A 55530-nucleotide genomic window follows, 5' to 3' on the forward strand; every position below is an offset into this window, starting at 1 on the left:
TGCAGGATCGAGTTTCATGGGCTGCTCCTGACGAGGGCCGGCGTACGTCATGCACGCCGGGGACTTACCTCGTTGGAGTGGCAAAAGGGGAACTAATTCCCCCAGCTCGTCGGCTCAGGTACGTGGCAGCGTGACGCCGCGCTGGCCCTGGTATTTGCCGCCGCGATCCTTGTACGACACCTCGCACTCTTCATCGGATTGCAGGAACAACATCTGGGCCACGCCTTCGTTGGCGTAGATCTTGGCCGGGAGAGTGGTGGTGTTGGAGAACTCGAGGGTGACGTGCCCCTCCCACTCCGGCTCCAGGGGGGTGACGTTGACGATGATGCCGCAGCGGGCATAAGTGCTCTTGCCCAGGCAGATGGTCAGGACATCGCGCGGAATGCGGAAGTACTCGACAGTACGGGCCAGGGCGAAGGAGTTCGGCGGGATGATGCAGACGTCGCTCTTGATGTCGACGAAGCTGCCGGCATCGAAGTTCTTCGGATCGACGGTGGCCGAATTGATGTTGGTGAACACCTTGAATTCATCGGCGCAACGTACGTCGTAGCCGTAGCTGGAGACACCGAAGGAGATCACCCGGCTGTCCTGTTCGCCACGCACCTGGCGCTCGACGAACGGCTCGATCATGCCGTGTTCCTGCGCCATGCGGCGAATCCACTTGTCCGATTTGATGCTCATGGCGGGATGTCCTGAAAGTACGAGGTGAAAAAACGAGATGCGCATCTTACCGGTCCTGGCCCGCGCGTTAAAGTTCCCTGCCCTTATCCCGCGCCGGACGGGGGCTGGCCACCCGCCGATCCGAATTTCATCAAAGCCGCTGTTGGCCATTGGCAGCTTGCGGAAAGTGGGGTAAGGTGGCGCCACTGTGCTGCACGTGACACCGAGAATCTGTTTGATGCACGATCCTGATCGGCCCATCGCTGAATTTTCCGCTCTCTTTGCACTCAGTCCCGGCCAGGGCAATTCCTGAGCCGAAATCTACTTTGTCCAAGGAGACAGACACATGTCCAATCGCCAATCCGGTGTTGTTAAGTGGTTCAACGATGAGAAGGGCTACGGCTTCATCACTCCTCAGTCGGGTGACGACCTGTTCGTACACTTCAAAGCCATCCAGGCTGACGGCTTCAAAACCCTGAAAGAAGGCCAGGCTGTTACTTTCGTCGCTACCCGCGGCCAGAAAGGCATGCAGGCTGAAGAAGTTCAAATCGCCTAAGTCGATTTAGCTTCCTCGCTTTCAAAAAAACCCGCCTTCCGGCGGGTTTTTTTGTGCCCCAGTGTAGGAGCGGTGCCTGTAAGAGCGGGCTTGCCCGCGAAAAAGACACCGCGTTGCCTGGCACGGGCTACGCCCGTGTTCGCGGGACCAGTCGCAGCGGCGAACCGCCGCCCCCACAGGGATTTGGGCTGGTCTTTAGATTTTGAGCAAGACAGTTGCTGCTACACGGGGTTGGCCAGCAGCGGATCAGTCCTCGCTGATAGTGATGCTCGGCATTGCCGGCGCCGCCGCTTCCTGTAGCACGATCCGAGCCCCCACCTGACGGGCCAGCTCCTGGTAGACCATGGCAATCTGGCTTTCCGGCTCGGCGATCGCTGTCGGCTTGCCGCTGTCTGCCTGCTCGCGAATCAGCATCGACAGCGGCAACGACGCCAGCAACTCGACGCCATACTGCGCCGCCAGCTTCTCACCGCCACCTTCACCGAACAGGTGCTCGGCATGACCGCAGTTCGAGCAGATGTGCACCGCCATGTTCTCCACCACACCGAGGACCGGGATGTTGACCTTGCGGAACATCTCGACACCCTTCTTCGCATCCAGCAGTGCCAGGTCCTGCGGGGTGGTGACGATCACGGAACCGGCTACCGGCACTTTCTGCGCCAGGGTCAGTTGAATGTCGCCAGTGCCCGGCGGCATGTCGATCACCAGGTAGTCCAGGTCGTCCCAGGCGGTCTGGGTCACCAGTTGCAGCAAGGCGCCGGAAACCATCGGGCCACGCCAGACCATCGGTGTGTTGTCGTCGGTCAGGAACGCCATCGACATCACCTCGACGCCATGGGCCTTGATCGGCACGAACCACTTCTGCTCGCGAATCTGCGGGCGGGTACCTTCGGGGATCCCGAACATCACACCCTGGCTTGGGCCGTAGATGTCCGCATCGAGAATACCGACCCTCGCGCCCTCGCGAGCCAGGGCCAAGGCCAGGTTGGCAGCTGTGGTCGACTTGCCGACGCCGCCCTTGCCCGAAGCCACGGCAATGACATTCTTCACATTGGCCAGCGCAGGCACCTGGGCCTGGGCCTTGTGTGTGGCGATCAGCGTATCGATGCTCACCTGCGCCGACGTCACGCCTTCGAGGTTCTCGATCGCCGTTTGCAATACCTGAGCCCAGCCGTTGCGAAACAGTGCAGCGGCATAGCCCAGCTGCAACTGCACACTGACCTGCCCACCTTGAATGTCGATCGCCCGCACGCAACCGGCGCTGACCGGGTCCTGGTTCAGGTAGGGGTCGGTGTACTGGCGAAGCACGCCTTCAATGGCGGCACGTGTGACGGCACTCATGGAGACTCCCCTGGCATTCCGAAAAAAGTGAATCAGGCGCCTATGCTAACCCGTCAACCGTCAGCAGATGCGTGTGCGGGGTGAAATATATTTCCCAGCCCTTTATAGTGGCCGATCATCCTCAATTTTTACCCGTCGCCAGATAAGTAGCCGAGCCACCATGTCCGAGCCACGCCAGATTCTCGTCACCAGCGCCCTGCCCTATGCCAATGGATCCATCCATCTTGGCCATATGCTTGAGTACATCCAGACGGACATGTGGGTACGCTTCCAGAAACTGCGTGGCAACCAGTGCATCTATGTCTGCGCCGACGACGCCCACGGTTCGGCGATCATGCTGCGCGCAGAGAAAGAAGGCATCACGCCCGAGCAGTTGATCGCCAACGTCCAGGCCGAGCACAGCAGTGACTTCGCCGACTTCCTGGTCGAGTTCGATAACTTCCACTCCACCCACAGCGAAGAGAACCGCGAGCTGTCGAGCCTGATCTACACGCGCCTGCGTGAAGCCGGGCACATCGCCAATCGCTCCGTGACCCAGTACTACGACCCCGAGAAGGGCATGTTCCTGGCCGACCGCTTCATCAAGGGCACCTGCCCCAAGTGCGGGACCGAGGACCAGTACGGCGACAACTGCGAGAAGTGCGGTGCCACCTACGCCCCCACCGAGCTGAAGAACCCCAAGTCGGCGATTTCCGGTGCCACGCCAGTACTGCGCGACTCCCAGCACTTCTTCTTCAAGCTGCCCGACTTCCAGGCCATGCTGCAGCAGTGGACACGCAGTGGCACCTTGCAGGACGCGGTCGCCAACAAACTCGCCGAGTGGCTGGATTCCGGTCTGCAGGAGTGGGACATTTCCCGTGACGCGCCGTACTTCGGCTTCGAGATTCCGGGCGAGCCGGGCAAGTACTTCTATGTCTGGCTGGATGCGCCGATCGGCTACATGGCGAGCTTCAAGAACCTCTGTGATCGCCGCCCGGAGCTGGACTTCGACGCGTTCTGGAACGCAGACTCCAAAGCCGAGCTGTATCACTTCATCGGCAAGGACATCGTCAACTTCCACGCTCTCTTCTGGCCCGCCATGCTCGAAGGTGCAGGTTTCCGCAAGCCGACTGCCGTCAACGTGCACGGCTACCTGACCGTCAACGGCGCGAAGATGTCCAAGTCTCGCGGCACCTTTATCAAGGCGCGCACCTACCTCGACCACCTGCAGCCCGAGTACCTGCGTTACTACTACGCAGCCAAGCTGGGCCGTGGGGTCGACGATCTCGACTTGAACCTCGAGGACTTCGTGCAGAAGGTCAACTCCGACCTGGTCGGCAAGGTAGTCAACATTGCCAGCCGCTGCGCAGGCTTCATCCACAAGGGCAATGAAGGCGTAATGGTTGCTGGCGACGCCGCACCGGAGCTGACCGAAGCCTTCCTGGCCGCCGCACCCTCGATCGCCGAAGCCTACGAGGCCCGTGACTTTGGCCGTGCCATGCGCGAAATCATGGCCCTGGCCGACCGCGCCAACGCCTGGATCGCCGACAAGGCACCGTGGTCGCTGGCCAAGCAGGAAGGCAAGCAGGATGAAGTCCAGGCCATCTGCGCCCAGGGCATCAACCTGTTCCGCCAACTGGTGATCTTCCTCAAGCCGGTGCTTCCAGTGCTGGCCGCCGACGCCGAGGCCTTCCTCAACGTCGCACCGCTTGAGTGGAACGACCTGCAGTCGCGCCTGGAAAACCACAAGCTGAACCCGTTCAAGGCCCTGATGAGCCGCATCGAGCCGGCCAAAGTCGAAGCCATGGTCGCCGCCAGCAAGGAAGACCTGCTGGCCGCCGAAGGCAAGGCGCCTGCCGGCAACGGCGAGCTGGACAAGGACCCGCTGTCGGCCGAGATCGAGTTCGACACCTTCGCCGCCGTCGACCTGCGCGTGGCGCTGATCGTCAAGGCCGAGGCCGTGGCCGGTGCCGACAAGCTGCTGCAACTTACACTCGACATCGGCGACGAGCGTCGCAACGTGTTCTCCGGCATCAAGTCGGCCTACCCGGACCCATCGAAGCTCGAAGGCCGACTGACCATGATGGTAGCCAACCTCAAACCTCGGAAAATGCGCTTTGGTGTTTCCGAAGGCATGGTCATGGCCGCCGGCCCTGGCGGTGAAGAGATCTACCTGCTGAGCCCGGACAGCGGCGCCAAGCCAGGTCAGCGTATCAAGTAAGACCCTCTTGCCCAGGGGGTCGTCCTGCGATCCCCTGGCTTGCCTCCTCTTTGGGCATTTCCAATGCCTGCTCCCTGCCGGATAATCGTTCCATCCCCGGCCCTCGGCACCTCCATGAGCGATTTCGTCCTGGTTCTGGTCAGCGCCGCGCTGGTCAATCACCTGATCCTGCACAGCGGCACGCCCGACCGTGCACGCCTGCACCTGCTCGGCCTGTGCAGCGCACTGTCGATGCTGTTGATGGTGCCCGCAGCCCTGTTGCTGCGCCAGCCGCAGCTGGCAGGGCTGCAAATGTTGCTGGCGTTGCCATTGCTGGCGCTGCTGGCGTGGGGCATCCCGACGGCACTGGCGCGCCTGCGCCCTCATTGGCCGGTACAGAACCTGGCGCCGCTGCTGCTGGGCAATGTCGCGGTGCTAGGCTTGCTGTTGCACTTGGCCACATCGCAATCCAGCCCAGCCGCTACTGGCGCCTGGGCGCTGGCCCTGGGAATGGGGTTCTGGCTGGCACTGGCATTGTTCGACGACCTGCGCCAACGTCTCGATCATCCTGACATGCCCCGCGCTTTTCGCGGCCTGCCGATCGAGCTGATCAGTGCTGGAGTCATGGCCATGGCCTTTTCTGGCCTCAACGGACTGTTCACACAATGAACCTGATTCACCGCATCGACGCCCTGCTACCGCAGACCCAGTGTGGCAAATGCGATCACGCAGGCTGTCGACCTTACGCAGAAGGCCTGGCGGCGGGCGAAGCGATCAACAAATGCCCGCCTGGCGGCAGCGAAACCATCGCCGCCCTGGCCCAGCTGCTGCAGGTGCCAGTGATCGCCCCGGACCCCGAGCGCCGTGCGGCGCCAGCGCAGGTCGCCTTCATCCGCGAAGCCGAGTGCATCGGCTGCACCAAGTGCATCCAGGTCTGCCCGGTAGATGCCATCGTTGGTGCCAGCAAGCTGATGCATACCGTGATCGCCAGCGAATGCACCGGCTGCGACCTGTGCCTGGCGCCCTGCCCGGTCGACTGCATCGAGCTGCAGCCACTGCCGGACAACCTGGTGCCGATCGTCGGTGGACTGGCGCAGACCGCCGAGCATCTGGTCGCTCGCAGCCATCGTCGCAATCAGGCGCGACTGCGCCACGAACAACGAACCGTACGTCTACAGCGCGAAGAAACGCGCCGCCAGGCCGAGCGCCAAGCCCGAGTTCAGCGCATCACCGGCACGCAAGGGGCTGATCAGGAGAGCGCGCTGAAACGGGCCAAGATCGCTGCGGCCATGAGCCGTGCTCAGCTGAACGCCGCGCGTGGCGCCCTGGGCGCGACAGTGGACCAGGCACAGCATGCGCAGGTCCAGCGACTGGAGGCGGCAGCGCAGAAGGCGCAGCAACAGCTCGATGCGCTACTGGTCGGACCGGGCCATGCAGACGCCTGACAGCCGCCAGTGCAATGCCATGGGCCAGGTGCTGCTGGCCTGTGTCCCTGGCCTGCTATTCCTGCTCTGGTTGCAGGGTTGGGGCGTGCTGTTCAACCTGCTGTTGTGCAGCGCAACGGCACTGACCTGCGAGGCGGTATCGCTGTATCTGCGTGGCCAGCCAATACGTCCTTTCCTCAGCGACGGCAGCGCTCTGGTCAGCGCCGTGCTGCTGGCGATCGCCCTGCCCACCCTGGCTCCCTGGTGGCTGCCAATGACCGCGGTGCTGGTGGCAATCACCCTGGGCAAGCACGCATTTGGCGGCGTCGGCCGCAACCCCTTCAACCCGGCCATGCTGGGATACGCCTTCGTGCTGCTGAGCTTCCCGCTGCAAATGACCCACTGGCCGACGGGCAACCTCCAACTGACAGACAGCCTGAGCCTGGTATTCGGCGACGGCACGCAGATCGATGCCTGGGCCGGCCCCACGGTACTCGACGTGCTGCGCCACAACCGCAGCCTGACCGTCGACGAGCTGTTCGCCAGCAACCCCGGCTTCGGTAACCTCGGTGGGCGCACCAGCGAATGGCTGAACCTGGCATTCTTGCTGGGCGGCATCTTTCTCCTGCAGCGCCGCGTGTTCAGCTGGCATGCCCCAGCGGGGCTACTGGGTGCGCTGCTGGTCGTCAGCCTGCTGTTCTGGAACGGCTCGGGGTCGGACTCTCACGGCTCACCGTTGCTGCACCTGTTCAGCGGATCGACCATGCTGGCGGCCTTCTTCATCGCCACCGAACCGGTGTCCGGCCCTCGCCTGCCGCTAGCCCGCCTGTTGTTCGGCATCGGCTGCGGGCTGCTGATCTACTTGATACGCACCTGGGGCAGCTACCCCGACGGCACGGCCTTCGCGGTACTGCTGATGAACCTGGCAGCGCCGGCGCTCGATCGCCTTGCAGCCCGGCGCCAGGCCCTCACATCATGAACGCGAGGCTGCGCGACCTGCTCTACCTTGCCTTGGTCGCCGTCCTGGCCGTCGCCGCCACCCTGGTCTGGCGGCAGTGGACATCTGCGCCCATTGCCGATGCCGCACGAGAGCTGCAAGAACAACAATGGCTGGCGGTGCTGCCCCCACAGCGGTACGACAACGATCCACTGCAAGCGCCTCTACCTATTACCAACACTGAACTGCAGCACAGCCGGCTACTGGGCGGCTACCGCGCAACCCTGGTCGGCACTACCAGTGCCATCGTGCTACGCAGCCAGACCCAGGGATATGCTGGCCCCATCATGCTGTCGATCGCCATCGATCCCAATGGCCGCCTGATCGCGACACGGGTGCTGACACAGGAAGAAAGCCCGGGGCTCGGCGGGCAACTAGGCGACCCTGCGAGCCACTGGATTGAGCAATTCGACCGGCAAGGCGCAGAGGCCAACTGGGCGGTGAAACGCGATCAAGGCGACTTCGACCAGTTGGCCGGCGCCACCGTCACCTCACGCGCAGTGATGGCGGCCTTGCAGGATGCCCTGCGCTACTTCGATGCACATCGCAGCAGTCTGTTGGAGCACACCACCGATGAATAGGTTCTGGCTGCTGGGCAGTGCCCTGGCCCCTTTGCTCGGCGCCACCCAGACGCTGGCGAACGCGCTGGCAATCGGATTGTCGACCCTGTTGCTGGTACTCGGCCACCAAGCGCTGATGCGACCTCTGCGCCGCATGATCGGTGCCCCGCGGATTATCGCGAGCCTGATACTCGCCGCCGCCCTGGCGAGCTGCCTGCAATTGGGCCTGAACGCCTGGGCGCTCCCGCTGGCGCTGAGCCTGGGCCATTACCCTGCCCTGCTGAGCCTGCACTGCGTCGCTGTGGATGTCCTGGCACCGCACACTGGGCGGTGGCCGGCACTCATCCGGTATCTGCTGGGCCTGATGGGCCTGTACCTGATATTGGGTGCCTGCCGCCAATGGCTGGGACAGAGTGCCGGCATCCACCTGGCGGTACTGACACCCGGCGCATTGATACTGCTCGGCCTGCTCCTGGCCTTGTACAATCGCCTGCGTCCGGCCCCTGCCACCTCAAGCCGTCAAGGAACGCTTTGACCCCATGAATGCCGCCAAACGCCTGGAGATCTTCCGCAGGCTGCACGAAGACAATCCTGAACCAAAAACCGAATTGGCCTATACCACGCCCTTCGAACTGCTGATTGCCGTCATCCTTTCCGCGCAGGCGACGGATGTCGGCGTCAACAAGGCGACCGCGCGGCTCTTCCCTATCGCCAATACGCCCGAGGCTATTTATACCCTGGGGGTCGAGGGTTTGAGCGAATACATCAAGACCATCGGCCTTTACAACAGCAAGGCGAAGAACGTCATCGAGACCTGCCGCTTGCTGATAGAGCAACACGGCAGCGAAGTCCCGCAAACGCGCGAAGCACTAGAGGCATTGCCCGGCGTCGGTCGCAAGACTGCGAACGTGGTGCTCAATACCGCCTTTGGCCAACTGGCCATGGCGGTCGATACGCACATCTTCCGCGTCAGCAATCGCACCGGCATCGCGCCGGGCAAGACGGTACTGGACGTCGAGAAGAAGCTGATGAAATTCGTACCAAAGGATTACCTGCTCGACGCTCACCACTGGCTCATTCTCCACGGGCGCTACGTCTGCCAGGCACGCAAGCCACGCTGCGGCAGCTGCAGGATCGAAGACTTGTGCGAGTACAGGGACAAGACCTCTGACGATTGAGGCAATAGCGAAAAACCAACCAATTCGATTGAAAAAATCTTTTTTACCGACTCCGTGATTCTCGCTATAAGGACGGCCAATGGCCCTTTGGCTTGGAGTGACACATGAGCACCGATAAAGACGAGCTGATCGAAGATGATTTCCCTGCGCAGGACGAAGACGAACCCCAGGTAGAAACCGCGAAGACCAACCTCAGCAAACGCCGCACCATCGACAATCTGTTGGAAGAACGGCGCCTGCAAAGGCAGCTGGCTGATTTCGATTACGATCTGTAGCGCCGCGAAAAAGCCTCCCGCAAAGGAGGCTTTTCTGTTTCAGGCCAAGCCATGACGCTGGGCCAGCTCGATCAGATCGACCAATGACCGGGCATTGAGCTTGAGTAGCAGTCGGGTCTTGTAGGTGCTGACAGTTTTGTTGCTGAGAAACATGCTGTCAGCGATTTCCTTGTTCGTGCGCCCCCTTGCCAACTGTTGCAATACCATCATTTCACGCCCCGAGAGGCGTTCGACCATCTCCGTCTCACTGCCGCCAGTGACACCGCTGCGGGTCTTGTGCAACGCCTGGTTGGGGAAGTAGCTGTAACCCGACAGCACGGCCTTGATTGCACTGAGCAGCTCGGTCAATTCCTGCTGTTTGCACACATAACCTGCAGCCCCGGCCTGCATGCAACGCATGGAGAAATGCCCCGGTGCCTGCGATGTCAGTACCAATACCTTGCTGCCCGGACTTGCAGCGGTCATCCGCGCGATCACTTCGAGGCCGTCGAGTTTGGGTATACCGATATCGAGCACGACGATATCCGGCAGACACTCTCGGGTCAGTTGCAGCGCATCCACCCCATTGTCCGTTTCCGCCACCACTTCATATCCATGCCGCTCCATCAACATACGTACGGCCAAGCGAATGACCGGATGATCATCCACGATAAGTACTTTATTCATGGGATATCCATTGATCCATTATTCTAGTTTTGACACGCCAAGATAACCGAGCCAATAGCGTAATGGCGCAGCCATTCCCTGATAGAGAGCACTCAAAGATGAAACTTACATCGTTAATAGAAACTTCCTACACCCATTGCGCAGCACGAATCGATGTCTATCCATTCGGCAACATGCTCGTGAAAACTAGCATGAACAGGAAAAGCGACAGGTGGGGATAACGCCTCAAAGCGGTGGGACATTTCGATCTTCTGATAAAGAAACATTTATTGCCCTGCCAGCAAACCGGTGTTCTTTCCTGATGAGGAAAGAGCAGACGTTTTCACAGGGAGCCAGAAGCGATACAGATGCGCTGACACCAGGAGATCGAATGCCATGAATAATCCCGCAAAGATCACCCCCTTGGGAATTATCGCCATCTTCGCCAGCGTCATCGAAGCATCGGCGATCGCCTCGCTACCGTTTCTGAACCCAGAGAGCCAGATGATGTACACCTGGTTTCTAATAGGGTTTCCGTTCTTTCTGACAGTACTGTTCTTCCTGACCCTCAACTTCAACTACGAATCGCTCTACACGCCGGAACACAGAGCCGTACACCGGTCAGCCGACGATCATGGCGAGGGTGAAGCAGCCACGCTGTTCGGGTCGGATGTGCGCCAGACCATCGAAACCGAGATCCTGCCCGAGCTGATTAAACCCCCACAGCACGAACGGCGCTGGACGCTCTATAACCTGAGCGCCCACTCCTGCATCCAACTGTCGGTGCGTGCCATCAAGAAAGGAGAAAAGATTGCGCTGTAGATACAGAAGGGCAAAAAAAACCCGGCCAACAAGGGCCGGGTTTTTACAACCTGCCAAAACTCAGAGCAACGAACGGCCCTTGTTGGCGGCAATGCGCATGCGCAGTGCGTTGAGCTTGATGAAGCCGGCAGCATCGGCCTGGTTGTAGGCGCCGCCGTCTTCCTCGAAGGTCGCGATGTTGGCGTCGAACAGCGAGTCATCCGACTTGCGACCCACCACGGTGACATTGCCCTTGTACAGCTTCAGGCGCACGACACCGTTCACATTGGTCTGCGAAGCGTCGATCATCTGCTGCAGCATCAGACGCTCGGGGCTCCACCAGTAGCCGGTGTAGATCAGGCTGGCGTACTTGGGCATCAGCTCATCTTTGAGGTGAGCGACTTCGCGGTCCAGGGTGATCGACTCGATGGCGCGGTGAGCACGCAGCATGATGGTGCCACCAGGCGTCTCGTAGCAGCCGCGCGACTTCATGCCGACGTAGCGGTTCTCGACGATGTCCAGGCGACCGATGCCGTTGGCGCCGCCGATGCGGTTGAGGTCTGCGAGCACGGTGGCCGGGGTCTTCTCGACGCCGTCGATGGCGACGATGTCACCATTGCGGTAGGTCAGCTCGATGTAGGTGGCCTGGTCAGGGGCGTTCTCCGGAGAGACGCTCCAACGCCACATGTCTTCCTCGTGCTCGGTCCAGGTATCTTCCAGGACACCGCCTTCGTAGGAGATGTGCAGCAGGTTGGCGTCCATCGAGTACGGCGACTTCTTCTTGCCGTGACGCTCGATCGGGATGCCGTGCTTCTCGGCGTAGTCCATGAGTTTTTCGCGGGACAGCAGGTCCCACTCACGCCATGGTGCGATGACCTTGACACCTGGCTTGAGCGCGTAGGCACCCAGCTCGAAACGCACTTGGTCGTTACCCTTGCCGGTGGCGCCGTGGGAAATGGCGTCAGCGCCGGTTTCGTTGGCGATTTCGATCAGGCGCTTGGCGATCAGCGGACGGGCGATGGAGGTACCCAGCAGGTACTCGCCTTCATACACGGTGTTGGCGCGGAACATCGGGAAGACGAAATCTCGCACGAACTCTTCGCGCAGGTCGTCGATGTAGATTTCCTTGACGCCCATTGCCTGTGCCTTGGCACGGGCCGGCTCGACCTCTTCACCCTGGCCAAGATCTGCGGTGAAGGTCACCACTTCACAGTTGTAGGTGTCTTGCAGCCACTTGAGAATCACCGAAGTATCAAGGCCGCCGGAATACGCCAGTACGACCTTTTTTACGTCCGCCATGCCATCACTCCACGGGGTTGTACGGAAAGCCGTCGATTCTACCGATCTCGCGGGGGAATTTACAGTGGCGCGACAGCTTGTGATGACAAAGCGACAGGAAATGTCGTGAGCGCGACCCGTGGTCGCAGTCAGACTTTCTTCGCACCCGCCGGCAATGCCGCAGGCACGCTGGCCGGCGTAGCGGCCGCCGGCTGCGCCGGTGCGGCAGGTGTTGCATCGCGAGGCTTTTCTGTAGGTTTCTCGATCGGCGTTACACGGTCGAGCTGGATGTTGACCCGGCGGTTGCGGGCGCGGTTGGCGGCTGTATTGTTTTTGGCCAGCGGGTAGCGCTCGCCATGGAAACGTACGGTGATCTGCTCTTCCGGCACACCGTGGGCCTTGAGGTATTCAGCCACCGCCAGCGCGCGACGGCGCGAAGCGTCGCGATTGGTCAGGCGGTTACCGCTGTTGTCGGAGTGCCCGTCAAGCTCGATGTGATTGACCGATGGGTCGGCCTTCAGATAATCGAGTATCACGTCCAGGCGCGCGCGCGCCGCACTGTCCAGATCGAAGCCGGTGCCGGGGAACGGCACCTGCGTCTGGCGAATCTGGTCATAGTTCATCGGCAGGAGTTTGGCGGCACACAATTGGTAGTCGCTATAGGCCTTGGCGAAACTCACCGGCAGCACATGCACCTCCATCGGCCGACCGCCCTCGCCGGCGTAGTTGCGCACCACGGTGCTGCGACCGTCCAGCAGACCATTGATCAAGCGGCTGGCCTGGCCCTGCGAAGTGCTGAACAGCACGCCATTGCGGCCCATGCGCACCGCCCCCAAGTTGATGTCGCCACGCCCGGGCTGCCAAGGGGCAGCGGCGGCCAGCAGCGTTGCCGATCCTGCGCCCAGTGCATTGCTGTCCGAACGCAGCTGGAAGACCGGCTGCTCACCTGCACGACGCACGAACTCACCGCTGCCAAAACCGTCGATCGGCTGGATCAGCCGGCACTCGAACTGGTCGCCCTCGACCTTCCAGGCAATGTTCTCCATGCGGGTCTGGAAGGTAAGTGCTCCGGCCGGCAGGCTGGCACACAGGCTGAACAGGAGTAGGTAACGCTGGCGCACGGGCGGCTCCACAGATTCTGACGGCTTACCTGCAGGCTATCGGACGCTCGTCGGAAAACTTGATAGCCGTGCTGCCCACTGGGTTTTCCGGTAGCATTGACGCCTGAGTTCGAACCGCCTGGAAACCCCAATGTCCGATCGCCTGACCCTCCTGCGTCCCGACGACTGGCACATCCATCTGCGCGATGGTGCTGTGCTGCAACATACCGTCGGCGACGTGGCGCGCACCTTTGCCCGCGCCATCATCATGCCCAACCTGGTTCCGCCGGTACGCAACGCCACCGAAGCCGACGCCTACCGCCAGCGCATCCTCGCCGCCCGTCCGACGGGCAGCCGCTTCGAGCCGCTGATGGTGCTGTACCTGACCGACCGTACCAGCCCCGAGGACATTCGTGCAGCCAAGGCCAGCGGCATCGTCTACGCCGCCAAGCTCTACCCGGCCGGTGCCACGACCAACTCCGACTCGGGCGTGACCAGCATCGACAATATTTTCCCGGCGATCGAAGCAATGGCCGAAGTCGGCCTGCCGCTGCTGGTCCACGGTGAAGTGACGCGCTCGGAGATCGACGTGTTCGATCGCGAAAAGCGCTTCATCGACGAGCACATGCGTCGCCTGGTCGAACGTTTCCCGACGCTCAAGGTGGTGTTCGAGCACATCACCACCAGCGATGCCGCGCAGTTCGTCACCGAGGCGCCCGCCAACGTCGGCGCCACCATCACCGCCCAGCATTTGCTGTACAACCGCAACCACATGCTGGTCGGCGGTATCCGCCCACACTTCTATTGCCTGCCGATCCTCAAGCGCAACACCCACCAGGTGGCATTGCTTGACGCGGCCACCAGCGGCAACCCGAAATTCTTCCTCGGCACCGATTCGGCGCCACACGCCAAGCACGCCAAGGAAGCTGCCTGCGGCTGCGCCGGCTGCTACACCGCCTACGCGGCCATCGAGCTGTACGCCGAAGCCTTCGAACAGCGTAATGCCCTGGACAAACTGGAAGGTTTCGCCAGCCTGCACGGCCCGGCGTTCTATGGCCTGCCGGCAAACACCGACACCATCACCCTGGTGCGCGAGGACTGGACCGCCCCGGCGAGCCTGCCGTTCGGCGACACCACCGTGGTTCCGCTGCGCGCTGGCGAAACGCTGCGCTGGCGCCTGCTGGAGGACAACGCGTGAGCGAAGACCTTTACGATGACGACCAGGACGGTCAGGTAAGCAGCAGCTCGCGCCACCCGATGGCCGAGCGTTTCCGCGGCTACCTGCCCGTGGTAGTAGACGTCGAGACCGGCGGTTTCAACAGTGCCACCGACGCGCTGCTGGAAATCGCCGCCGTCACCATCGGTATGGACGAGAAGGGCTTCCTCTTCCCGGAACACACCTACTTCTACCGTGTCGAGCCTTTCGAAGGCGCGAATATCGAAGCGGCGGCGCTGGAGTTCACCGGCATCAAGCTGGACCACCCTCTACGCATGGCCGTGAGCGAAGAAAGCGCGCTCACCGATATCTTCCGCGGCGTGCGCAAAGCGCTGAAAGCCAATGGTTGCAAGCGGGCGATCCTGGTTGGCCACAACAGCAGCTTCGACCTGGGCTTCCTCAACGCGGCGGTGGCGCGCAACGATCTCAAGCGCAACCCCTTCCACCCGTTCTCCAGCTTCGACACCGCGACGCTGGCCGGCCTGGCCTATGGCCAGACCGTACTGGCTCGGGCCTGCCAGAGTGCCGACATCGACTTCGATGGGCGCGAGGCGCATTCGGCACGTTACGACACCGAGAAGACCGCCGAGCTGTTCTGCGGGATCGTCAACCGCTGGAAAGAGATGGGCGGCTGGCGCGACTTCAACGACTGAGTCGAAATCCGGGAGTGCACAGCGCTCCTTGGATACCAGACACAAAAAAACCGGCCACATGGGCCGGTTTTTTTTGCGTGTGGCGATTACAGCTTGCCAGCGTTCTCGCTCAGGTACGCCGCAACACCTTCTGGCGAAGCGTTCATGCCCTTGTCGCCTTTCTTCCAGTTGGCCGGGCAGACTTCGCCGTGCTCTTCGTGGAATTGCAGGGCGTCGACCAGACGCAGCAGCTCGTCCATGTTGCGGCCCAGTGGCAGGTCGTTGACGATCTGCGAACGGACAACGCCGTTCTTGTCGATCAGGAAGGCGCCACGGAAAGCTACGCCGCCTTCGGACTCGACGTCGTAGGCCTTGCAGATTTCGTGAGTGATGTCGGCAGCCAGGGTGTACTTGACCTGACCGATACCGCCGTTGTTGACCGGGGTGTTACGCCAGGCGTTGTGGGTGAAGTGCGAGTCGATCGAAACGCCGATCACTTCCACGCCACGGGCTTCGAAGTCAGGAATGCGGTTGTCCAGGGCGATCAGCTCGGACGGGCAGACGAAGGTGAAGTCCAGCGGGTAGAAGAACACCAGGCCGTACTTGCCCTTGATGGCCGAAGCCAGGTTGAAGCTGTCGACGATCTCGCCGTTGCCCAGCACGGCTGGAACGGTGAAGTCCGGGGCTTGTTTACCAACGAGCACGCTCATTCGTTATCTCCTGATGATGGTGAAAAACCGTTGCCCGGGCGAGGCTTGCACGCCCGGCATCCAACAAAGGCCGACCATCATACACGGCTTATCGTGACAGACCGAATCGAACCATCGGTCGCGGGAAGATGAAGCTTTCTTCAAGTGCTTTGACAAGCATTCTCATTACCATTAAGCTCCACTCCATCGACTCAACCAGCGATGGTCTGACCTTATGTATGTATGTCTCTGCGTCGGCGTGACCGATGGACAGATCCGTGATGCGATCTACGAAGGATGCTGCAGCTACAAGGAAGTCCGTGCCGCCACCAACGTCGCCAGCCAGTGCGGCAAGTGTGCGTGTCTCGCCAAGCAGGTGGTCCGCGAAACATTGACCGATCTCCAGCTCAGCCAACAGGCCGTCCTGCCTTACCCGGTAGAATTTAACGCCGCCTGAAACAACCGATTTCGAAGAACCGGACCTCGCGTCCGGTTTTTTTATGCCTGTAATTCAATAAGTTAGCCTTCGAACGCGGTTCACAAACATTCTTATTCCTATTAATTTTCACTTATTATTCAAGAACTTAGGTTTGACACGCGAAGTTGTCGGGCTCAAACTTCCTGCATTGGCACACTTCTACAGGGCAGGAACCCGATCATGAAAGGCGACGTAAGCGTCATCCAGCATCTCAACAAGATCCTCGGAAACGAGCTGGTCGCGATCAACCAGTACTTCCTGCACGCACGCATGTACGAAGATTGGGGCCTGAACAAGCTCGGCAAGCACGAGTACAAGGAATCCATCGACGAGATGAAGCACGCTGACAAGCTGATCAAGCGTATTCTCTTCCTCGAAGGCATTCCCAACGTGCAGGACCTGGGCAAGCTGTTGATCGGCGAGCACACCAAGGAAATGCTCGAGTGCGACCTGAAGATCGAGCAGAAAGGCCTGGTTGACCTGAAAGCCGCCATCGCGCACTGCGAAACGGTCGGCGACTTCGGCTCGCGCGAATTGCTCGAAGACATCCTGGAGTCCGAGGAAGAGCACATCGACTGGCTGGAAACCCAGTTGGGCCTGATCGACAAGATCGGCATCGAGAACTACCTGCAGTCGCAGATGGGCGAAGAATAAGCCTCCCTGGATAGCACCCATGAAAAAGCCCCGCCTAGGCGGGGCTTTTTCATGCCGGCGAAAAACCTGGATCAGGCTTCGGAAGCCTTGGCCTTGGCGGCTGCGTCCTTGATCAGGGTCTGCAGCTCACCCTTCTCGAACATCTCCAGCACGATGTCGCTGCCACCAACCAGCTCACCACCCACCCACAGCTGAGGGAAGGTTGGCCAGTTGGCATACTTGGGCAGGTTGGCGCGAATTTCCGGGTTCTGCAGAATGTCGACGTAGGCGAATTTCTCGCCACAACCCATCACAGCCTGCGAAGCACGGGCCGAGAAGCCGCACTGCGGGGCATTCGGCGAGCCTTTCATGTAAAGCAGAATGGTGTTGTTGGCAATCTGCTCTTTGATTGTTTCGATGATATCCATGGAGCACCTCGGCTGAACTTTCCGACACGGTCGTCGGCACGGTGAGGCATTGTATCGGAAAGCCGAGTGTCGTGCTTGGTAATGGACCTGGAGCGTTGAGCAGGTCCATTACGCAATCAAGCCGCCTCCACCTGCACCGGCACACCATTGAGCGCGGCATTGCCCGACAACGCGTCGCGCAGCAATTCATCGGTCAGGTCATTGGCGCTCACTCCCGGTTGGGCGTGGGCGATCTGCAAACGTACCCCCTGGCGACCGTGCCCGTAGCCATGTGGCAGGCTGACCACTCCCGGCATTACCTCCTCACTGGCAAGCACCTGCACCTCCAGACTACCGGTACGCGAGCGAACCCTCACCCACTGCCCGTCCTCCAGCTGGCGCTGCTGCAAGTCCTGCGGATGCATCAGCAACTGGTGGCGGGGCTTGCCTTTGACCAGGCGATGGTAGTTGTGCATCCAGGAATTGTTGCTGCGCACATGCCGGCGCCCGATCAGCAGCAACTGGTCGGGCTCCATCGGCACCTGCCGGGCCAGGCGCTGCAGATCGTCGAGCAGCACCTGCGGTGCGGCCTCCACCGCCTGGGCCGGAGTGCGCAAGCGGGTTGCGAGGTTCGGCTGCAACGGCCCCAGATCAAGGCCATGGGGATGCTCGTCCAACACCTGCAGTGACAGCCTCCAGGACGACGCCTCGCCACGCGGCCCCTTGCGCAGCGCCAGATCGATCATCTGCGCTGGAGGCAGGGTCGGCTTGAGCTCGAGCGCCGCACGCTCGGCGAACGCCCGGGCCAGCCCGACAAAGATCTCCCAATCATGCAGCGCCCCCTCAGGCTTGGCCAGGATAGCCCGATTGAAGCGGGTGACGTTACGCACTGCCAGCAGGTTGAAGGTGCTGTCGTAGTGATCGTTTTCCAGTGCGGACGTGGAGGGCAGGATCAGGTCGGCGTGGCGAGTGGTTTCATTGATGTACAGGTCGATGCTGAGCATGAACTCAAGGCCCGCAAGAGCCCCATCGAGCTGGCGACCATTGGGAGTGGACAACACCGGGTTGCCGGCGACGGTCACCAGCGCCCTCACCTGCCCTTCGCCGGGTGTCAGCACTTCCTCGGCCAACGCTGCAACCGGCAGCTCCCCGCCGTACTCCGGGAGGCCCGAAACCCGACTCTGCCACTGGTTGAAATGACCGCCCGAGGTGCTGGCGACCAGGTCAACCGCAGGCTCGGTGCACAGTGCACCACCTTGGCGGTCGAGGTTGCCGGTGACCAGGTTGATCAGTTGCACCAACCAATGGCAAAGCGTGCCGAAGGTCTGGGTGGAGACGCCCATGCGCCCGTAGCACACGGCACTGCCGGCCGCGGCGAAATCTCGCGCCAACTGGCGAATCTGACCCGCCTCGATGCCGCAAAGCGGACTCATGGCCTGCGCCGTGAAGGGCGCGATCGCCTCGCGCACCTGCTCAAGCCCATTGACCGGCAGGTGCGAGCCACGCGCCAGGTTTTCGCTGAACAAGGTATTGAGCAGACCACACAGCAGCGCGGCATCACCGCCAGGACGGATGAACAGGTGCTGGTCGGCCATCGCCGCCGTTTCACTGCGTCGGGGGTCGATCACCACGAGTCGTCCGCCGCGCGCACGCAGCGCCTTCAAGCGCTTTTCCACGTCCGGCACGGTCATGATGCTGCCATTGGACGCCAATGGATTGCCGCCAAGGATGAGCATGAAATCGGTGTGGTCGATATCCGGGATCGGCAGTAGCAGGCCATGGCCATACATCAGGTGGCTGGTCAGGTGCTGGGGCAACTGGTCGACGGATGTGGCGGAAAACCGGTTGCGCGTCTTGAGCAGCCCCAGAAAGTAGTTGCTGTGAGTCATCAGGCCGTAATTATGCACGCTGGGATTGCCCTGGTAGACCGCCACGGCATTGCGCCCATGCGCCTGCTGGATACTCCACAAGCGTTCCGCAGCCAGCGCGAAGGCCTCTTCCCAGGTGATCGGCTCCCAGCGCTCCCCCACGCGCCGATGAGGCTGGCGCAAGCGGTCAGGGTCTTCCTGGATGTCCTGCAGCGCCACCGCCTTCGGACAGATGTGCCCACGGCTGAACGGGTCCTGCGGATCGCCCTTGATCGCGCTGATCGACGCCCGCCCGTCAGGCGCATGGCTGACTTCGATATTGAGCCCGCAGATTGCCTCGCACAGGTGACAAGCACGGTGATGCAGGGTCTTGGTCATGGCCGCCTCTGCCTTGTTGTTCTGGAAGCGCTGACTATGCCCCCGACCGCCCACCGATGCCACGCCGCTTAGTCACGTGAATCGGGCGTCATCAGGCACACGATTCGCGACACGGCGTTTGCCAAAGCCCCGCCAAGCCGTGTACAAACCCCTGTAGAAAATAAAAAACAGACCTTCCACAAGGGTTTACGACACCCTTTGAAACAGCCCCGCTGTTTCCCCTCTTGGTTTCAGGCGACATTTAATTATAGTATTGCGCCTTTCCCTATTCCGTCCGCCCCGTGCGGCTTACGCCGCAGGTCACTCCCGTTGTCAAAAAAAACCATACGGTCGACCTGCAAACCGTTGCAGATAAGGTAGTCAATCATGAGCACCAGGCACTTTCTCTCCCTGCTGGATTTCACCGCTGACGAATTGCTCGGCGTGATCCGTCGAGGCATCGAGCTGAAGGACCTGCGCAAGCGAGGCGTGCTCTTCGAACCCCTGAAGAACCGCGTGCTGGGGATGATCTTCGAGAAGTCCTCGACCCGCACCCGCGTATCGTTCGAAGCGGGCATGATCCAGCTCGGCGGCCAGGCGATCTTCCTGTCCCCGCGCGACACCCAGCTGGGTCGCGGCGAGCCGATCAGCGACAGCGCCATCGTGCTCTCGAGCATGGTCGACGCGGTAATGATCCGCACCCATGCCCACAGCACGCTGACCGAATTCGCTGCGCACTCGAAGGTGCCCTTGATCAACGGTCTGTCCGACGAATCGCACCCCTGCCAACTGCTGGCGGACATGCAGACCTTCGTCGAACACCGCGGCTCGATCCAGGGCAAGACCGTGGCCTGGATCGGTGATGGCTTCAATATGTGCAACTCCTACATCGAGGCTGCCCGCCAGTTCGATTTCCAGCTGCACATCGCTTGCCCGGAGGGCTACGAGCCCGATCCACGCTTCCTCGAGCTCGGTGGCGAGCACGTACGGATCATCCGTGATCCGAAGGAAGCGGTACGCGGCGCGCACTTGGTGACCACGGATGTCTGGACTTCCATGGGCCAGGAAGAGGAAACTGCACGGCGCCTGGCGCATTTCGCGCCTTACCAGGTCACCCGCGAGCTGCTCGACCTGGCGGCACCCGACGCCCTGTTCATGCACTGCCTGCCCGCTCACCGCGGTGAGGAGATCAGCCAGGACCTGCTAGACGACCCACGTTCGGTCGCCTGGGACCAGGCCGAGAACCGCCTGCATGCACAGAAGGCTCTTCTTGAATTTCTTGTAGAACCGGCTTACCACCACGCATGAGTCAACCCCTGCTGCTCAACCTGCGCAACCTCGCCTGCGGCTATGGCGAGCAGCGCATCGTCCAGAACCTCAATCTGCACCTGAACGCAGGCGACATCGGTTGCCTGCTGGGTTCATCGGGTTGCGGCAAAACCACCACCCTGCGCGCCATCGCCGGCTTCGAGCCGGTGCATGACGGCGAGATCCAGCTGGCCGGAGATGTCATCTCCCGTGCAGGCTTCACCCTCGCCCCGGAAAAACGCCGGATCGGCATGGTGTTCCAGGACTACGCGCTGTTCCCGCACCTGACCGTGGCACAGAACATCGCTTTCGGGATTGGCAAGCATCCACGCCAAGGCGAAGTGGTCAATGAAATGCTCGAGCTGGTCAAGCTCGGCGGCCTGGGCGCACGCTACCCCCACGAACTTTCCGGCGGCCAGCAGCAGCGCGTCGCACTGGCCCGCGCACTGGCGCCAGAGCCGCAGTTGCTGCTGCTCGACGAGCCGTTCTCCAACCTCGACGTGGAGCTGCGCCGACGCCTGAGCCACGAAGTGCGCGACATTCTCAAGAGCCGTGGCACCAGCGCAATACTGGTCACCCACGACCAGGAAGAAGCCTTCGCCGTCAGCGATCATGTCGGCGTGTTCAAGGAAGGCCGCCTGGAACAATGGGATACGCCCTACAACCTCTATCACGAGCCCCAGACGCCGTTCGTGGCCAGTTTCATCGGCCAGGGCTACTTCATCCGCGGCCAGATGAGCAGCCCGGAAGCGGTGAACACCGAGCTTGGGGAACTGCGCGGCAATCGCGCCTACCTGATGCCAGTAGGCAGTTCAGTGGACGTCCTCCTGCGCCCGGACGACATCGTGCACGCACCGGACAGCACGCTGCGCGCGCGCATCAATGGCAAGAGCTTCCTGGGCGCCTCGACGCTCTATCGTCTGGAACTGCCCACCGGTAGCCAACTGGAGGCGATTTTCCCCAGTCATGTCGATCACCAGATCGGCCAGGACGTAGGCATCGCCGTTGCGGCTGACCATCTGGTGCTGTTCGCCGTACCGGGCAGTGTCGCGGCGCAATTGCAGACCCAGGAGAACGGCGTACGCCGCTACAGTTCGGCGACCTGAAGGCGCTCTGCTGCGCGCCCTCAGCCTCTGCCGATCCCGGCAAACCTGCCCTGGGTATGCTCGGCCAGCACTGCTGCTGCCAGCTCCACTTCCAGCCCGCGCCGTCCGGCGCTGACATGAATGCTGTCGAACTGCTGCGCCGACTGATCGATGAAGGTGCGCAGGCGTTTCTTCTGCCCCAGAGGGCTGATACCCCCGACCAGATATCCCGTGGCCCGCTGGGCTGCGGCAGGGTCGGCCATCTCGCACTTCTTGACCCCGGCAGCCTGGGCGAGCGCCTTGAGGTCCAGCGTGCCGATCACCGGCACCACCGCCACCAGCAACTCACCTTTTTCGCTGCTGGCCAGCAGTGTCTTGAATACCCGCTGCGGATCGAGCCCGAGCTTCTCGGCGGCTTCCAGGCCATAGGAGGCGGATTTGGGATCGTGTTCGTAGCTGAGCACGCGATGTTCGGCGCGCGCCTTCTTCAGCAGGTCGAGTGCGGGGGTCATGTACAGCTCCAGTCGATGACGGCGTGCCGGCTACTTTAGGGGAAATCCCGGAGGCCAGCCAGCGCACGTCGGGGCGTGCACCGGACCTGTGCAGGCAGGAGCATGTTCGCGGGTCAGAATGTGGCCGATGGTTCACTTTCGACCTTTGACATCAGCGTTTCTTGTCTATATTTTTTCGTTTCTGAAGAAAACACGCACATAAACAGTGCACATTCGTACACTCGCCGGTCGTTCATGGGGATGGACAACTGGCGTCGACAGCCGGGCGTCCTGCGCCTCACAACAACAAGAACCGAAGGTCCTACATGACGACAGCTCTACGACAACCAACGCTTTCCGGCCAGTGCATGGCCGAGTTCCTGGGGACTGCGTTGCTCATCTTCTTCGGTACCGGTTGCGTGGCCGCGCTCAAGGTCGCGGGTGCCAGCTTCGGACTTTGGGAAATCAGCATCATCTGGGGCGTCGGCGTCAGCATGGCGATCTACCTCAGCGCCGGCGTTTCCGGCGCGCACCTGAACCCGGCAGTCAGCATTGCGCTCACCCTGTTCGCCGGTTTCGACAGGCGCAAGCTGCCTTTCTATATGCTCGCCCAGGTCTGTGGCGCCTTCTGCGGTGCGGCCCTGGTCTACACCCTGTACAGCACGCTTTTCTTCGATTTCGAACAGGCGCACGGCATGGTCAGGGGCAGCCAGGCCAGCCTCGAGCTGGCGTCGGTGTTCTCCACCTATGCGCATCCATCGCTGTCCATCGGCCAGGCATTTCTGGTCGAAGTGGTGATCACAGCAATCCTCATGGCCGTGATCATGGCCCTGACCGATGACAATAACGGCCTGCCGCGTGGCGCCACCGCACCGCTGCTGATCGGCCTGCTGATTGCGGTGATCGGTAGCGCCATGGGGCCGCTCACCGGCTTTGCGATGAACCCCGCCCGGGATTTCGGGCCCAAACTCATGACATTCCTGGCGGGTTGGGGCGAAATTGCCTTCACTGGTGGACGGGACATTCCCTACTTCCTGGTGCCGGTGTTCGCACCGATCCTTGGCGCGTGCCTAGGGGCCGCCGGCTATCGCGTCCTGATCGCCCGCAACCTGCCGACGGCCGACGCCGCGAATCCAAAGACAGATGCTGCTACCCAGGGCGATACTCAAACTTCCTGAGACTGGCGCTGCGGGATCTCGCCCGCGCGCGCTGACTCACTCCCTTTTCGTGCAAGGCAACGACCATGACAGACACCCAGGATAAGAACTACATCATCGCCCTGGACCAGGGCACCACCAGTTCGCGGGCGATCATCTTCGACCGCGACGCCAATGTGGTCGGCACCTCCCAGCGCGAGTTCGCCCAACACTATCCGCAGGCCGGCTGGGTCGAACACGATCCGATGGAGATCTTCGCCACGCAGAGCGCGACCATGGTCGAGGCCCTGGCGCAGGCAGGTCTGAGCCACGCCCAGGTGGCGGCGATCGGCATCACCAACCAGCGTGAAACCACCGTGGTGTGGGACAAGGAAACCGGTCGCCCGGTGTACAACGCCATCGTCTGGCAGTGCCGTCGCAGCACCGAGATCTGTGCCCAGCTCAAGCGTGACGGCCACGAACAGTACATCCGCGAAACCACCGGCCTGGTCACCGACCCGTACTTCTCCGGCACCAAGCTCAAGTGGATCCTCGACAACGTCGAAGGTGCCCGCGAGCGCGCCGAACGTGGCGAACTGTTGTTCGGCACCGTCGACAGCTGGCTGATCTGGAAATTCTCTGGCGGCAAGGTGCACGTCACCGACTACACCAATGCCTCACGCACGCTAATGTTCAACATTCACACCCTGCAATGGGATGACAAGCTGCTGGACATTCTCGGCATCCCGCGGCAGATGCTGCCCCAGGTGCGCCCGTCCTCGGAGGTCTACGGCCACACCAAGAGCGGTATCGCCATCGCCGGTATCGCCGGCGACCAGCAGTCGGCGCTGTTCGGCCAGATGTGCGTGGAGCCGGGCCAGGCCAAGAACACCTATGGCACCGGCTGCTTCCTGCTGATGAACACCGGCGACAAGGCCGTCACCTCGTCCCACGGCCTGCTCACCACCATTGCCTGCGGCCCTCGCGGCGAAGTGGCCTACGCCCTCGAAGGCGCAGTGTTCAACGGTGGTTCAACGGTCCAGTGGCTGCGCGACGAGCTGAAGATCGTCAATGACGCGCTCGACACCGAGTACTTCGCCAGCAAGGTGAAGGACAGCAATGGCGTCTACCTGGTACCGGCCTTCACCGGCCTCGGCGCACCCTACTGGGACCCGTACGCCCGCGGCGCCCTGTTCGGCCTGACCCGTGGCGTCAAGGTCGACCACATCATCCGTGCCGCCCTGGAATCGATCGCCTACCAGACCCGCGATGTGCTCGACGCCATGCAGCACGACTGCGGCCAGCGACTCTCGGAGCTGCGGGTTGATGGCGGTGCAGTGGCCAACAACTTCCTCATGCAGTTCCAGGCCGACATTCTCGGCACCTGCGTGGAGCGTCCGAAAATGCGCGAAACCACCGCCCTCGGCGCCGCCTACCTGGCAGGCCTGGCCTGTGGCTTCTGGAGCAGCCTCGACGAGTTGCGTGACAAGGCGATCATCGAACGCGAGTTCAGCCCGCAACTGGATGATACGCAGAAAGAAAAGCTGTACGCGGGGTGGAAGAAAGCCATCGAGCGCACCCGCGATTGGGAAGATCACGAAGGCTGACCGCATCAGCCCACCCAATCCCGTTCAGCAACGGCCTTGCGCGCCCGCTCACGGCGCAAGGCCGCTTCAACAGAAGCACCGGTCTCAGGCTAGCGACGACAGTCTACTGGTCGTCATCCCCTTCCTACGGCATCATTGCAGCATTTGTCCGGCAGCCCCAAAGGACCGCCCATGAATCTGCCCCCTCGCCAACAACAAATCCTCGAACTGGTGCGCGAACGCGGCTACGTCAGTATCGAGGAAATGGCGCAGTTGTTCGTCGTCACGCCCCAGACCATCCGTCGTGACATCAACCAGCTCGCCGAGGTCAACCTGTTGCGCCGCTATCATGGTGGTGCCGCCTATGACTCGAGCGTCGAGAACACCGCCTACGCCATGCGCGCCGACCAGATGCGCGACGAGAAACAGCGCATCGCCGAGGCCGTCGCACGGCAGATCCCCGATCACGCCTCGTTGTTCATCAATATCGGTACCACCACCGAATCCATCGCCCGCGCCCTGCTCAACCACAGCCACCTGAAGGTCATCACCAACAACCTGCACGTGGCGTCGATCCTCAGTGCCAAGGATGACTTCGAAGTCCTGGTGGCAGGCGGTACGGTTCGCCGCGATGGCGGTGTCGTGGGGCAGGCCAGCGTCGACTTCATCAGCCAGTTCAAGGTCGATTTCGCCCTGGTCGGCATCAGTGGCATCGATGAAGACGGCAGCCTGTTGGACTTCGACTATCAGGAAGTACGGGTATCCCAGGCCATCATCGCCAATGCCCGACAGGTCATCCTCGCCGCAGACTCCAGCAAGTTCGGGCGCAACGCCATGGTGCGCCTGGGCTCGATCAACCTGATCGACTGTCTGGTGACCGACCAGCATCCCACCCCCACGCTCACGCAACTGCTGAACCAGTACAAGATCCGCCTGGAAGTGGTCTGAGCGCGCAGCGCTGAACCTCACCGGTGGCGAGCCACCGGTGAAACAGCGCCATGAAATGTTCAATAATGTTCACTTTATTGCCATCTGATCAGTATTTTCTATGATCAGCGACTGGCGATGGCCTTTTTGTTGCGCTACTATTTTCGGAAACGAACATAGATGTTCACATTCGCTGTGAACCGCCCTCAGGAGGCCTTGCCCGTGTCCCAGCCTGTCCAGCCCCAGCCGCCCCTCGCCGACTGCTATGACCTCGCCGTGATCGGCGGTGGCATCAATGGCGTCGGTATCGCCGCCGATGCTGCCGGGCGTGGCCTGAAGGTCTTCCTGTGCGAGAAGGACGACCTTGCCCAGCACACCTCCTCGGCGAGCAGCAAGCTCATCCATGGTGGCCTGCGCTACCTGGAACACTACGAATTCCGCCTGGTACGTGAAGCCCTGGCGGAGCGCGAAGTGCTGCTGGCCAAGGCGCCGCACATCGTCAAGCCCATGCGCTTCGTGTTGCCACATCGTCCCCACCTGCGTCCGGCCTGGATGATTCGCGCTGGCCTGTTCCTCTACGATCATCTGGGCAAGCGCAAGCGCCTAGGCGGCTCGCGCAGCCTGCGTTTCGGTGCGGGCTATCCGCTCAAGCCGACGATCACCCGCGGCTTCGAATACGCCGATTGCGCAGTCGATGACGCTCGCCTGGTAGTGCTCAATGCCATGGCCGCACGTGAAAAAGGCGCCCACCTGCACACCCGTACCCGCTGCCTGCGCGCCGAGCGCGTCGATGGCCTGTGGCAGGTCGAGCTGCAGCATGCCGACGGCAGCCTGCAGACCATTCGCGCCCGCGCCCTGGTCAATGCCGCCGGTCCTTGGGTGGCAAGCTTCATCAAGGACGACCTCAAGCTCGATGCGCCCTACGGCATCCGCCTGATCCAGGGCAGCCATCTCATCGTGCCGCGGCTGTACGAAGGCGAACATGCCTACATCCTGCAGAACGAAGACCAGCGCATCGTCTTCTGCATCCCTTATCTGGACCGCTTCACCCTGATCGGCACCACCGACCGTGAATACAGCGGCGACCCGGCCAAGGTGGCGATCACCGACGCGGAAACCGACTACCTGCTCAAGGTGGTCAACGAACATTTCAATCATCAATTGTCACGCGCCGACATCCAGCACACCTACTCCGGCGTACGCCCGCTGTGCAACGACGAGTCGGACAACCCTTCTGCCGTCACCCGCGACTACACCCTGGCGTTGTCCGCCAGCGAGGGGCAGGCGCCCCTGCTTTCGGTGTTCGGCGGCAAGCTGACAACCTACCGCAAGCTTGCAGAATCAGCGATGACCGAACTCAAGCCTTTCTTCTCCCAGATGCGCGGCAGCTGGACTGCCAGCGCGCCATTGCCAGGGGGCGAAGGCATGACCAGCGTGCAGGCCCTGGTCGATGCCGTTCTGGCGCGCCACGGCTGGCTGCCGGTGGACATCGCCAAGCGCTGGGTGCTGACTTACGGCAGTCGTGTCTGGCGCCTGCTTGAAGGTGTACAAGGGCCGGATGACCTTGGTCAGTCGATCGGCGGTGGTTTGTTCAGCCGCGAGGTGGATTACCTGTGCGCTGCAGAATGGGCTGTCAGCGTGGACGATATTCTCTGGCGCCGCACCAAACTGGGCCTGTTCACCAATGCTGTCGAGCAACAGGCTCTGGCCGACTACCTGCAGCAGGCCGCCTCGAACCGGGCGCGAGTCCGCGCGGCCTGAGTCATTGACGGGCTGGCGCAACACCAGCCCGTCCCTTGCCTTGCAGGCGCGCAAACCCTTCAGGGCCCTGATGCGCAGGTCGAGCGTCCACTCGTCGATCACCTCGTATCCTTCTTCAATCTCCAGCCAAGCGCGTATGACGCGCGCTCTTATTTCGCTGAACCTGTAGTGACGTGCCCCTTTTCACCCTGACCACTATGGTCATGACACCCGGCACCCACCCATTCGGATTTCCGAACGCTTTCATAACAGTCATTCGGAAACCCGCACGCCCACCCTTGGAAATAATTCGTCAGAAAAGATTAATTCCCAGGAAATTCGCGGCGTTATGATGAATGTCGGAGCTTGGCACGAGTCATGCTCTACACTTGGTAGCCGAACGCACACCGCTTCTTGTTGTGTTCGTTGAACGAAGAGTCCGCCAACGGCTCCATAAAAAAAACAAACGTCGAGGAAAATTTGATGCGTATCGTTCGTCAATTGCTGGGCGCTGCAATCGCCGCCGCCGTCATCGCTTCGCCGGTCATGGCCGAAGAGCTGACCGGCACCCTGAAGAAGATCAAGGATTCCGGCACCATCACCCTGGGCCACCGTGACTCCTCCATTCCGTTTTCCTACCTGGCAGGCAGCACTACACCCGTGGGCTACTCCCACGACGTCCAGCTGGCTGTGGTCGAAGCCCTGAAGAAGCAACTGGGCACCGACATCAAGGTCAAGTACAACCTCGTCACCTCCCAGACCCGCATCCCGCTGGTGCAGAACGGCACCGTCGACCTGGAGTGCGGCTCCACCACCAACAACGTCGAGCGCCAGCAGCAAGTCGGCTTCTCGGTTGGCATCTTCGAAGTCGGCACCCGTCTGCTGACCAAGGTCAAGGACGGTCAACCCTCCTACAAAGACTTCCCGGACCTGGCCGGCAAGAACGTCGTGACCACCGCTGGCACCACCTCCGAGCGCCTGCTCAAGGCCATGAACGCTGACAAGCAGATGAAGATGAACGTGATTTCCGCCAAGGACCACGGTGAAGCCTTCAACATGCTCGAAAGCGGCCGCGCCGTAGCCTTCATGATGGACGACGCCCTGCTGGCCGGTGAAATGGCCAAGGCCAAGAAACCGACCGACTGGGTCATCACCGGCACCCCGCAATCGTACGAAATCTACGGCTGCATGGTGCGCAAGGACGATGCGCAGTTCAAGAAAGCGGTCGATGACGCCATCGTCGCCTACTACAAGTCGGGCGCCGTGCAGAAGAGCTACGACAAGTGGTTCCAGCAGCCAATCCCACCGAAAGGCCTGAACCTGCAGTTCCCGATGAGCGAAGAGCTGAAGAAGCTGATCGCAGAGCCTACCGACAAGGCTGCGGACGAAACCAAGTCCTGATCCCCTGCTGAAATGGCCCGTGTGCTCCACCAAGCACGAATCCAACCGACGGGCCACGCATAAGTGTCTAACCTTTACTTCCGAGGGCGCCCAGCGCTCTTGGAAGTTCAAAGGTGCCCGTGAAACAACCGTCTGAGGGGAAATCCCGATGAATTACAACTGGGACTGGGGCGTGTTCTTCAAGTCCACTGGCGTGGGCAGCGAAATCTATCTGGACTGGTACGTCACCGGTCTGGGCTGGACCATCGCCATCGCCATCTGCGCCTGGATCATCGCCTTGCTGCTGGGATCGCTGCTTGGCGTCATGCGCACCGTGCCGAACCGTCTGGTATCGGGCATCGCCACCGCCTACGTGGAACTGTTCCGCAACGTACCGCTGCTGGTGCAGCTGTTCATCTGGTACTTCCTGGTACCGGACCTGCTTCCGGAGGGCCTGCAGGAGTGGTTCAAGCAGGACCTCAACCCGACCACCTCGGCACTGATCAGCGTGATCATCTGCCTTGGCCTGTTCACCGCCGCGCGTGTCTGCGAACAAGTGCGCACCGGTATCCAGGCCCTGCCCCGCGGACAGGAGTCTGCCGGGCGCGCGATGGGCTTCAGCCTGCCACAGATCTACATGAACGTGCTGCTGCCACAGGCCTACCGGATCATCATTCCGCCGCTCACCTCCGAATTCCTGAACGTGTTCAAGAACTCCTCGGTGGCGTCGCTGATCGGCTTGATGGAGCTGCTGGCCCAGACCAAGCAGACCGCCGAGTTCTCCGCCAACCTGTTCGAGGCCTTCACCCTGGCCACGCTGATCTACTTCACCCTGAACATGGGCCTGATGCTGCTGATGCGCATGGTCGAGAAGAAAGTTGCCGTGCCTGGCCTGATTTCCGTGGGAGGTAAGTAATGGACATGGATTTCAGCGAAATCATCCCTGCCCTGCCCGCCCTGTGGGACGGCATGGTCATGACCTTGCAACTGATGGTCATGGGTGTGGTCGGTGGTATCGCGCTGGGGACCGTCCTGGCGCTGATGCGGTTGTCGTCGAGCAAGCTGCTGGCCAATATCGCCGGCGCCTACGTCAACTACTTCCGCTCCATCCCGCTGCTGCTGGTGATCACCTGGTTCTACCTGGCCGTGCCCTTCGTCCTGCGCTGGATTACCGGCGAAGACACCCCGATCGGCGCGTTCACCTCCTGCGTCGTGGCCTTCATGATGTTCGAGGCGGCCTACTTCTGCGAAATCGTGCGTGCGGGCGTGCAATCGATCTCCAAGGGCCAGATGGGCGCCGCGCAGGCACTGGGCATGACCTACGGCCAGTGCATGCGCCTGATCATCCTGCCCCAGGCGTTCCGCAAGATGACCCCGCTGCTGCTGCAGCAGAGCATCATCCTGTTCCAGGACACCTCGCTGGTCTACACCGTGGGCCTGGTGGACTTCCTCAACTCGGCACGCTCCAACGGCGACATCATCGGGCGCTCCCACGAGTTCCTGATCTTTGCCGGCGTCGTGTACTTCCTCATCAGTTTCTCCGCTTCCTGGTTGGTCAAGCGTCTGCAAAAAAGGATCGCCGTATGATTTCCATCAAGAACGTCAACAAGTGGTACGGGGACTTCCAGGTGCTGACCGATTGCACCACCGAGGTCAAGAAAGGTGAAGTGGTGGTGGTCTGCGGCCCATCCGGCTCGGGCAAGTCCACCCTGATCAAGTGCGTCAACGCGCTGGAGCCGTTCCAGAAGGGCGACATCGTGGTCGACGGCACTTCGATCGCCGATCCGAAGACCAACCTGCCCAAACTGCGTTCGCGGGTGGGCATGGTATTCCAGCACTTCGAGCTGTTCCCGCACCTGTCGATCACCGAAAACCTGACCATCGCCCAGCGCAAGGTGCTCGGCCGCAGCGAGGCGGAAGCCACCAAGAAAGGCCTGGCCTTGCTCGAGCGCGTAGGCCTCGGCGCCCATGCCAAGAAACACCCCGGCCAGCTCTCCGGCGGCCAGCAGCAGCGCGTGGCGATCGCCCGCGCCCTGTCGATGGACCCGATCGTCATGCTGTTCGACGAACCGACCTCGGCACTGGACCCGGAAATGGTCAACGAAGTACTGGACGTGATGGTCGAGCTCGCCCATGAGGGCATGACCATGATGTGCGTGACCCACGAAATGGGCTTCGCCCGCAAGGTCGCCAACCGGGTGATCTTCATGGACAAGGGCAACATCATCGAGGACTGCCAGAAGGAAGACTTCTTCGGCAACCCCGAAGGTCGCCACGAACGCACCCAGCACTTCCTCAGCAAGATCCTGCAGCACTGATGATCCCGGTGTCCGCTGCCTGCCAGGGCAGCGGACGCTGGTCGTGACAAGGCCACTGTGATGAAATGCGATCCTTCGCTACTTCGCCCTGCCAAGCCTGCCGTGAAATCCCGCCTGATCCGCCAACTGTTCCTCCCACCACTGATCGTCCTGCTGATGGTCGGTCTGGGCCTGGTCGGCTACATGATCAGCGAAAACAACGGCATCCGCGCCCTGAGCGAGAACGGCGAGCGCCAGCTCGAGCTGCACGCGCGCACGGTCGAAAGCGAAATCAGCAAGTACACCTACCTGCCGAGTCTGCTGGAGCTCGAAGACAGCGTCTCGCAACTGCTCGCCGAACCTGACGGCGGCTCGCGGCAGGTCGTCAACGAATACCTCGAAGGCCTGAACCGCCGCAGCCGCAGCCGGGCGATCTACGTCCTGGACACCAGCGGCCGGGTGCAGGCCACCAGCAACTGGCGCGACGCCGACTCCTTCCTGGGGGAAGACCTGGCCTTCCGCGCCTATTTCCAGGACGCCGTGCGCGGTCAGCCTGGGCGTTTCTACGGCATCGGCAGCACCACCGGGGAAGCCGGCTACTATCTGGCCCATGGCCTGGAAGAGCACGGCAAGATCATCGGCGTCGCGGTGATCAAGGTCCGCCTGGACACCCTGGAAGAGCGCTGGCAACGCGCCCGCCTCGAAGCATTCGTCAGCGACGAGAACGGCATCATCATCCTTTCCAGCGACCCCGCCCGGCGGTTGAAGTCGGTGCGCCCGCTTACCCCGCAGATCAAGGAAGAGCTGGCGCGCAGCCTGCAATACTACTGGTGGCCACTCAACGAACTGCAACCGCTGGCCCGCGAGACGCTGGGCGATGGTGTAGAAAAACTGACCTTCCCGGCCAACAGCGAAACCGCCCAGGGCAAAGTGCGTGAAGTCGCCTACCTGGCCCAGACCCGGCGCCTGGCTGACACCCCCTGGCACTTCACCCTGCTCACCCCACTGCAGGATCTGCATCGCGAGTCGATGGTCCAGGGCATCCTGGTCGGCGTTGCGTTCGCCCTTCTGGCAATCCTCGGCATCGCCTGGAACGAGCGGCGCAAGGTGATCGCCACGCGCCTGGCCGCCCGCGAAGCCTTGGAAGAAGCCAATAGCCTGCTGGAGCGGCGGATCACCGAACGTACCGCCGACCTGCGTGCCAGCAACGAACGACTCAAGGGGCAGATCCGCGAACGACGTCACGCCGAGCAGACCCTGCGCCATGCCCAGGACGAGTTGGTCCAGGCCGGCAAGCTGGCAGCCATCGGGCAGATGTCGACCAGCATCGCCCATGAGCTGAACCAGCCGCTGGCGGCACTGCGTACCCTGTCGGGCAATACCGTGCGCTTCCTCGAACGCGGAGCCTTCGAGACCGCCAGCACCAACCTGCGCACCATGAACGACCTGATCGACCGCATGGGGCGCATCACCGCCAGCCTGCGCTCCTTCGCCCGGCGTGGCGAGGACAGCGGCCGCGCCTCGCTGGGCAAGGCGGTGGAAGCGTCCCTGCAGGTACTCGGCAACCGCATCGGCGCGTGCAACCTGCAATTGCATCGCCAATTCGATGACCAGCCGCTGGCGATCGACCAGACGCGCCTGGAACAGATCCTGGTCAACCTGCTTGGCAACGCCCTCGACGCCATGACCGCCCAACCCCAGCCGCAGCTGTGGCTGGAAGGCGAACTGGCAGGCGACAGATACCGCCTGCGGGTTCGCGACAACGGCCACGGCATTGACATCGAGGCCCGCAAGCACCTGTTCGAACCGTTCTTCACCACCAAACCGGGCGAGCATGGCCTGGGCCTGGGCCTGACCTTGTCGGCCAGCCTCGCCACAGCCGCCAAGGGCACCTTGAGCGTCGAGCATCCCGCTGGCGGCGGCACAGCCTTCATCCTCACCCTGCCCCTGGTCACCTCCCCCACAGACTCGGCCGATGCCCCATGAACGAAGGGTCCCCATGAACCAAGCACCCTTGACTGTCCTGATCGTCGAAGACGACCCCCACGTGCTGCTCGGTTGCCAGCAGGCGCTGGCGCTCGAGGATATCGCTTGCGAAGGCGTCGGCAGCGCCGAACAGGCCTTGGAGCGAATCGGTGACGATTTCGCCGGGATCGTCGTCAGCGACATTCGCCTGCCGGGCATCGACGGCCTGGAGCTGCTCAATCGCCTCAAGGCCCGCGACCGCAGCCTGCCGGTGGTGCTGATCACCGGCCACGGCGACATCGACATGGCCGTCGGCGCCATGCGCAACGGCGCCTACGACTTCATGGAGAAGCCGTTCTCGCCAGAGCGACTGGTCGATGTGGTACGCCGGGCGCTGGAGCAACGCGGCCTGTCGCGCGAAGTGGTCGCCCTGCGCCGGCAACTGGCCGGTCACAGCTCGCTGGAAGGACGGATCATCGGCCGCTCGCCTGCCATGCAGAACCTGCGCGAACTGATCGCCAACGTCGCCGACACCTCGGCCAACGTACTGATCGAAGGCGAGACCGGCACAGGCAAGGAACTGGTCGCCCGTTGCCTGCACGATTTCAGCCGGCGCCAGACAGCCCCCTTCGTGGCCTTGAACTGCGGCGGCCTGCCGGAAAACCTGTTCGAGAGCGAAATCTTCGGCCATGAAGCCAACGCGTTCACCGGCGCGGGCAAACGGCGGATCGGCAAGATCGAGCATGCCAATGGCGGGACACTGTTCCTCGATGAAGTCGAGAGCATGCCGATCAACCTGCAGATCAAGCTGCTGCGCGTCTTGCAGGAGCGCACTCTCGAGCGCCTGGGCTCGAACCAGAGCATCCCGGTGGACTGCCGGGTGATCGCTGCCACCAAGTCGGACCTGGACGCCATGGGCCAGGCCGGGCAGTTCCGCAGCGACCTGTACTATCGCCTCAATGTGGTTACGCTCGAGTTGCCGCCGTTGCGCGAACGCCGCGAGGACGTACTGCAGTTGTTCGAGCATTTCCTGCAGCAATCGGCGCTACGCTTCGACCGCGAAGTTCCCGAGCTGGACAGCCAGACATTGTCGCGGCTCATGGCTCATGACTGGCCGGGCAATGTGCGCGAGCTGCGCAACGTCGCCGAGCGCTATGCGCTGGGCTTGCCGGCGTTCAAGAAGGCCGGTGGCAGTGCGAGCCAGGGGCTGGGCTTTGCCGAGGCGGTGGAAGCGTTCGAACGCAACCTGCTCAGTGATGCCTTGCAGCGCACTGGCGGCAACCTCAGCCAGGCCAGCCAGGAGCTGGGCATGGCCAAGACGACGTTGTTCGACAAGGTGAAGAAGTACGGGTTGGGTTGACAGGGCTCAGCGCCACCCGACTCAAAGCCCTGCCAGGTGCGTCGCATCCTGACGATGCGCCTTCAGATAGGGCAGCACCGCCGCCAGCAACGGCGCCTTGAACGGCTCCTGGAAGCGGTGCGCCAACCCCGGAATCAAGCGTAACTGGCTGCCCTGGATGTGCGCCGCCAGGTGCACCCCATGCATCACCGGGAGCAGCGGGTCGGCCGTGCCATGCACGACCAGCGTAGGCACACGCAACTGGTTGAGCAGCGCCACCCGGCTCGGCTCCGCCAGGATCGCCATGATCTGGCGCTTGACCCCCTCCGGATTGAACGCCCGGTCATAGGCCAACGCCGCCTGCTGCAACAGCACCGCGCGATCATCGTGCACCGTCGGGCTGCCCAGAGCCGCCAGCAAGTCGGCCTGCTGCTCCAGCGCCACTTCACGGCTCGGTGCACTACGCCGCGCCAGCAACTGCACCAACGCAGGATTCGGCGCCGGCAAGCCTTCGGCACCGGAGCTGGACATGACCAGCGTCAGGCTGCGCACACGCTGCGGCGCCATGGCAGCAAGGTGCTGGGCGATCATCCCGCCCATGCTGACCCCCAATACATGGAACTGCTCGATCCCGAGCTCATCCATCAGGTGCAGACCGTCACCGGCCATGTCAGTCAGGCTGTAGGGCGCCGCCACTGGCAGGCCAAGCTTGTAGCGCAGCAACTCGACGGTGAGGTTGGCCGAAGCCGGTGCCTGGTTCCAGCGCGACAGGCCAACATCGCGGTTGTCATACCGGATGACCCGAAAACCTTGGCGACACAAGGCCTCGACCACATCATCCGGCCAGTGGATCAATTGCCCGCCCAGGCCCATGACCAGCAGCAGTGCCGGATCCCCCGGCGCACCAACGCTCTGGTAGACCAGGCTCAACTCACCCAGCTCGGCTCGCTGCACCGGCACATGGGCATCGCACCGGCCGGCGGCGAAACCTGTCGGTGCCCCGCACAACAAAAGAAAGAAGATCAGAAAAACCCGCATGGAAGGAAACACCAGAATGCAAATCCCCAGTAGAGCGCGAGTCTGATGAAATCCCTTCGGTGGCGCTGCCACAGTTGCGTGACAGTTTGATTAATGTCGCCGAACGGTCATCTGCAGGGTGCTGTCGACAGGCACAGCAACATGAGAGAAACTCAACCCAATCGATCTTTTACCAAGTGTTTCTCCCGGAGTTGCAAGTGCTGGAAATCCGTCACCTGAAAACCCTTCATGCCCTGCGCGAAGCCGACAGCCTGGTGGAGGCCGCCGAGCGCCTGCACCTGACCCAGTCGGCGCTGTCGCACCAGTTCAAGGAGCTGGAAGAGCGCCTGGGGATGCAACTGTTCGTGCGCAAGACCAAGCCGATCCGCTTCACCAGTGCCGGCCTGCGCCTGCTGCAACTGGCCGACGCCACCCTGCCGCTGCTGCGTGGCGCCGAACGCGACATCGCCCGTCTCGCCGGCGGTACCGCGGGCCGCCTGCACATGGCCATCGAGTGCCACAGCTGCTTCCAATGGCTGATGCCGACCATCGACCAGTTCCGCGATGCCTGGCCGGAGGTGGAGCTGGACCTGGCCTCGGGCTTTGCCTTCGCCCCCTTGCCTGCACTGGCCCGGGGCGATCTCGACCTGGTGGTGACCTCCGACCCGCTGGACCTGGCTGGCATCACCTACGTGCCGCTGTTCACCTACGAAGCCATGCTTGCGGTGGCAAACCAGCACTCGTTGGCGAGCAAGCCCTACATCGTTCCGGACGACCTGGCCGACCAGACCCTCATCACCTACCCGGTGGAGCGTGATCGCCTGGACATCTTCACCCGCTTTCTCGAGCCGGCCGATATCGAACCGGCCGCGGTGCGCACCTCGGAGCTGACAGTGATGATGATGCAGTTGGTCGCCAGCGGTCGCGGGGTGTGCGGCATGCCGCACTGGGCATTGCACGAGTACAGCTCGCGCGGCTACGTGAAGGGCAAGCGCCTGGGCGAGAAAGGCCTGTTCGCCACGCTCTATGCCGCAGTGCGCACCGACATGCTCGATGCGCCGTACATGCGTGATTTCCTGCTGACCGCCAAGGATACCTCGTTCGCCACCCTCGACGGTGTCAGCGCGGTGCGCTGAGGCCCTCACGCCACAGCGGCAGGATCAGGTCACGGGTCAAGGGGGCCAGTGCCAGGGTTGGCGCCTGATCGGCCGCCAGCCAGTGAACTTCGTCGATTTCCGCGGCCGGGATCACCGCCTCGGCGCATTCGACGCGAAACAGCTCGGCCTGTACTTCAAAACCCGGCTCGTTGGCCGCCGGAGCGCTGAAACGGCCGAGGTGCACGGCCTGCTCGGGGTCGATGCGCACGCCCAGCTCTTCGTGCAGCTCGCGCACCAGCGCCTGGACCGGCGTTTCACCGGCATCGATCTTGCCACCCGGTTGCATGAAGGCCTGGGTGCCGCGCTTGCGTACCAGCAAGGTACGGCCCGCCGGGTCGATGAGCAGGGCGGCGGCGATATGGATAGTCTTGGTCATGGGGGCATTCCTGGACAGAGGCTGGCGAGGATACCTGATGCAGCGCGCTCTGAGCGGGTTTACCGGGGCAAACGCCAACTCCGCCCTAAGCCGGACGAACGGCCCCTTGCCAACCACCTCGCCAAACGCCATAAACACTGCATGAACCTGCCCGCACAGCAGCACCCGGTGCTCGACCTGTTCCACCCCGCCGTCGGCACCTGGTTCCGGCAACGCTTCGCCACCGTCACCGACGCCCAGGCCCGCGCCTGGCCGCTGATCCACGCCGGCCAGTCGATGCTGCTGGCCGCTCCGACCGGCTCGGGCAAGACCCTCAGCGCCTTTCTCGCAGTGCTGGACGAACTGTTTCGCCAAGGTCTGGAGCACGACGGCGAGCTGCCCGCGCAAACCCAGGTGATCTACGTTTCACCGCTCAAGGCGTTGTCCAACGACATTCGCCTCAATCTCCAGGCGCCTCTCGAAGGCATCGCCCAGGCACTCGCCGAGCAAGACCTGAAAGCACCACACATCACCACCGCCGTGCGCACCGGCGATACACCGCAAAAAGACCGCGCAGCCATGCGCAAACGCGCACCGCACATCCTGGTGACAACGCCTGAATCGCTGTACGTACTGCTCGGTTCGGCCTCGGGTCGTGCCGGGCTGAATCAGGTGCACACGGTGATCGTCGACGAGATCCACGCCCTGGCCGGCAACAAGCGCGGCTGCCACCTGGCACTGACCCTGGAGCGCCTGCAAGCCCTGTGCGGCCGATCGTTGCGCCGCATCGGCCTGTCGGCCACGCAGCGCCCGGTCGAGCGGGTGGCGCAGTTCCTGGTCGGGCATCAGCGGCCCTGCGCCATCGTCGATGTCGGCCACAGCCGCGAGCGCGACCTGGCCATCGAGGTGCCGCCCGTGCCGCTGGGTGCGGTGATGGCCACGGATGTCTGGGAACTGCTCTACGACCGACTCGCTGCCCTGGCCCGCGAACACCGCACCACGCTGGTGTTCGTCAACACCCGGCGCCTGGCCGAACGCCTGACCCGGCACCTGAGCGAGCGCCTGGGCCAGGACGCAGTCGCCGCCCACCATGGCAGCCTGGCCAAGGAGCATCGCCTGTCAGCCGAACAGCGCCTGAAGGCTGGTGGTCTGCGGATGCTGGTAGCTACCGCGTCGTTGGAGCTGGGCATCGATATCGGCGACGTCGACCTGGTGTGCCAGATAGCCTCGCCCGGCTCCATTGCCGCCTTCCTGCAACGCGTCGGCCGCTCGGGGCACCAGGTCGATGGCATTCCCAAGGGCCGACTGTTCCCTACCTCGCGTGACGACCTGATCGAATGCGTGGCCCTGCTCGACTGCGTGCGCCGGGGCGAGCTGGACCTGCTGCACATCCCCAACGCGCCACTGGATGTACTGGCCCAGCAGATCATCGCCGAAGTCAGCAACCAGCCTTGGCCAGAGCAGGCGTTGTTCGACTGCCTGCGCGCCGCGATGCCCTATGCAGGGCTTGACCAGGCGCATTACCAGGCCCTGCTGCAGATGCTCGCCGAGGGTTACAACGGCCGCCAGGGTGTACGCAGCGCCTACCTGCATCGCGACGCAGTGAATGGCACCCTGCGTGGACGTCGCGGCAGCCAGCTCACTGCCCTGACCAGCGGAGGTACCATCCCCGAGACTGCCGACTACAGCGTGCTGCTCGAACCCCAGGCACTGAACATCGGCAGCGTCAATGAAGACTTCGCGGTGGAAAGCATCGCCGGCGATATCTTCCAGCTGGGCAACGCCTCCTATCGCATCCTGCGCGTGGAGCCCGGGCGGGTACGGGTCGAGGATGCCCATGGCCTGCCGCCGACCATTCCCTTCTGGCTCGGTGAAGCGCCGGGGCGCAGTGACGAATTGTCCACCGCAGTCGCGCGCCTGCAGGCACGTCTCGATGAGCAGCTGCAGCAGCATGCAGGCGACCAGTCCCGCGTGCTGCGGTGGCTGCAAGCCGACTATGTGCTGGACGACGACAGCGCCAGCCAGTTGCTCGACTACCTGGGCCGTACCCAGCAAGTGCTGGGCGCCCTGCCGTCGCAGCAGACACTGGTGATGGAGCGCTTTTTCGACGAGTCCGGCGGCACCCAACTGATCATCCACTCCCCCTACGGCAGCCGCATCAACCGCGCCTGGGGCCTGGCCCTGCGCAAACGCTTCTGCCGCACCTTCAATTTCGAATTGCAGGCGGCGGCCAGCGAAGATGCGATCGTGCTGTCGCTGTCCACCAGCCACAGCTTCGACCTCGATGAAGTGTGGCGCTACCTGTCGAGCCGCACCGCCGAGCAGGTGCTGGTCCAGGCACTGCTCGACGCGCCGCTGTTTGGTGTGCGTTGGCGCTGGAACGCGGCCGTGGCGATGGCCCTGCCGCGCTTCATCGGAGGGCGCAAGGTAGCGCCGCAGATCCAGCGGATGAAGAGCGAAGACCTGGTCGCCACAGTGTTCCCCGACCAGATCGCCTGCCTTGAAAACATCGTCGGCGAGCGCCAGATTCCCGACCATCCGCTGGTGCAACAGACCCTCGACGATTGTCTGCACGACGCCATGGACAGCGAGGGCTGGCTGGCACTGCTGCGGCGCATGGAAAGCGGCGAGGTGCGCCTGCTTAGCCGCGACCTGCCCGCCCCCTCACCGCTGGCCGCGGCCATCCTCAATGCTCGTCCCTATGCGTTTCTCGACGACGCACCGCTGGAGGAACGCCGTACCCAAGCGGTGCTCAACCGACGTTGGAACGAAGTGCGCAGCGGCGACGACCTCGGCGCGCTGGATGCCGATGCGATCAGTGCGGTCGCGGATGAAGCCTGGCCAAGACCGCTCAACCTCGACGAAATGCACGAGGCGCTGATGAGCCTGGGCACGATCACGCAAGCCGAGGTGCAAGCCAACGATGGCTGGGCAGCCCTGCTCGGGCAGTTGGCAGACGCTGGCCGTGCCTGCCGTCTGGACACCTGCGGCCAGCCGCTGTGGCTGGCTCGCGAGCGCCTGAGGTCGATGACCACGCTGTACCCCGACGCTTCGCTCGCCCCTGCCCTGCAGCCATTGCCCGGCTTCGACCAGGTCGTCGATGCGGATAGCGCCTTGAGCGATCTGCTGCGTGGCCGCCTGAGCGCCTTCGGCCCACTCACCCTGGCGCAGATCGCCACGCCATTGAGCCGCAGCGAGAGCGACGTCGAGCAGGCGTTGGCGCGGCTGGAGCGCGAAGGCTATGTCTTGCGCGGGCACTTCAGCCCAGGTCAGCCGCCGCTGCAATGGTGCGAGCGTCACCTGCTGGCACGCATTCACCGCTATACCGTCAAGCGCCTGCGCCGGGAGATCGAACCGGTCAGCCTGCAGGATTTCATGCGTTTTCAGTTCGACTGGCAGCACCTGAGCCAGGAGGAACGCCTGCGCGGGCCGCAGGCGGTAGCGCAGGTGCTCGGACAGCTCGAGGGCTTCCCCTGCGCCGCCGGGGCCTGGGAGGCGGAGCTGTTGCCTGCGCGGATCAAGGACTACAGCCCGCACTGGCTTGACGACGCCTGTCGCAGTGGCCAGTGGGCCTGGACGCGGCTGGCCGCCAGTGTGTCGAGCAGTACCCTGTCTAGCACGCCGCTGGTGCTTCTGCCGCGCGAACACCTCGCCCTGTGGCGCAGCCTGGCCAGCATCCCGTCGCCCGAGGCGCTCGGCGCACGGGCACAGCGCGTGCACCAGGCTTTGCAGGCCCATGGCGCGCTGTTCTTCGACGAACTGGCCGAGCAAGCCCGCCTGCTGCCCAGCGAGCTGGAAAACGCCCTGCAGGAACTGGTCGGCTCGGGGCTGGCGGCCGCCGACAGCTTCAGCGGTCTGCGCAGCCTGATAACGCCAGCGGCCAAACGTTCGTCACGCAATAGCCGTCGCGGTCATCCACCGCTGTCCAGCAGCATGGTGCAGGCCGGACGCTGGGCGCTGCTGCGGCGCAGTGCTGGCGAACAGGACAGCGACCAGCGCCTGGAACATATAGCCCGCAGCCTGTTGCGTCGTTATGGGGTGATCTGCTGGCGCCTGCTGGAACGCGAAAGCGCAGCACTACCGCCATGGCGCGAACTCCTGCGCTGCTATCACCGGCTGGAGGCACGCGGGGAAATCCGTGGCGGGCGGTTCATTGCCGGGCTGGCCGGCGAACAGTTCGCCCTGCCCGAAGCCGTGGGGTTATTGCGCCAGGTGCGGCGGCGGGAAGTGGACGGGGCGCTGGTGGTGGTCAGCGCCAGCGATCCATTGAACCTGGTCGGCACCCTGCTGCCTGGTAGCAAGCTACCGGCTGCGGGGGGCAACCGCCTGCTGTATCGCGACGGCGTGCCGGTGGCAGTGCGGATCGCGGGCAACTACCGGTTTCTGATCGAGGGACCGGCCGAGGAACAGCAAACCTGGCGCCAGCGCCTGTTGCGCGACAACTGAGCGCACCTAAACCTTCGCGGCAAACCCTGCAAAACGCTTGTTGAACCCGGCCACTCGCCCCTCGACAGTCGTTTTGCGCTGCTGACCGGTGTAAACCGGGTGCGATGCACTGGACACATCCAGCGCCACGTAGGGGTAGGTCTGGCCGTCGCTGTGAACCTGGGTGCGATCCGTTTCCACGGTCGATCCGATCAGAAAGAACACATCCGCCGCCGTGTCGTGGAACAGCACGGGACGATATTCGGGATGGATACCTGCTTTCATGAAAATCACCTCGGTCATTAATTGATACTTTATAACATACTATATTGAGAATGATTTTCGATACCCGAAATTTCATTTTCCCTCGCCTTTCGTCCGCTGGCCATTTGTCACCCTACCGGGCTATGGTCGGGGTTTGCCCAGGCCCCTGAGCCTGATTGACCGAAGCATTCGCAAGGATTTTCGCATGAGTCTGTCACTCCTCAGCCGTTACGCCGTGTTCGCCGCCTGCGTGCTGTTCACCTTGGCCAGCCTTCCCTTCCTGCACCACGAATGGCTGTGGCCCTTTACCCTGACCACCGCCGTGCTCAGCCTGATCGGCCTGTTCGACCTGCTGCAGAAACGCCATGCGGTACGCCGCAACTACCCGATTCTGGGCAACATTCGCTACCTGGTCGAAGGCATTCGCCCGGAGATCCGCCAGTACCTGCTCGAATCCGACAGCGATGCCCTGCCCTTCTCCCGCGCCCAGCGCTCGCTGGTGTACGCCCGCGCCAAGAACGAAGCCTCCGACAAACCCTTCGGCACCCTGATCGATGTGTATGAGTCGGGTTTCGAGTTCATCGGCCACTCCATGCGCCCCGCGCCACTGGCCGACCCGACAGGTTTCCGCATCACCGTCGGTGGCCCGCAGTGCAGCCAGCCTTACTCGGCATCGATCTTCAACATCTCGGCCATGAGCTTCGGTTCGCTCAGTGCCAATGCCATCCGTGCCCTCAACGAAGGTGCCCGGCTCGGCAACTTCGCCCATGACACCGGCGAAGGCAGCATCAGCCCCTACCACCGCGAGCACGGTGGCGACCTGGTCTGGGAACTGGGCAGCGGCTACTTCGGCTGCCGTACCGCGGACGGACGCTTCGACCCCGCGCGCTTCGCCGAGCAGGCCGCCAACCCACAGGTGCGGATGATCGAAATCAAGATGAGCCAGGGCGCCAAGCCCGGCCACGGCGGCATTCTGCCCAAGCACAAGGTGACCCAGGAAATCGCCGACACCCGCGGCATCGTCATGGGCGAGGACTGCATCTCGCCGTCTCGCCACAGCGCGTTCTCCACGCCCATCGAAATGATGCAGTTCATCGCCCAGTTGCGTGAGCTGTCCGGCGGCAAGCCGGTGGGCTTCAAGTTCTGCCTGGGCCATCCGTGGGAATTCATGGGCATCGCCAAGGCCATGCTGGAAACCGGCATCCTGCCCGACTTCATCGTCGTCGACGGCAAGGAGGGCGGTACCGGCGCCGCGCCCGTGGAGTTCACCGACCACATCGGCGTCCCCCTGCGCGAGGGCTTGCTGTTCGTGCACAACACCCTGGTTGGCCTGAACCTGCGCGACAAGATCAAGCTCGGCGCCAGTGGCAAGATCGTCAGTGCCTTCGACATCGCCAGCGTGCTGGCTATCGGCGCCGACTGGGCCAACTCTGCACGCGGCTTCATGTTCGCCATCGGCTGCATCCAGTCGCAGAGCTGCCACACCAACAAGTGCCCGACCGGCGTTGCTACCCAGGACGCCCTGCGCCAGCGCGCACTGGTGGTGCCCGACAAGGCCCAGCGGGTGCTCAACTTCCACCACAACACCCTGCGCGCCCTGGCCGAAATGCTGGCCGCTGCAGGCCTCGAGCATCCCGCGCAAGTGGAGGCCAAGCACCTGGTGCGGCGTATTTCCGCCACCGAGATCAAGCTGTTCTCGCAGATGCACGTGTTCCTCAAGCCCGGCGAACTACTGACCGGCGAGGTGGACGGGCAGTTCTACTCGCGGATGTGGCAGTTGGCGCGCGCCGACAGTTTCGAGCCGCACAGCGAAGCCGCAGCCTGATCCGAATACACCGATCATCGCCCTCACAATTTTTTCACCAAGTCCGGCCAGCGTCTAAGCTTCAGACAAGCAAGACGAAAATACTTGGCCGGACTGAACTCTATGGGCGCACTGTGGCAATCGGAACAGACCAGAACGGAAGCACCCGAAGCACCTCTGGCCGAGCCACCACAGCCGAAGCCACCTCGTCAGCGTCGGTTGTGGTGGCGACTGATCATCCTGATCGTGCTGGTGGCCATGGTGGCGGTGGGCTTTGCCGTCTATGAGGAGGTGCAGAGCTCGGACCTGCAATCGCGTGAATTCAGCCGCCTGGCCAGCACCCTCACCTACTCGCTGGAGCGCGGGCCGAGCGACGCGATCGTCTACCCAGGCGACGGCCCCTTCGACAAGCGCCTGGGCTACAGCGCCCTGGGTCAGTTCCTGCCGCGCCTGCTCAAGCGCGACTACCTGATCAGCGAGCAGGTGCGTTTCTCCCCGGCACTGATGCGCTATGTCGACCACGGCCTGTTCGTGCCCTACGTCGAGAAGATCCAGGCCGGCCTGTCGATCACCGACTGCCGCGGCGACACCCTCTACCAGTACCACTACCCCCAGCACCTGTACGACGACTTCGCCTCGATCCCGCCGGTGATCGTCAACAGCCTGCTGTTCATCGAGAACCGCGACCTGCTCGACAGCAAGGACCCGCAGAACAACCCAGCGGTAGACTGGCCACGCTTCGCCAAGGCGGCCTACAGCCAGGTCGCCAAGTACCTGGCCCTGCCCGGCCAGTCAGCGGGCGGCAGCACCCTGGCGACACAGTTGGAAAAATACCGGCACTCGCCGGACGGCCTGACGGTCAACGGCGCCGAGAAGATCCGCCAGATGATTTCTGCCAGCGTGCGCGCCTATCAGGGCGGGCCGGACACCACCGAGGCGCGCCAGCGCATCGTGCGCGACTACCTGAACAGCGTGCCGCTCTCGGCGGTACCCGGGCACGGTGAAGTGCATGGCATGGCCGAAGGGCTACGGGTCTGGTACGGCGCAGACTTCGCCGAGGTGAACAAGGCGCTCACCGCGACCGAAACCGACGCCCAGAGCATGGCCGCTCGCGGCCTGGCGCTGCGTGAAGTGCTGTCACTGATGATTGCCCAGCGTCGGCCTTCGCATTACCTGTCCAAAGGCCGCGTCGAGCTGGCCGAGCTCACCGACTCGCATATCCGCGTGCTCGCTGCCAACGGCATCATCGATCGCCCGCTGGCCGACGCCGCGCTGGCCAGCAAGGCGGTGTACCGCGACTGGGTGGCTCAGCCGACCATCGTGCCGATCATCACCAACAAGGGCATCAGCCTGGCCCGTAACCGCCTGGCAGCCATGCTCAACCGCCCGCTGTACGACCTCGATCGCCTCGACCTCTCCGCCACAAGCACCCTGCAAGCCGACTTGCAGACCCAGGTCAGCCAGTACCTGAAGAACCTCGCCGACCCCGAGTTCGCCGCGCAGATGGGCCTGATCGGCGAGCGCCTGCTGACCAGCAAGACCACCGACCAGGTCAGCTACAGCTTCACCCTGTTCGAGCGCACCGCCGACGGCTCGCGGGTTCGGGTGCAGACCGACAGCACCAACCAGCCGTTCGACATCAACGAGGGCAGCAAGCTGGAACTGGGTTCGACCGCCAAGCTGCGGGTGCTGACCACCTACCTTGAAATCGTCGCCGAGCTGCACGACAAGTACGCCGGCAAGCCGGTAGCCGAGCTCAAGAAAGTGGAGGTAGCCGACCTGGACCGCATCACCCAGTGGTCACTGGAATGGCTGATGCTGAACAGCAAGAACCAGAACCTCGACGCCATGCTCGACGCCGCGCTGGAGCGCAAGTACTCGGCCAATACCGGCGAGGCATTTTTCACCGGTGGTGGCATGCACGTGTTCAACAACTTCCGCAAGGAGGACAACGGCCGCAACCCAACCCTCAAGGACGCATTGCGCGAGTCGATCAACCTGCCGTTCATCCGCCTGATGCGCGACCTGGTGCGCTACGTCACCTACCAGCAACCCTACAACCGCGAACCACTGCTCAAGGATGACGCCGACCCGCGCCGCCAGGAGTACCTGGCGCGCTTCGCCGACCGCGAGGGCACCAATTACCTGATGCGCTTCTGGCGCAAGTACCAGCGCAAGACCTCCCAGCAACGCCTGGACACCTTCCTCGACAGCATGCGCGTCACCCCCCAGCGCCTGGCGGCGGTGCACCGCTACCTGTTCCCCGAGGCCGGCCAGGAAACCTTCAACGCCTTCGTCCGCGCGCACAGCGCCAAGGACAAGGCCGCCATGGCCAAGCTCAACGACGGCCGCCTTTCTGAAATGTACGCCGCCTACGGTCCAGGCAAGTACGACTTGCCCGATCAGGGTTTCATCGCCAAGGTCCACCCTCTGGACTTGTGGCTGCTCGGCTACCTGCTGAAAAACCCTGGCGCCACCCCCACCGAGATGGTCAACGCCAGCCGCTTCGAGCGTCAGGAGGTGTACAGCTGGTTGTTCAAGAGCCGTCACCAGGGCGCCCGTGACAGCCGCATCCGCACCATGGTCGAAATCGAGGCGTTTCTCGACATCCACCAGCGCTGGAAGCGCGTCGGCTACCCCTTCGATCACCTGGTACCGTCACTGGCCACGGCCATTGGCAGCTCGGGCGACCGCCCTGCGGCGCTGTCCGAACTGGTAGGCATCATCCAGAACGATGGCGTACGCCTGCCGACCCTGCGCATCGACACCTTGCACTTTGCGGCCGGCACCCCCTATGAAACCAAACTGATCAGCGACCCCGACCGCGGCCAACGAATCCTCAAGGTGGAAGTGGCGCGGGCCCTGAAAGGCGCGATGTCGCAGGTGGTCGATGCCGGTACGGCGCGGCGTATTTCCGGCAGCTTCAAGCTGCACGACGGTACCTCGCTGGTGATGGGTGGCAAGACCGGGACGGGTGACAACCGCCTGCAGAGCTACGGCGCCGGCGGACGGCTGATCGGCTCACGCTCGCTGAACCGCACTGCCACCTTCGTGTTCTTCCTCGGCGACAACCACTTCGGCACGCTCACCGCCTTCGTGCCGGGACGCACGGCGGAGTCGTTCAAGTTCACCTCGGCACTGCCCGTGCAGGTACTCAAGGGTATGGCGCCGATTCTCATGCCATACCTGGAGCCGGGAAACCCCAATGAATGCAAGGCGCCGCAACTGGCGATGCACTGACAGGCAAGGCACCCATCAAAAAACCAGATGATAATCATCTGCATTTGAAGCCTTGTGTTTAGATATATCTTGAGTAATATCTTGCGATATATCGAAACACAAGGAGCCTGCACCTCATGCGTGACCACGCCCCCCATGATCCTTTCGAGCGCCGCCCCGGTCGCGGTGAGCGCGGCCCGCGGGTGTTCGCCCCTGGCGATCTGAAACTGCTGATGCTGTCGATGCTCGCCGAGCAACCCGGCCACGGCTATGACCTGATTCGTCAGATCGAAGGGCTATTCGATGGCAGCTACAGCCCCAGCCCCGGGGTGATCTACCCGACCCTCAACTTTCTTGAGGAAGCCGAGCTGATCAGTGGCCAGATTCAGGGCAGCAAGCGCCTCTATGTCATCACCGAAGTCGGTCGCCAATCACTCGCCGAACAAGCCGTCGCCCTCGACGGCGTACGCATGCGCATCGAGTTGAGCAAGCGTGCCCTGCGCGGACATGACCGGCCGCCAGAGATCAACGAGGCGGTCGGCAATCTGCGTCATGCCCTGCACATGCACAGCGGCCGCTGGACACCCGAGGAAATCGAGCGGGTACGCGGCCTGCTCAACGACACGGCCAGGGCCATCGCAGGCGGGCCGACCGATTCCGTTCAGGAGAAAACCCCATGAGCGACACCATTCATCGCGTCAACCACGAGATCCGCCAACGCCGTCTGCAGGTGCTGCGGGTCACCGACCTGACCCCGCGCATGCGCCGTATCACCCTGGGCGGTGCGGAACTGGCAGGCTTCACCAGCCTGGGCACGGACGACCACGTCAAGGTGCTGTTCGGCTGCACGCCCGAGGAGCAACAAGCGATCGAGGCCCGCAACCTGGGCCGCGACGGCGGCGTACGACCGACCATGCGCGAGTACACACCGCGGCGCATCGACCTGGACGCCCTGGAGCTGGACATCGACTTCGTCTTGCATGGCGACGGCCCTGCCTCGACCTGGGCTGCCCAGGCCGCGCCGGGCCAGCACCTCGATATCGCCGGCCCACGCGCGTCGATGGTGGTGCCGGACATCTTCGACAGCTACCTGCTGATCGGCGACGAAACCGCCATCCCCGCGATTGCCCGACGGCTCGAGGAGCTGCCGGCCGGACGCCAGGTGCTGGCGGTCATCCAGATCGAGGATGAACAGGAGCGCCAGCCGCTGCCGAGCAAGGCGCAGGTGGAGGTCATCTGGGTACGTCGGCAGGCAGAGGACCTGCTCGGCCTGGTGAAAAACCTGGCGTTGCCGCAGGGCCGGCTGTATGGCTGGGTAGCGCTGGAGAAGGGCCTGACCCGGCAGGCCAAGGCTTTGCTGCTGGAAAAGGGCGTGGCCGAGGATGCGCTCAAGGCAGCTGCTTACTGGCGCGCAGAGGGCACTGCGGATGATGAGTAGCCAGTAAGACCGATGCGGCCCTGTCGCGGGACGAGTCGCAGCGACTCGTCCCGACTCATCCCTTCACCCGCCCCCACCACCGATCCACCCCGATCACCAGCAACCCGATCCCCCAGAACCCCGCCAACACCGCCAGTGCATTGATCAGCACCCGCCCATACCCCAGGCTCGCCACATCGACAAAGGGATAGGGGTAGACCCCAATCTCATGCCCCCGCCACAAGGTAAACAGGAAATACACCAGCGGGTACAGGCTCCAGGCGCCCAGGTGCCATAGCCGCAAGCGCCCCTTGGGCACCGCCAGACACCAGTACAGCACGAACACCAGCGGCATCACGTCGTGCAACAGTTCGTCGGCCAGCCACTGCCAACCCTCGGGTTGCCACAGGTGCCGAAGCAGCAGGCTGTAGGCCACTGCCACCAGCACGATACTGACCAGCACACCGGAACTCACCGCCGGCGTCAGGAACCAGCGCCGCGCCGCCGTCTCACGGCCGAACGCCGCATGGCTCAGTACCGTGGCCACCAGGGTGTTGCTCAGCACGGTGAAATAGCCGAACAGATTGACCATGCCACCGATCAAGCTGGCCTGCTCCTGCCAGCGCGCCAGCAGCACCAGATACAACTGCACCGCCAACCCCGTCCAGCCGAGCAGCGCGGCCAGGGTCAGCCAGGGACGCGGCACCCTCAAGCCTTGCGTGACAGCTTGATGTACAGCTGCTCGACCTTTTCCCGCGCCCAGGGCGTCTTGCGCAGGAAGGTCAGGCTCGACTTGATGCTCGGGTCGCTCTTGAAGCAGCGGATGTCGATGCGCTCGGCCAGCCCCTGCCATTGGTAGTGGGCCACCAGCTCGGTGAGGATCTGCTCCAGCGTCTTGCCGTGCAGTGCGTTGTGTTGGGCCGTGCTCATGCAGTGCTCCCGCGTTGAAAGATGCGCACCTTACACGAGTGTAGTGGGCCGGTGTGCAAGGATGCGGACCGCCTGCGCTCCCAGCCCAGGCCAGAGCCTTCCACAGCACAAACCCCTGGCCAGACAGGAAACCTCTGTGATGAAATAGAAATGTTATATTGTATCTATTCGTATCTTCACTATAACTATCTGCCAAGGAACGTCACACGCTCATGTTGTCCAAGTCACTGCGCCTCTCTCCCCTCGCTGTCGCCTTGTGGCTGGCGTCATCGCCCAGCCAGGCGGTGGAGCTCGAACCCCAGGTGATCACCGCCAACCCGCTCGGCAACCGCCAGCTCGCCGCCCCAAGCACCGTGCTCGAAGGCGATGACCTGCTGCAACAGCAGCACGGCAGCCTCGGTGAAACCCTCAACAAACAGCCCGGTGTCGCCTCCACCTGGTTCGGTCCAGGCGCCAGTCGCCCGGTGATCCGCGGCCTGGATGGCGACCGCATCCGCATCCTGCGCAACGGCGTCGGTGCCCTGGATGCCTCGTCATTGTCCTATGACCACGCCGTGCCGCTGGACCCGGTCACCGTCGAACGCGTCGAGATCGTCCGTGGCCCGGCTGCGCTGCTTTACGGCGGCAACGCCATCGGTGGTGTAGTCAACACCTTCGACAACCGCATTCCCGACTCGCCGATCGATGGCATCCATGGTGCAGGCGAGCTGCGCTATGGCGGCGCCGACACCACACGCAGCAGCGCTGGGAAGCTCGAAGCCGGTGACGGCAATTTCGCCCTGCACCTGGACGCCAACAGCCGTCAGTTCAACGACCTGCGCATCCCCGGCTATGCACGCAGCGCGAAGGTGCGCGACGCCGACGAACCCGGCAGCAAGCATCGCCTGGAAAACAGCGACGGCCGCCAGGACGGCGGCGCCATCGGTGGTTCCTACCATTGGGACCATGGCTATGCAGGCCTGTCCTATAGCCGCTACGACAGCAACTACGGCTCGGTGGCCGAGCCCGGCGTGCGCCTGGACATGCAACAGGACCACTACGCCTTCGCCTCGGAACTGCGCGACCTCGAAGGGCCGTTCAGTTCGGTCAAGGTCGACGCCGGCTACACCGACTACCAACACCGCGAGATCGAAGAGGGCGAGGTCCACACCACCTTCAAGAACAAAGGCTATGAGGCGCGCATCGAAGCCCGCCACCAGCCGATCGGCCCCGTCGAAGGGGTGATCGGCGCCCAGGTCAGTCGCAACGAGTTCTCGGCACTGGGTGAAGAAGCCTTCGTGCCGCACACCGACACCGACAGCCTGGCGCTGTTCATGCTCGAGCAATGGCAGGCCACCGAACGCTTGAACCTGAGCCTGGGCGCACGCCTGGAGCACACCCGCATCGATCCGGATGCCAAGGGTAACGAGAACTTCGTCGGTGCCGACAAATCGACCAGCTTCAATGCCGCAAGCCTGTCATCGGGCGCGGTGTACCAGCTCGACCCGGTCTGGGCACTGGCGGCGAGCCTGGCCTACACCGAGCGCGCACCGACCTTCTACGAGCTGTATGCCAACGGCGCGCACGTGGCCACCGGAGCATATGAAGTGGGCGATCCGAACCTGAACAAGGAGAAGGCGATTTCCGGCGACCTGGCACTGCGCTTCGACAACGGCACGCACAAGGGCAGTGTCGGCGTGTTCTACAGCCACTTTCGCAACTACATCGGCCTGATCGGCAGCGGTAATCTGCGTGAAGGTCATGATCATGACCATGGTGACGACGACCACGACCATGATCATGACCACGACGACGGCGGGATTCCTGAGTACCTGTATCAGGGCGTGCGTGCGCGCTTCTACGGTATCGAGGCCCAGGATCGCTGGAAGCTGCTGGAGAACCGCTACGGCAGCTTCGCCCTGGAGCTGTCCGGCGACTATACCCGCGCCAAGAACCTCGACACCGGCGAGCCACTGCCACGCATCGCCCCGCTGCGGCTGGGCACCGGCCTGCTGTGGGAGTTGGATCGCTGGCAGGCGCGCGTGGACGTGCAACACGCCGCCTCGCAGCACCGCAAGCCGGACAACGAACACGGCACCGACGGCTACACCACCCTCGGCGCCAGCGTCGGCTATCGCTTCGACATTGGCCAGAGCCAGTGGCTGGCCTTCGTGCGTGGCGAGAACCTGACCGACCAGACCGTGCGCTACGCCAGTTCCATCCTGCGCGATATCGCGCCGGCACCGGGGCGTAGCGTCGAAGTCGGGCTGCGCACCAGCTTCTGACCTGCTTGCAGGGACAACTGTCTTGTTCAAAATCTAAAGGCCAGCCCAATCCGAGTAGGAGCGGGCTTGCCCGCGAACACGGGCGTAGCCCGTGCCAGACAGCGTGGTGTTTTTTTCGCGGGCCAGCCCGCTCCTACAGGAACTGCACCCACTATTACGTCTGCGACAACAATCCCCTGCGACATTTTGTCTTTTTTTCTTACAACTTCCCCTATATCCTCCGCACCGCAAGCTGAAACGCTTCACTAATAAACCCTCCAGCCGTTTCCATCGAAGCGTTCGCTCCTCGATGCGCTTGCGTTTTTCTCAATAATCAAAAGACAGCGCTATCTCATGTTTCAACTGCCGAAGAATCCATACCCGGGCCTCGCCCTCACCGCCCTGCTCAGCGGCTTTTCGCCCAGCGCCAGCGCAGACGCGCCCTTCGCCAAAGACTCACCCTGGATGTTCGGTGACTGGGACGGTACCCGCACCGCACTCCAGGCGCAGGGCTACGACTTCACCTTCGGCTACACCGGCGAAATGGGCAGTAACCTGCACGGCGGCTTCGATCACGATCGCACCGCACGCTACAGCGACCAGTTCACCTTGGGCGCCCATCTGGACCTGCAAAAGATCCTCGGCTGGCACGACAGCGAATTCCAGCTGACGGTCACCGAACGCCACGGCCAGAACATCAGCAACGACCGGATCAACGACCCGCGCGTGGGAGGTTTCACCTCCGCCCAGGAAGTCTGGGGCCGCGGCGAAACCTGGCGTCTGACACAAATGTGGATCAAGCAGAAATACTTCGATGGCGCACTGGACGTGAAGGTCGGCCGCTTCGGTGAAGGCGAGGACTTCAACAGCTTCCCCTGCGACTTCCAGAACCTGGCGTTCTGCGGTTCCCAGGTGGGTAACTGGGTGGGTGGCATCTGGTACAACTGGCCGGTCAGCCAATGGGCGCTGCGGGTGAAGTACAACCTCGCTGACGACCTCTACGCGCAGGTCGGCGTCTTCGAACAGAATCCCTCCAACCTTGAATCCGGCAATGGTTTCAAGCTCAGTGGCAGCGGTACGCAAGGTGCGCTGATGCCGATCGAACTGGTGTGGACCCCAAGGGTCAATGGTCTGAAAGGGGAATATCGCGCCGGCTACTACTACAGTAATGCCAAGGCACAGGATGTTTACAAGGACGGCAACGGCCAACCGGCGGCCTTGAGCGGCCAGGCTTACCGCAGCAGCGCCAGCAAGCATGGTTTCTGGCTCGGCGCCCAGCAGCAGGTGACCTCGCGCGCCTCGGACGCCTCCCGCGGGCTAAGCCTGTTCGCCAATGCAACGATGCATGACAAGAAGACCAATGCCATCGACAACTACGTTCAGGCAGGTGTGGTGTACAAGGGGCCCTTCGATGCCCGCGCCAAGGACGACATCGGTTTCGCCCTCGCCCGCGTGCACGTCAACCCCGCCTACCGCAAGAACGCGCGCCTGGCCAACCAGGCCAACGCCGTCGTCGACTACGACAATCCCGGCTTCCTGCCCGTCCAGGACACCGAATACAGCGCCGAACTCTACTACGGCGTTCACCTGGCGGACTGGCTCACCGTGCGTCCTAACCTGCAGTACATCCGCCATCCGGGCGGGGTGTCGCAGGTCGATGACGCGCTGATCGGCGGCCTGAAGATCCAGAGCAGTTTCTGAACCCAACCTTGAACGAACGGAGAACATGCGATGAGCACTGACGGTGCCAAGAATGGAACCCGCTGGCTACCGCGCCTCGTAGGCGTGCTGCTGTTGCTGATGGGCCTGGCCCTGATCGCAGGCGGTATCAAGCTGAGCCAGCTGGGGGGATCCCTTTACTACCTGATCGGCGGGATCGGCTTTGCCCTTTCGGGCATCCTGCTGATCGCCCTGCGCCGCATCGGCCTTGGCCTGTATGGCGTGGTGCTGCTGGCCAGCACCGCCTGGGCGCTATGGGAAGTGGGTCTGGACTGGTGGCAACTGGTGCCACGCCTGGCCATCTGGTTCGCCCTCGGCGTGGTCCTGCTGCTGCCCTGGGCGCGCCGCCCGCTGCTTGGGCCTGCCTCTAAGGTCAACGGCGCCCTGCTGGCCGCCGCCGTGGTCGCTTCCGGCGCAACCGCAGTTGGTAGCCAGTTCACCCATCCCGGGGAGATCTTCGGCGAATTGGGGCGTGACAGCAGCGAAATGGCCAGTGCAGCCCCTTCCATGCCGGACGGCGAATGGCAGGCCTACGGGCGTACCGAACACGGCGACCGCTACTCGCCCCTGCGCCAGATCACCCCGCAGAACGCTTATCGCCTGAAAGAAGCCTGGCGCATTCGCACCGGCGACCTGCCGACCGAAAACGACCCGGTCGAATTGACCAACGAGAACACCCCACTCAAGGCCAACGGCATGCTCTATGCCTGCACCGCGCACAGCAAGGTGCTGGCCCTGGACCCGGACACCGGTGCCGAAATCTGGCGCTTCGACCCGCAGGTCAAGAGCCCGGTCAAGACCTTCAAGGGCTTCGCCCACATGACCTGCCGCGGCGTTTCGTACTATGACGAAAACCGCTACGTCAGCCGTGACGGCAGCCCTGCGCCGAAGATCTCCGATGCCGGCCAGGTCGTTGCCCAGACCTGCCCACGACGCCTGTACCTGCCCACTGCCGATGCCCGCCTGATCGCGATCAACGCCGACAACGGCAAGGTCTGCGAAGGCTTCGCCAACCAGGGTGCGATCGACCTGACCACCGGCATCGGCCCATTCACCGCCGGCGGCTACTACTCCACCTCGCCAGCGGCGATCACCCGTGATCTGGTGATCATCGGCGGGCATGTCACCGACAACGAGTCGACCAACGAACCGTCCGGCGTGATCCGCGCCTACGACGTGCACGACGGCCGCCTGGTGTGGAACTGGGACAGCGATAACCCCGACGACACCAAGCCCCTGGCGCCGGGCAAGACCTACAGCCGCAACTCGGCGAACATGTGGTCGCTGGCCAGCGTCGATGAAGACCTGGGCATGATCTACCTGCCGTTGGGCAACCAGACCCCTGACCAGTGGGGCGCCAACCGCACCCCAGGCGCCGAGAAGTACAGCGCTGGCGTGGTCGCCCTGGACCTGGCCACCGGCAAGGCACGCTGGAACTACCAGTTCACCCACCACGATCTGTGGGACATGGACGTGGGCAGCCAGCCCACCCTGGTGCACCTGAAGACCGACGACGGCGTGAAGCCTGCGGTCATCGTGCCGACCAAGCAGGGCAGCCTGTACGTGCTCGACCGTCGTGACGGCACCCCGATCGTGCCGATCCGCGAGATCCCGGTACCGCAAGGCGCGGTCAAGGGCGATCACACGGCGCCGACCCAAGCCCGCTCCGACCTCAACCTGCTCGGCCCCGAGCTGACCGAACAGGCCATGTGGGGCGCCACGCCATTCGACCAGATGCTGTGCCGCATCCAGTTCCGCGAGCTGCGCTACGAAGGCCAGTACACCCCGCCGTCCGAACAGGGCTCGCTGGTGTATCCCGGCAACGTCGGCGTGTTCAACTGGGGCAGCGTGTCGGTCGACCCGGTGCGTCAGTTGCTGTTCACCTCGCCGAACTACATGGCGTTCGTGTCGAAGATGATCCCGCGCGAGCAGGTAGCCGAAGGCAGCAAGCGCGAAAGCGAGACCAGCGGCGTGCAGCCGAACACCGGCGCCCCGTATGCCGTGACCATGCACCCGTTCATGTCGCCACTGGGCGTGCCGTGCCAGGCACCGGCCTGGGGTTATGTGGCCGCTATCGACCTGTTCACCAACAAGGTGGTGTGGAAACGCAAGAACGGCACCACTCGTGACAGCACCCCTGTACCGATCGGCTTGCCGGTGGGTGTACCAAGCATGGGTGGCTCGATCGTCACCGCCGGTGGCGTGGGCTTCCTCAGCGGCACCCTGGACCAGTACCTGCGCGCCTATGACGTGCACAACGGCAAGGAACTGTGGAGCGCTCGCCTGCCAGCCGGTGGCCAGGCCACGCCAATGACCTACACGGGCAAGGACGGCAAGCAGTATGTGCTGATCGTGGCCGGAGGACATGGCTCGCTAGGCACCAAGATGGGCGACTACATCATCGCTTACAAACTGGCTGAATAAGCCTCGACTGCGGCGGTGTGGCCACCGC

50 protein-coding genes (1 of these 50 running past the window's edge) are annotated in these 55530 nt (G+C 62.9%); 35 read left to right on the plus strand and 15 right to left on the minus strand.

Features of this window, described 5'->3' with window-relative positions:
* Positions 1 to 18, minus strand: the 5' portion of a protein-coding gene (locus IAE40_RS16045; RefSeq protein WP_054891778.1) for a hypothetical protein. The gene continues 219 nt to the left of window position 1, outside the view; 18 of the gene's 237 nt are visible here — the first part of the coding sequence; it begins with the start codon at positions 16 to 18; its stop codon lies off the left edge, out of view.
* A 96-nt stretch (positions 19 to 114) separates the two neighbouring features.
* Positions 115 to 681, minus strand: a complete 567-nt coding sequence (dcd, locus tag IAE40_RS16050; protein ID WP_003258001.1) for a dCTP deaminase — start codon at positions 679 to 681, stop codon at positions 115 to 117.
* Between the two features lie 325 nt (positions 682 to 1006).
* Here dcd and IAE40_RS16055 point away from each other — a divergent pair, with 325 nt between their 5' ends.
* Entirely contained in the window at positions 1007 to 1216 is a 210-nt protein-coding gene (locus tag IAE40_RS16055) for a cold-shock protein (protein ID WP_003254922.1), read from the plus strand.
* Between the two features lie 246 nt (positions 1217 to 1462).
* On the opposite strand, the gene apbC is transcribed toward IAE40_RS16055, so the two are convergent.
* Complete coding sequence (apbC, locus tag IAE40_RS16060) at positions 1463 to 2557, minus strand: iron-sulfur cluster carrier protein ApbC (protein ID WP_063543456.1); 1095 nt, start codon at positions 2555 to 2557, stop codon at positions 1463 to 1465.
* Positions 2558 to 2717: 160 nt separating this feature from the next.
* On the opposite strand from apbC, the gene metG reads away from it, so the two are divergent.
* The 8 genes from metG to IAE40_RS16100 all read left to right on the plus strand — a co-directional run bounded on the left by metG (position 2718) and on the right by IAE40_RS16100 (position 9170).
* Positions 2718 to 4757, plus strand: a complete 2040-nt coding sequence (metG, locus tag IAE40_RS16065; RefSeq protein ID WP_054891780.1) for a methionine--tRNA ligase — start codon at positions 2718 to 2720, stop codon at positions 4755 to 4757.
* Between the two features lie 114 nt (positions 4758 to 4871).
* On the plus strand, positions 4872 to 5405 hold the full coding sequence (locus tag IAE40_RS16070) for an Rnf-Nqr domain containing protein (protein WP_197892703.1): 534 nt from the start codon (positions 4872 to 4874) through the stop codon (positions 5403 to 5405).
* Positions 5402 to 6181 carry an RnfABCDGE type electron transport complex subunit B gene (locus IAE40_RS16075; protein ID WP_200603529.1) on the plus strand — a complete coding sequence of 260 codons (780 nt, stop codon included), beginning with the start codon at positions 5402 to 5404 and terminating at the stop codon, positions 6179 to 6181. Before IAE40_RS16070 ends, IAE40_RS16075 begins: the two co-directional genes overlap by 4 nt.
* Positions 6168 to 7139: an RnfABCDGE type electron transport complex subunit D gene (locus tag IAE40_RS16080; protein WP_200603537.1), complete on the plus strand. Its 972-nt coding sequence runs from the start codon at positions 6168 to 6170 to the stop codon at positions 7137 to 7139. The genes IAE40_RS16075 and IAE40_RS16080 overlap by 14 nt, the downstream gene beginning before the upstream one ends.
* Entirely contained in the window at positions 7136 to 7738 is a 603-nt protein-coding gene (locus tag IAE40_RS16085; protein ID WP_153774010.1) for an RnfABCDGE type electron transport complex subunit G, read from the plus strand. The genes IAE40_RS16080 and IAE40_RS16085 overlap by 4 nt, the downstream gene beginning before the upstream one ends.
* On the plus strand, positions 7731 to 8252 hold the full coding sequence (locus IAE40_RS16090; protein WP_200603530.1) for an Rnf-Nqr domain containing protein: 522 nt from the start codon (positions 7731 to 7733) through the stop codon (positions 8250 to 8252). Before IAE40_RS16085 ends, IAE40_RS16090 begins: the two co-directional genes overlap by 8 nt.
* 4 nt (positions 8253 to 8256) lie before the next feature.
* Complete coding sequence (nth, locus tag IAE40_RS16095) at positions 8257 to 8895, plus strand: endonuclease III (protein WP_197892692.1); 639 nt, start codon at positions 8257 to 8259, stop codon at positions 8893 to 8895.
* A gap of 104 nt (positions 8896 to 8999) precedes the next feature.
* Positions 9000 to 9170: a PA3496 family putative envelope integrity protein gene (locus IAE40_RS16100; RefSeq protein WP_054891786.1), complete on the plus strand. Its 171-nt coding sequence runs from the start codon at positions 9000 to 9002 to the stop codon at positions 9168 to 9170.
* 39 nt (positions 9171 to 9209) lie between these two features.
* Here the strand turns inward: IAE40_RS16100 and IAE40_RS16105 are convergent, their stop codons facing one another.
* On the minus strand, positions 9210 to 9836 hold the full coding sequence (locus tag IAE40_RS16105; protein WP_054925636.1) for a response regulator transcription factor: 627 nt from the start codon (positions 9834 to 9836) through the stop codon (positions 9210 to 9212).
* A 375-nt stretch (positions 9837 to 10211) separates the two neighbouring features.
* Here IAE40_RS16105 and IAE40_RS16110 point away from each other — a divergent pair, with 375 nt between their 5' ends.
* A complete protein-coding gene (locus tag IAE40_RS16110) occupies positions 10212 to 10637 on the plus strand; it encodes a hypothetical protein (RefSeq protein WP_153774007.1) in 426 nt (141 codons plus the stop codon).
* 60 nt (positions 10638 to 10697) lie between these two features.
* Here the strand turns inward: IAE40_RS16110 and IAE40_RS16115 are convergent, their stop codons facing one another.
* Both IAE40_RS16115 and IAE40_RS16120 read right to left on the minus strand, forming a co-directional pair.
* Positions 10698 to 11915 carry an argininosuccinate synthase gene (locus IAE40_RS16115; protein WP_054891789.1) on the minus strand — a complete coding sequence of 406 codons (1218 nt, stop codon included), beginning with the start codon at positions 11913 to 11915 and terminating at the stop codon, positions 10698 to 10700.
* Between the two features lie 128 nt (positions 11916 to 12043).
* Positions 12044 to 13015 carry a flagellar protein MotY gene (locus IAE40_RS16120; protein WP_153774006.1) on the minus strand — a complete coding sequence of 324 codons (972 nt, stop codon included), beginning with the start codon at positions 13013 to 13015 and terminating at the stop codon, positions 12044 to 12046.
* 130 nt (positions 13016 to 13145) lie between these two features.
* On the opposite strand from IAE40_RS16120, the gene pyrC reads away from it, so the two are divergent.
* Positions 13146 to 14192 (plus strand): dihydroorotase, encoded by a 1047-nt coding sequence (gene pyrC, locus IAE40_RS16125; RefSeq protein ID WP_151925379.1) that lies wholly within the window; start codon positions 13146 to 13148, stop codon positions 14190 to 14192.
* On the plus strand, positions 14189 to 14863 hold the full coding sequence (gene rnt / locus IAE40_RS16130; RefSeq protein ID WP_054891792.1) for a ribonuclease T: 675 nt from the start codon (positions 14189 to 14191) through the stop codon (positions 14861 to 14863). The genes pyrC and rnt overlap by 4 nt, the downstream gene beginning before the upstream one ends.
* 86 nt (positions 14864 to 14949) lie before the next feature.
* On the opposite strand, the gene IAE40_RS16135 is transcribed toward rnt, so the two are convergent.
* Positions 14950 to 15552, minus strand: coding sequence for a peroxiredoxin (locus IAE40_RS16135; protein WP_054891793.1), 603 nt, complete (start codon positions 15550 to 15552; stop codon positions 14950 to 14952).
* A 214-nt stretch (positions 15553 to 15766) separates the two neighbouring features.
* Here IAE40_RS16135 and IAE40_RS16140 point away from each other — a divergent pair, with 214 nt between their 5' ends.
* Positions 15767 to 15988 (plus strand): bacterioferritin-associated ferredoxin, encoded by a 222-nt coding sequence (locus tag IAE40_RS16140; RefSeq protein ID WP_082420909.1) that lies wholly within the window; start codon positions 15767 to 15769, stop codon positions 15986 to 15988.
* A gap of 201 nt (positions 15989 to 16189) precedes the next feature.
* On the plus strand, positions 16190 to 16663 hold the full coding sequence (gene bfr / locus IAE40_RS16145; RefSeq protein ID WP_054891795.1) for a bacterioferritin: 474 nt from the start codon (positions 16190 to 16192) through the stop codon (positions 16661 to 16663).
* Between the two features lie 71 nt (positions 16664 to 16734).
* Here the strand turns inward: bfr and grxD are convergent, their stop codons facing one another.
* Entirely contained in the window at positions 16735 to 17070 is a 336-nt protein-coding gene (gene grxD, locus IAE40_RS16150) for a Grx4 family monothiol glutaredoxin (protein ID WP_039575941.1), read from the minus strand.
* 116 nt (positions 17071 to 17186) lie between these two features.
* A complete protein-coding gene (locus tag IAE40_RS16155) occupies positions 17187 to 19295 on the minus strand; it encodes a molybdopterin oxidoreductase family protein (RefSeq protein ID WP_200603531.1) in 2109 nt (702 codons plus the stop codon).
* A 366-nt stretch (positions 19296 to 19661) separates the two neighbouring features.
* Here IAE40_RS16155 and argF point away from each other — a divergent pair, with 366 nt between their 5' ends.
* Together argF and IAE40_RS16165 are read left to right on the plus strand one after the other, a co-directional pair.
* A complete protein-coding gene (gene argF / locus IAE40_RS16160; RefSeq protein WP_054891797.1) occupies positions 19662 to 20582 on the plus strand; it encodes an ornithine carbamoyltransferase in 921 nt (306 codons plus the stop codon).
* Positions 20579 to 21688, plus strand: coding sequence for an ABC transporter ATP-binding protein (locus IAE40_RS16165; protein WP_197892686.1), 1110 nt, complete (start codon positions 20579 to 20581; stop codon positions 21686 to 21688). The genes argF and IAE40_RS16165 overlap by 4 nt, the downstream gene beginning before the upstream one ends.
* A gap of 20 nt (positions 21689 to 21708) precedes the next feature.
* Here the strand turns inward: IAE40_RS16165 and ybaK are convergent, their stop codons facing one another.
* The gene (gene ybaK, locus IAE40_RS16170; protein ID WP_197892684.1) at positions 21709 to 22179 is read right to left on the minus strand and encodes a Cys-tRNA(Pro) deacylase; all 471 of its coding nucleotides are present in this window, start codon (positions 22177 to 22179) and stop codon (positions 21709 to 21711) included.
* A 305-nt stretch (positions 22180 to 22484) separates the two neighbouring features.
* Between ybaK and IAE40_RS16175 the strand changes: the two genes are divergently transcribed.
* The 10 genes from IAE40_RS16175 to IAE40_RS16220 all read left to right on the plus strand — a co-directional run bounded on the left by IAE40_RS16175 (position 22485) and on the right by IAE40_RS16220 (position 34549).
* A complete protein-coding gene (locus IAE40_RS16175) occupies positions 22485 to 23336 on the plus strand; it encodes an MIP/aquaporin family protein (RefSeq protein ID WP_112897605.1) in 852 nt (283 codons plus the stop codon).
* A gap of 65 nt (positions 23337 to 23401) precedes the next feature.
* Entirely contained in the window at positions 23402 to 24901 is a 1500-nt protein-coding gene (gene glpK / locus IAE40_RS16180; protein WP_063543426.1) for a glycerol kinase GlpK, read from the plus strand.
* A gap of 171 nt (positions 24902 to 25072) precedes the next feature.
* Positions 25073 to 25828 carry a DNA-binding transcriptional repressor GlpR gene (glpR, locus tag IAE40_RS16185; protein WP_063543424.1) on the plus strand — a complete coding sequence of 252 codons (756 nt, stop codon included), beginning with the start codon at positions 25073 to 25075 and terminating at the stop codon, positions 25826 to 25828.
* 201 nt (positions 25829 to 26029) lie between these two features.
* Positions 26030 to 27568 carry a glycerol-3-phosphate dehydrogenase gene (gene glpD, locus IAE40_RS16190; RefSeq protein WP_153774003.1) on the plus strand — a complete coding sequence of 513 codons (1539 nt, stop codon included), beginning with the start codon at positions 26030 to 26032 and terminating at the stop codon, positions 27566 to 27568.
* A gap of 462 nt (positions 27569 to 28030) precedes the next feature.
* The gene (locus tag IAE40_RS16195) at positions 28031 to 28948 is read left to right on the plus strand and encodes a glutamate/aspartate ABC transporter substrate-binding protein (RefSeq protein WP_054891803.1); all 918 of its coding nucleotides are present in this window, start codon (positions 28031 to 28033) and stop codon (positions 28946 to 28948) included.
* A gap of 148 nt (positions 28949 to 29096) precedes the next feature.
* Positions 29097 to 29843: an amino acid ABC transporter permease gene (locus IAE40_RS16200; RefSeq protein WP_054891804.1), complete on the plus strand. Its 747-nt coding sequence runs from the start codon at positions 29097 to 29099 to the stop codon at positions 29841 to 29843.
* On the plus strand, positions 29843 to 30514 hold the full coding sequence (locus IAE40_RS16205; RefSeq protein WP_054891805.1) for an amino acid ABC transporter permease: 672 nt from the start codon (positions 29843 to 29845) through the stop codon (positions 30512 to 30514). The genes IAE40_RS16200 and IAE40_RS16205 overlap by 1 nt, the downstream gene beginning before the upstream one ends.
* The gene (locus IAE40_RS16210) at positions 30511 to 31245 is read left to right on the plus strand and encodes an amino acid ABC transporter ATP-binding protein (protein WP_065863099.1); all 735 of its coding nucleotides are present in this window, start codon (positions 30511 to 30513) and stop codon (positions 31243 to 31245) included. The genes IAE40_RS16205 and IAE40_RS16210 overlap by 4 nt, the downstream gene beginning before the upstream one ends.
* Before the next feature lie 60 nt (positions 31246 to 31305).
* Positions 31306 to 33210 carry a sensor histidine kinase gene (locus tag IAE40_RS16215; RefSeq protein ID WP_063543422.1) on the plus strand — a complete coding sequence of 635 codons (1905 nt, stop codon included), beginning with the start codon at positions 31306 to 31308 and terminating at the stop codon, positions 33208 to 33210.
* A gap of 13 nt (positions 33211 to 33223) precedes the next feature.
* A complete protein-coding gene (locus IAE40_RS16220) occupies positions 33224 to 34549 on the plus strand; it encodes a sigma-54-dependent transcriptional regulator (RefSeq protein ID WP_054891808.1) in 1326 nt (441 codons plus the stop codon).
* 21 nt (positions 34550 to 34570) lie between these two features.
* Here IAE40_RS16220 and IAE40_RS16225 read toward each other — a convergent pair whose 3' ends face one another.
* Entirely contained in the window at positions 34571 to 35566 is a 996-nt protein-coding gene (locus IAE40_RS16225) for an alpha/beta fold hydrolase (RefSeq protein ID WP_054891809.1), read from the minus strand.
* 197 nt (positions 35567 to 35763) lie between these two features.
* Between IAE40_RS16225 and metR the strand changes: the two genes are divergently transcribed.
* Positions 35764 to 36681 (plus strand): transcriptional regulator MetR, encoded by a 918-nt coding sequence (gene metR, locus IAE40_RS16230; RefSeq protein ID WP_197892673.1) that lies wholly within the window; start codon positions 35764 to 35766, stop codon positions 36679 to 36681.
* Here metR and IAE40_RS16235 read toward each other — a convergent pair.
* Positions 36665 to 37078 (minus strand): NUDIX hydrolase, encoded by a 414-nt coding sequence (locus IAE40_RS16235; protein WP_125930577.1) that lies wholly within the window; start codon positions 37076 to 37078, stop codon positions 36665 to 36667. The genes metR and IAE40_RS16235 overlap by 17 nt on opposite strands.
* 141 nt (positions 37079 to 37219) lie before the next feature.
* Between IAE40_RS16235 and IAE40_RS16240 the strand changes: the two genes are divergently transcribed.
* Complete coding sequence (locus tag IAE40_RS16240; protein WP_200603532.1) at positions 37220 to 41503, plus strand: DEAD/DEAH box helicase; 4284 nt, start codon at positions 37220 to 37222, stop codon at positions 41501 to 41503.
* Between the two features lie 6 nt (positions 41504 to 41509).
* Here IAE40_RS16240 and IAE40_RS16245 read toward each other — a convergent pair whose 3' ends face one another.
* Complete coding sequence (locus IAE40_RS16245; protein WP_054891864.1) at positions 41510 to 41767, minus strand: type B 50S ribosomal protein L31; 258 nt, start codon at positions 41765 to 41767, stop codon at positions 41510 to 41512.
* A 184-nt stretch (positions 41768 to 41951) separates the two neighbouring features.
* Here IAE40_RS16245 and IAE40_RS16250 point away from each other — a divergent pair, with 184 nt between their 5' ends.
* The 4 genes from IAE40_RS16250 to IAE40_RS16265 all read left to right on the plus strand — a co-directional run bounded on the left by IAE40_RS16250 (position 41952) and on the right by IAE40_RS16265 (position 48207).
* Positions 41952 to 43571: an FMN-binding glutamate synthase family protein gene (locus IAE40_RS16250; RefSeq protein ID WP_200603533.1), complete on the plus strand. Its 1620-nt coding sequence runs from the start codon at positions 41952 to 41954 to the stop codon at positions 43569 to 43571.
* A 102-nt stretch (positions 43572 to 43673) separates the two neighbouring features.
* Complete coding sequence (locus tag IAE40_RS16255) at positions 43674 to 46790, plus strand: transglycosylase domain-containing protein (RefSeq protein ID WP_200603534.1); 3117 nt, start codon at positions 43674 to 43676, stop codon at positions 46788 to 46790.
* Between the two features lie 116 nt (positions 46791 to 46906).
* Positions 46907 to 47449 carry a PadR family transcriptional regulator gene (locus tag IAE40_RS16260; protein WP_063543412.1) on the plus strand — a complete coding sequence of 181 codons (543 nt, stop codon included), beginning with the start codon at positions 46907 to 46909 and terminating at the stop codon, positions 47447 to 47449.
* Positions 47446 to 48207 carry a siderophore-interacting protein gene (locus tag IAE40_RS16265; protein ID WP_197892666.1) on the plus strand — a complete coding sequence of 254 codons (762 nt, stop codon included), beginning with the start codon at positions 47446 to 47448 and terminating at the stop codon, positions 48205 to 48207. Before IAE40_RS16260 ends, IAE40_RS16265 begins: the two co-directional genes overlap by 4 nt.
* A gap of 55 nt (positions 48208 to 48262) precedes the next feature.
* Here IAE40_RS16265 and IAE40_RS16270 read toward each other — a convergent pair whose 3' ends face one another.
* Positions 48263 to 48892: a Pr6Pr family membrane protein gene (locus tag IAE40_RS16270; protein ID WP_151925367.1), complete on the minus strand. Its 630-nt coding sequence runs from the start codon at positions 48890 to 48892 to the stop codon at positions 48263 to 48265.
* A 2-nt stretch (positions 48893 to 48894) separates the two neighbouring features.
* The gene (locus IAE40_RS16275) at positions 48895 to 49116 is read right to left on the minus strand and encodes a VF530 family DNA-binding protein (RefSeq protein ID WP_063543406.1); all 222 of its coding nucleotides are present in this window, start codon (positions 49114 to 49116) and stop codon (positions 48895 to 48897) included.
* A 212-nt stretch (positions 49117 to 49328) separates the two neighbouring features.
* Between IAE40_RS16275 and IAE40_RS16280 the strand changes: the two genes are divergently transcribed.
* The 3 genes from IAE40_RS16280 (at position 49329) to IAE40_RS16290 (ending at position 55502) form a co-directional block, all read left to right on the plus strand.
* A complete protein-coding gene (locus IAE40_RS16280) occupies positions 49329 to 51380 on the plus strand; it encodes a TonB-dependent receptor (protein WP_153773998.1) in 2052 nt (683 codons plus the stop codon).
* A gap of 333 nt (positions 51381 to 51713) precedes the next feature.
* Positions 51714 to 53060 carry a carbohydrate porin gene (locus IAE40_RS16285; RefSeq protein WP_200603535.1) on the plus strand — a complete coding sequence of 449 codons (1347 nt, stop codon included), beginning with the start codon at positions 51714 to 51716 and terminating at the stop codon, positions 53058 to 53060.
* 30 nt (positions 53061 to 53090) lie between these two features.
* Positions 53091 to 55502, plus strand: coding sequence for a glucose/quinate/shikimate family membrane-bound PQQ-dependent dehydrogenase (locus tag IAE40_RS16290; protein WP_200603536.1), 2412 nt, complete (start codon positions 53091 to 53093; stop codon positions 55500 to 55502).
* Positions 55503 to 55530 lie beyond the last annotated feature (28 nt).

The sequence above is a fragment of the Pseudomonas sp. S44 genome (assembly GCF_016624805.1).
GTDB classification, from domain to species: Bacteria; Pseudomonadota; Gammaproteobacteria; order Pseudomonadales; family Pseudomonadaceae; genus Aquipseudomonas; species Aquipseudomonas machongensis.

Bases quoted from the DNA above. Each gene is read 5' to 3' on its own strand.
- dcd (WP_003258001.1), bottom strand. From the start codon at position 681: ATGAGCATCAAATCGGACAAGTGGATTCGCCGCATGGCGCAGGAACAC.
- IAE40_RS16055 (WP_003254922.1), top strand. From the start codon at position 1,007: ATGTCCAATCGCCAATCCGGTGTTGTTAAGTGGTTCAACGATGAGAAG.
- apbC (WP_063543456.1), bottom strand. From the start codon at position 2,557: ATGAGTGCCGTCACACGTGCCGCCATTGAAGGCGTGCTTCGCCAGTAC.
- metG (WP_054891780.1), top strand. From the start codon at position 2,718: ATGTCCGAGCCACGCCAGATTCTCGTCACCAGCGCCCTGCCCTATGCC.
- IAE40_RS16070 (WP_197892703.1), top strand. From the start codon at position 4,872: ATGAGCGATTTCGTCCTGGTTCTGGTCAGCGCCGCGCTGGTCAATCAC.
- IAE40_RS16075 (WP_200603529.1), top strand. From the start codon at position 5,402: ATGAACCTGATTCACCGCATCGACGCCCTGCTACCGCAGACCCAGTGT.
- IAE40_RS16080 (WP_200603537.1), top strand. From the start codon at position 6,168: ATGCAGACGCCTGACAGCCGCCAGTGCAATGCCATGGGCCAGGTGCTG.
- IAE40_RS16085 (WP_153774010.1), top strand. From the start codon at position 7,136: ATGAACGCGAGGCTGCGCGACCTGCTCTACCTTGCCTTGGTCGCCGTC.
- IAE40_RS16090 (WP_200603530.1), top strand. From the start codon at position 7,731: ATGAATAGGTTCTGGCTGCTGGGCAGTGCCCTGGCCCCTTTGCTCGGC.
- nth (WP_197892692.1), top strand. From the start codon at position 8,257: ATGAATGCCGCCAAACGCCTGGAGATCTTCCGCAGGCTGCACGAAGAC.
- IAE40_RS16100 (WP_054891786.1), top strand. From the start codon at position 9,000: ATGAGCACCGATAAAGACGAGCTGATCGAAGATGATTTCCCTGCGCAG.
- IAE40_RS16105 (WP_054925636.1), bottom strand. From the start codon at position 9,836: ATGAATAAAGTACTTATCGTGGATGATCATCCGGTCATTCGCTTGGCC.
- IAE40_RS16110 (WP_153774007.1), top strand. From the start codon at position 10,212: ATGAATAATCCCGCAAAGATCACCCCCTTGGGAATTATCGCCATCTTC.
- IAE40_RS16115 (WP_054891789.1), bottom strand. From the start codon at position 11,915: ATGGCGGACGTAAAAAAGGTCGTACTGGCGTATTCCGGCGGCCTTGAT.
- pyrC (WP_151925379.1), top strand. From the start codon at position 13,146: ATGTCCGATCGCCTGACCCTCCTGCGTCCCGACGACTGGCACATCCAT.
- IAE40_RS16135 (WP_054891793.1), bottom strand. From the start codon at position 15,552: ATGAGCGTGCTCGTTGGTAAACAAGCCCCGGACTTCACCGTTCCAGCC.
- IAE40_RS16140 (WP_082420909.1), top strand. From the start codon at position 15,767: ATGTATGTATGTCTCTGCGTCGGCGTGACCGATGGACAGATCCGTGAT.
- bfr (WP_054891795.1), top strand. From the start codon at position 16,190: ATGAAAGGCGACGTAAGCGTCATCCAGCATCTCAACAAGATCCTCGGA.
- grxD (WP_039575941.1), bottom strand. From the start codon at position 17,070: ATGGATATCATCGAAACAATCAAAGAGCAGATTGCCAACAACACCATT.
- IAE40_RS16155 (WP_200603531.1), bottom strand. From the start codon at position 19,295: ATGACCAAGACCCTGCATCACCGTGCTTGTCACCTGTGCGAGGCAATC.
- argF (WP_054891797.1), top strand. From the start codon at position 19,662: ATGAGCACCAGGCACTTTCTCTCCCTGCTGGATTTCACCGCTGACGAA.
- IAE40_RS16165 (WP_197892686.1), top strand. From the start codon at position 20,579: ATGAGTCAACCCCTGCTGCTCAACCTGCGCAACCTCGCCTGCGGCTAT.
- ybaK (WP_197892684.1), bottom strand. From the start codon at position 22,179: ATGACCCCCGCACTCGACCTGCTGAAGAAGGCGCGCGCCGAACATCGC.
- IAE40_RS16175 (WP_112897605.1), top strand. From the start codon at position 22,485: ATGACGACAGCTCTACGACAACCAACGCTTTCCGGCCAGTGCATGGCC.
- glpK (WP_063543426.1), top strand. From the start codon at position 23,402: ATGACAGACACCCAGGATAAGAACTACATCATCGCCCTGGACCAGGGC.
- glpR (WP_063543424.1), top strand. From the start codon at position 25,073: ATGAATCTGCCCCCTCGCCAACAACAAATCCTCGAACTGGTGCGCGAA.
- IAE40_RS16195 (WP_054891803.1), top strand. From the start codon at position 28,031: ATGCGTATCGTTCGTCAATTGCTGGGCGCTGCAATCGCCGCCGCCGTC.
- IAE40_RS16200 (WP_054891804.1), top strand. From the start codon at position 29,097: ATGAATTACAACTGGGACTGGGGCGTGTTCTTCAAGTCCACTGGCGTG.
- IAE40_RS16205 (WP_054891805.1), top strand. From the start codon at position 29,843: ATGGACATGGATTTCAGCGAAATCATCCCTGCCCTGCCCGCCCTGTGG.
- IAE40_RS16210 (WP_065863099.1), top strand. From the start codon at position 30,511: ATGATTTCCATCAAGAACGTCAACAAGTGGTACGGGGACTTCCAGGTG.
- IAE40_RS16215 (WP_063543422.1), top strand. From the start codon at position 31,306: ATGAAATGCGATCCTTCGCTACTTCGCCCTGCCAAGCCTGCCGTGAAA.
- IAE40_RS16220 (WP_054891808.1), top strand. From the start codon at position 33,224: ATGAACCAAGCACCCTTGACTGTCCTGATCGTCGAAGACGACCCCCAC.
- IAE40_RS16225 (WP_054891809.1), bottom strand. From the start codon at position 35,566: ATGCGGGTTTTTCTGATCTTCTTTCTTTTGTTGTGCGGGGCACCGACA.
- IAE40_RS16235 (WP_125930577.1), bottom strand. From the start codon at position 37,078: ATGACCAAGACTATCCATATCGCCGCCGCCCTGCTCATCGACCCGGCG.
- IAE40_RS16240 (WP_200603532.1), top strand. From the start codon at position 37,220: ATGAACCTGCCCGCACAGCAGCACCCGGTGCTCGACCTGTTCCACCCC.
- IAE40_RS16245 (WP_054891864.1), bottom strand. From the start codon at position 41,767: ATGAAAGCAGGTATCCATCCCGAATATCGTCCCGTGCTGTTCCACGAC.
- IAE40_RS16250 (WP_200603533.1), top strand. From the start codon at position 41,952: ATGAGTCTGTCACTCCTCAGCCGTTACGCCGTGTTCGCCGCCTGCGTG.
- IAE40_RS16255 (WP_200603534.1), top strand. From the start codon at position 43,674: ATGGGCGCACTGTGGCAATCGGAACAGACCAGAACGGAAGCACCCGAA.
- IAE40_RS16260 (WP_063543412.1), top strand. From the start codon at position 46,907: ATGCGTGACCACGCCCCCCATGATCCTTTCGAGCGCCGCCCCGGTCGC.
- IAE40_RS16265 (WP_197892666.1), top strand. From the start codon at position 47,446: ATGAGCGACACCATTCATCGCGTCAACCACGAGATCCGCCAACGCCGT.
- IAE40_RS16275 (WP_063543406.1), bottom strand. From the start codon at position 49,116: ATGAGCACGGCCCAACACAACGCACTGCACGGCAAGACGCTGGAGCAG.
- IAE40_RS16280 (WP_153773998.1), top strand. From the start codon at position 49,329: ATGTTGTCCAAGTCACTGCGCCTCTCTCCCCTCGCTGTCGCCTTGTGG.
- IAE40_RS16285 (WP_200603535.1), top strand. From the start codon at position 51,714: ATGTTTCAACTGCCGAAGAATCCATACCCGGGCCTCGCCCTCACCGCC.
- IAE40_RS16290 (WP_200603536.1), top strand. From the start codon at position 53,091: ATGAGCACTGACGGTGCCAAGAATGGAACCCGCTGGCTACCGCGCCTC.